The organism is Neorhizobium sp. LjRoot104 (assembly GCF_964253725.1).
Taxonomy (GTDB): domain Bacteria; phylum Pseudomonadota; class Alphaproteobacteria; order Rhizobiales; family Rhizobiaceae; genus Neorhizobium.
Genome location: NZ_CAXURS020000001.1, coordinates 3,347,473 through 3,405,143, shown reverse-complemented (window position 1 = coordinate 3,405,143; position 57,671 = coordinate 3,347,473). Strand labels below are relative to the sequence as shown.

49 protein-coding genes (2 of these 49 only partly in view) are annotated in these 57,671 nt (G+C 61.9%); 29 read left to right on the top strand and 20 right to left on the bottom strand.

What is annotated here, in order from left to right:
* The 9 genes from ACSQ8R_RS16885 to ACSQ8R_RS16845 all read left to right on the top strand — a co-directional run.
* Nucleotides 1-373 carry the end of an SMP-30/gluconolactonase/LRE family protein gene (locus ACSQ8R_RS16885; RefSeq protein ID WP_436254449.1) on the top strand. It extends 743 nt beyond the left edge of the window, so the window shows 373 of its 1,116 coding nt (coding positions 744-1,116); its start codon lies beyond the left edge, outside the window; its stop codon occupies nucleotides 371-373.
* Between the two features lie 92 nt (nucleotides 374-465).
* Entirely contained in the window at nucleotides 466-1,224 is a 759-nt protein-coding gene (locus tag ACSQ8R_RS16880) for an alpha/beta fold hydrolase (RefSeq protein WP_436254448.1), read from the top strand.
* A 202-nt stretch (nucleotides 1,225-1,426) separates the two neighbouring features.
* On the top strand, nucleotides 1,427-1,636 hold the full coding sequence (locus ACSQ8R_RS16875; RefSeq protein ID WP_255761089.1) for a 2TM domain-containing protein: 210 nt from the start codon (nucleotides 1,427-1,429) through the stop codon (nucleotides 1,634-1,636).
* A gap of 108 nt (nucleotides 1,637-1,744) precedes the next feature.
* A complete protein-coding gene (locus ACSQ8R_RS16870; protein ID WP_436254447.1) occupies nucleotides 1,745-3,016 on the top strand; it encodes an MFS transporter in 1,272 nt (423 codons plus the stop codon).
* 44 nt (nucleotides 3,017-3,060) lie between these two features.
* Nucleotides 3,061-3,762, top strand: coding sequence for a dihydrofolate reductase family protein (locus ACSQ8R_RS16865; protein ID WP_436254446.1), 702 nt, complete (start codon nucleotides 3,061-3,063; stop codon nucleotides 3,760-3,762).
* 62 nt (nucleotides 3,763-3,824) lie between these two features.
* Complete coding sequence (locus tag ACSQ8R_RS16860; protein ID WP_436254445.1) at nucleotides 3,825-4,835, top strand: aldo/keto reductase; 1,011 nt, start codon at nucleotides 3,825-3,827, stop codon at nucleotides 4,833-4,835.
* 159 nt (nucleotides 4,836-4,994) lie between these two features.
* Nucleotides 4,995-6,149: a hypothetical protein gene (locus tag ACSQ8R_RS16855; RefSeq protein ID WP_436254444.1), complete on the top strand. Its 1,155-nt coding sequence runs from the start codon at nucleotides 4,995-4,997 to the stop codon at nucleotides 6,147-6,149.
* Nucleotides 6,150-6,348: 199 nt separating this feature from the next.
* Complete coding sequence (locus ACSQ8R_RS16850) at nucleotides 6,349-7,395, top strand: P1 family peptidase (RefSeq protein WP_436254443.1); 1,047 nt, start codon at nucleotides 6,349-6,351, stop codon at nucleotides 7,393-7,395.
* 20 nt (nucleotides 7,396-7,415) lie between these two features.
* Entirely contained in the window at nucleotides 7,416-8,282 is an 867-nt protein-coding gene (locus ACSQ8R_RS16845) for a D-amino-acid transaminase (RefSeq protein ID WP_436254442.1), read from the top strand.
* Nucleotides 8,283-8,289: 7 nt separating this feature from the next.
* Here the strand turns inward: ACSQ8R_RS16845 and ACSQ8R_RS16840 are convergent, their stop codons facing one another.
* From ACSQ8R_RS16840 to ACSQ8R_RS16810, 7 genes are all read right to left on the bottom strand, one after another.
* Nucleotides 8,290-9,174, bottom strand: a complete 885-nt coding sequence (locus ACSQ8R_RS16840) for a LysR family transcriptional regulator (RefSeq protein WP_436254441.1) — start codon at nucleotides 9,172-9,174, stop codon at nucleotides 8,290-8,292.
* A 62-nt stretch (nucleotides 9,175-9,236) separates the two neighbouring features.
* On the bottom strand, nucleotides 9,237-10,745 hold the full coding sequence (locus tag ACSQ8R_RS16835; RefSeq protein WP_436254440.1) for a serine hydrolase domain-containing protein: 1,509 nt from the start codon (nucleotides 10,743-10,745) through the stop codon (nucleotides 9,237-9,239).
* Between the two features lie 55 nt (nucleotides 10,746-10,800).
* Nucleotides 10,801-11,544: an ABC transporter ATP-binding protein gene (locus ACSQ8R_RS16830; RefSeq protein ID WP_436254439.1), complete on the bottom strand. Its 744-nt coding sequence runs from the start codon at nucleotides 11,542-11,544 to the stop codon at nucleotides 10,801-10,803.
* Nucleotides 11,541-12,368, bottom strand: a complete 828-nt coding sequence (locus ACSQ8R_RS16825) for an ABC transporter ATP-binding protein (RefSeq protein WP_113284338.1) — start codon at nucleotides 12,366-12,368, stop codon at nucleotides 11,541-11,543. The genes ACSQ8R_RS16830 and ACSQ8R_RS16825 overlap by 4 nt, the downstream gene beginning before the upstream one ends.
* A gap of 4 nt (nucleotides 12,369-12,372) precedes the next feature.
* Nucleotides 12,373-13,275: an ABC transporter permease gene (locus tag ACSQ8R_RS16820; RefSeq protein WP_436255503.1), complete on the bottom strand. Its 903-nt coding sequence runs from the start codon at nucleotides 13,273-13,275 to the stop codon at nucleotides 12,373-12,375.
* Entirely contained in the window at nucleotides 13,272-14,285 is a 1,014-nt protein-coding gene (locus tag ACSQ8R_RS16815) for an ABC transporter permease (RefSeq protein WP_162732458.1), read from the bottom strand. Before ACSQ8R_RS16815 ends, ACSQ8R_RS16820 begins: the two co-directional genes overlap by 4 nt.
* Nucleotides 14,282-15,880, bottom strand: coding sequence for an ABC transporter substrate-binding protein (locus tag ACSQ8R_RS16810; RefSeq protein WP_436254438.1), 1,599 nt, complete (start codon nucleotides 15,878-15,880; stop codon nucleotides 14,282-14,284). The genes ACSQ8R_RS16815 and ACSQ8R_RS16810 overlap by 4 nt, the downstream gene beginning before the upstream one ends.
* Before the next feature lie 211 nt (nucleotides 15,881-16,091).
* Between ACSQ8R_RS16810 and ACSQ8R_RS16805 the strand changes: the two genes are divergently transcribed.
* On the top strand, nucleotides 16,092-17,129 hold the full coding sequence (locus tag ACSQ8R_RS16805; protein WP_436254437.1) for a dipeptidase: 1,038 nt from the start codon (nucleotides 16,092-16,094) through the stop codon (nucleotides 17,127-17,129).
* 118 nt (nucleotides 17,130-17,247) lie between these two features.
* On the opposite strand, the gene ACSQ8R_RS16800 is transcribed toward ACSQ8R_RS16805, so the two are convergent.
* Nucleotides 17,248-18,945, bottom strand: a complete 1,698-nt coding sequence (locus ACSQ8R_RS16800) for a peptide ABC transporter substrate-binding protein (RefSeq protein ID WP_436254436.1) — start codon at nucleotides 18,943-18,945, stop codon at nucleotides 17,248-17,250.
* 124 nt (nucleotides 18,946-19,069) lie between these two features.
* Between ACSQ8R_RS16800 and ACSQ8R_RS16795 the strand changes: the two genes are divergently transcribed.
* The 3 genes from ACSQ8R_RS16795 to ACSQ8R_RS16785 are packed head-to-tail and all read left to right on the top strand — an operon-like array spanning nucleotide 19,070 to nucleotide 21,956.
* Nucleotides 19,070-19,948 carry a MurR/RpiR family transcriptional regulator gene (locus ACSQ8R_RS16795; protein WP_046635638.1) on the top strand — a complete coding sequence of 293 codons (879 nt, stop codon included), beginning with the start codon at nucleotides 19,070-19,072 and terminating at the stop codon, nucleotides 19,946-19,948.
* A complete protein-coding gene (locus ACSQ8R_RS16790) occupies nucleotides 19,945-20,691 on the top strand; it encodes an N-formylglutamate amidohydrolase (RefSeq protein WP_436254435.1) in 747 nt (248 codons plus the stop codon). Before ACSQ8R_RS16795 ends, ACSQ8R_RS16790 begins: the two co-directional genes overlap by 4 nt.
* A complete protein-coding gene (locus ACSQ8R_RS16785; protein ID WP_436254434.1) occupies nucleotides 20,688-21,956 on the top strand; it encodes an NAD(P)/FAD-dependent oxidoreductase in 1,269 nt (422 codons plus the stop codon). The genes ACSQ8R_RS16790 and ACSQ8R_RS16785 overlap by 4 nt, the downstream gene beginning before the upstream one ends.
* Nucleotides 21,957-22,020: 64 nt before the next feature.
* Here the strand turns inward: ACSQ8R_RS16785 and ACSQ8R_RS16780 are convergent, their stop codons facing one another.
* Entirely contained in the window at nucleotides 22,021-22,932 is a 912-nt protein-coding gene (locus ACSQ8R_RS16780; RefSeq protein WP_038587156.1) for an ABC transporter permease, read from the bottom strand.
* Nucleotides 22,925-23,932: an ABC transporter permease gene (locus ACSQ8R_RS16775; RefSeq protein WP_436254433.1), complete on the bottom strand. Its 1,008-nt coding sequence runs from the start codon at nucleotides 23,930-23,932 to the stop codon at nucleotides 22,925-22,927. The genes ACSQ8R_RS16780 and ACSQ8R_RS16775 overlap by 8 nt, the downstream gene beginning before the upstream one ends.
* Nucleotides 23,933-24,227: 295 nt before the next feature.
* Here ACSQ8R_RS16775 and ACSQ8R_RS16770 point away from each other — a divergent pair, with 295 nt between their 5' ends.
* The 3 genes from ACSQ8R_RS16770 (at nucleotide 24,228) to ACSQ8R_RS16760 (ending at nucleotide 29,034) form a co-directional block, all read left to right on the top strand.
* Nucleotides 24,228-26,102: an ABC transporter ATP-binding protein gene (locus tag ACSQ8R_RS16770; protein WP_436254432.1), complete on the top strand. Its 1,875-nt coding sequence runs from the start codon at nucleotides 24,228-24,230 to the stop codon at nucleotides 26,100-26,102.
* Between the two features lie 47 nt (nucleotides 26,103-26,149).
* Nucleotides 26,150-27,604 carry an aldehyde dehydrogenase family protein gene (locus tag ACSQ8R_RS16765; RefSeq protein WP_436254431.1) on the top strand — a complete coding sequence of 485 codons (1,455 nt, stop codon included), beginning with the start codon at nucleotides 26,150-26,152 and terminating at the stop codon, nucleotides 27,602-27,604.
* 491 nt (nucleotides 27,605-28,095) lie between these two features.
* Nucleotides 28,096-29,034 (top strand): hypothetical protein, encoded by a 939-nt coding sequence (locus ACSQ8R_RS16760; protein WP_436254430.1) that lies wholly within the window; start codon nucleotides 28,096-28,098, stop codon nucleotides 29,032-29,034.
* A gap of 260 nt (nucleotides 29,035-29,294) precedes the next feature.
* Here ACSQ8R_RS16760 and ACSQ8R_RS16755 read toward each other — a convergent pair whose 3' ends face one another.
* From ACSQ8R_RS16755 to ACSQ8R_RS16715, 9 genes are all read right to left on the bottom strand, one after another.
* Nucleotides 29,295-30,614, bottom strand: coding sequence for a glycosyltransferase family 4 protein (locus ACSQ8R_RS16755; protein WP_436254429.1), 1,320 nt, complete (start codon nucleotides 30,612-30,614; stop codon nucleotides 29,295-29,297).
* Nucleotides 30,611-32,848 (bottom strand): glycosyltransferase family 2 protein, encoded by a 2,238-nt coding sequence (locus ACSQ8R_RS16750; RefSeq protein ID WP_436254428.1) that lies wholly within the window; start codon nucleotides 32,846-32,848, stop codon nucleotides 30,611-30,613. Before ACSQ8R_RS16750 ends, ACSQ8R_RS16755 begins: the two co-directional genes overlap by 4 nt.
* A gap of 17 nt (nucleotides 32,849-32,865) precedes the next feature.
* Nucleotides 32,866-33,597: a hypothetical protein gene (locus ACSQ8R_RS16745; protein ID WP_436254427.1), complete on the bottom strand. Its 732-nt coding sequence runs from the start codon at nucleotides 33,595-33,597 to the stop codon at nucleotides 32,866-32,868.
* Nucleotides 33,594-34,856, bottom strand: coding sequence for a glycosyltransferase family 4 protein (locus ACSQ8R_RS16740; protein ID WP_436254426.1), 1,263 nt, complete (start codon nucleotides 34,854-34,856; stop codon nucleotides 33,594-33,596). The genes ACSQ8R_RS16745 and ACSQ8R_RS16740 overlap by 4 nt, the downstream gene beginning before the upstream one ends.
* On the bottom strand, nucleotides 34,853-35,692 hold the full coding sequence (locus ACSQ8R_RS16735; protein WP_436254425.1) for a class I SAM-dependent methyltransferase: 840 nt from the start codon (nucleotides 35,690-35,692) through the stop codon (nucleotides 34,853-34,855). Before ACSQ8R_RS16735 ends, ACSQ8R_RS16740 begins: the two co-directional genes overlap by 4 nt.
* Nucleotides 35,689-37,944 (bottom strand): glycosyltransferase family 2 protein, encoded by a 2,256-nt coding sequence (locus ACSQ8R_RS16730; protein WP_436254424.1) that lies wholly within the window; start codon nucleotides 37,942-37,944, stop codon nucleotides 35,689-35,691. Before ACSQ8R_RS16730 ends, ACSQ8R_RS16735 begins: the two co-directional genes overlap by 4 nt.
* Before the next feature lie 65 nt (nucleotides 37,945-38,009).
* A complete protein-coding gene (locus tag ACSQ8R_RS16725; protein WP_436254423.1) occupies nucleotides 38,010-38,669 on the bottom strand; it encodes a calcium-binding protein in 660 nt (219 codons plus the stop codon).
* Between the two features lie 271 nt (nucleotides 38,670-38,940).
* A complete protein-coding gene (locus tag ACSQ8R_RS16720) occupies nucleotides 38,941-40,341 on the bottom strand; it encodes an HlyD family type I secretion periplasmic adaptor subunit (protein WP_436254422.1) in 1,401 nt (466 codons plus the stop codon).
* On the bottom strand, nucleotides 40,338-42,098 hold the full coding sequence (locus ACSQ8R_RS16715; RefSeq protein ID WP_436254421.1) for a type I secretion system permease/ATPase: 1,761 nt from the start codon (nucleotides 42,096-42,098) through the stop codon (nucleotides 40,338-40,340). Before ACSQ8R_RS16715 ends, ACSQ8R_RS16720 begins: the two co-directional genes overlap by 4 nt.
* Before the next feature lie 196 nt (nucleotides 42,099-42,294).
* Between ACSQ8R_RS16715 and ACSQ8R_RS16710 the strand changes: the two genes are divergently transcribed.
* From ACSQ8R_RS16710 to rfbD, 11 genes are all read left to right on the top strand, one after another.
* Entirely contained in the window at nucleotides 42,295-42,867 is a 573-nt protein-coding gene (locus ACSQ8R_RS16710; protein WP_436254420.1) for a MarR family winged helix-turn-helix transcriptional regulator, read from the top strand.
* Between the two features lie 44 nt (nucleotides 42,868-42,911).
* Nucleotides 42,912-44,159, top strand: a complete 1,248-nt coding sequence (locus ACSQ8R_RS16705) for a glycosyltransferase family 4 protein (protein WP_436254419.1) — start codon at nucleotides 42,912-42,914, stop codon at nucleotides 44,157-44,159.
* 180 nt (nucleotides 44,160-44,339) lie between these two features.
* A complete protein-coding gene (locus tag ACSQ8R_RS16700; RefSeq protein ID WP_436254418.1) occupies nucleotides 44,340-45,821 on the top strand; it encodes a DUF6212 domain-containing protein in 1,482 nt (493 codons plus the stop codon).
* Nucleotides 45,811-48,489, top strand: a complete 2,679-nt coding sequence (locus tag ACSQ8R_RS16695; protein WP_436254417.1) for a glycosyltransferase — start codon at nucleotides 45,811-45,813, stop codon at nucleotides 48,487-48,489. Before ACSQ8R_RS16700 ends, ACSQ8R_RS16695 begins: the two co-directional genes overlap by 11 nt.
* Nucleotides 48,490-48,527: 38 nt before the next feature.
* Entirely contained in the window at nucleotides 48,528-49,706 is a 1,179-nt protein-coding gene (locus ACSQ8R_RS16690; RefSeq protein ID WP_436254416.1) for a polysaccharide pyruvyl transferase family protein, read from the top strand.
* Between the two features lie 38 nt (nucleotides 49,707-49,744).
* The gene (locus ACSQ8R_RS16685; protein WP_436254415.1) at nucleotides 49,745-50,917 is read left to right on the top strand and encodes a polysaccharide pyruvyl transferase family protein; all 1,173 of its coding nucleotides are present in this window, start codon (nucleotides 49,745-49,747) and stop codon (nucleotides 50,915-50,917) included.
* A gap of 16 nt (nucleotides 50,918-50,933) precedes the next feature.
* A complete protein-coding gene (locus ACSQ8R_RS16680) occupies nucleotides 50,934-52,052 on the top strand; it encodes a glycoside hydrolase (protein WP_436254414.1) in 1,119 nt (372 codons plus the stop codon).
* 40 nt (nucleotides 52,053-52,092) lie between these two features.
* Complete coding sequence (gene rfbA, locus ACSQ8R_RS16675; protein WP_306875880.1) at nucleotides 52,093-52,974, top strand: glucose-1-phosphate thymidylyltransferase RfbA; 882 nt, start codon at nucleotides 52,093-52,095, stop codon at nucleotides 52,972-52,974.
* Nucleotides 52,967-53,530 carry a dTDP-4-dehydrorhamnose 3,5-epimerase gene (rfbC, locus tag ACSQ8R_RS16670; protein WP_436254413.1) on the top strand — a complete coding sequence of 188 codons (564 nt, stop codon included), beginning with the start codon at nucleotides 52,967-52,969 and terminating at the stop codon, nucleotides 53,528-53,530. Before rfbA ends, rfbC begins: the two co-directional genes overlap by 8 nt.
* On the top strand, nucleotides 53,530-53,808 hold the full coding sequence (locus ACSQ8R_RS16665) for an NAD-dependent epimerase/dehydratase family protein (protein ID WP_436254412.1): 279 nt from the start codon (nucleotides 53,530-53,532) through the stop codon (nucleotides 53,806-53,808). The genes rfbC and ACSQ8R_RS16665 overlap by 1 nt, the downstream gene beginning before the upstream one ends.
* Complete coding sequence (gene rfbD, locus ACSQ8R_RS16660) at nucleotides 53,805-54,710, top strand: dTDP-4-dehydrorhamnose reductase (protein WP_436254411.1); 906 nt, start codon at nucleotides 53,805-53,807, stop codon at nucleotides 54,708-54,710. Before ACSQ8R_RS16665 ends, rfbD begins: the two co-directional genes overlap by 4 nt.
* Here the strand turns inward: rfbD and ACSQ8R_RS16655 are convergent.
* Nucleotides 54,705-55,565: a GGDEF domain-containing protein gene (locus tag ACSQ8R_RS16655; RefSeq protein ID WP_436254410.1), complete on the bottom strand. Its 861-nt coding sequence runs from the start codon at nucleotides 55,563-55,565 to the stop codon at nucleotides 54,705-54,707. The two genes, rfbD and ACSQ8R_RS16655, sit on opposite strands and share 6 nt — an antisense overlap.
* Nucleotides 55,566-55,842: 277 nt before the next feature.
* Between ACSQ8R_RS16655 and ACSQ8R_RS16650 the strand changes: the two genes are divergently transcribed.
* Both ACSQ8R_RS16650 and ACSQ8R_RS16645 read left to right on the top strand, forming a co-directional pair.
* Complete coding sequence (locus ACSQ8R_RS16650; RefSeq protein WP_436254409.1) at nucleotides 55,843-56,757, top strand: metal ABC transporter substrate-binding protein; 915 nt, start codon at nucleotides 55,843-55,845, stop codon at nucleotides 56,755-56,757.
* Between the two features lie 72 nt (nucleotides 56,758-56,829).
* Nucleotides 56,830-57,671, top strand: partial view of a manganese/iron ABC transporter ATP-binding protein gene (locus tag ACSQ8R_RS16645; protein WP_436254408.1) — the 5' portion only. It continues 64 nt past the right edge of the window; only the first 842 of its 906 coding nucleotides appear in the window; it begins with the start codon at nucleotides 56,830-56,832; its stop codon lies beyond the right edge, outside the window.

The following is a 57,671-nucleotide window of genomic DNA, read 5'->3' as shown; positions in this document are numbered from 1 at the left end:
AGACCTGGACGTGCGCAGCGGCTCCCCGCAGGCCCGCGTGCTGCTCGACAATCTCCCAGGCTACCCGGACAACCTGATGCGGGGACGCGACGGACGTATCTGGGTCGGCCTGTTCAGGCCGCGCAATCCGGCGGCGGATTCGCTCTCCGAACGGCCCTTCCTGCGAAAGATACTGCTGCGGCTGCCGCGATCCTTCCTGCCGACAGGCGAATTATACAGTCACGTCTTCGCCATCGACGAGGAGGGCCACGTGACCGAAGACCTGCAGGATCCCGGCAGCGCCTATCCCGAGACCACCGGAGCGACCGAAACGGCCGATCGTCTCTACATCCACAGCCTGCATGCTCCGGCGATCGGCTGGTTGCCCCGATAAGGCGCCCGTCCGCCCGGTCCATTCTCTCCAGCGACATTTCGCACGCCCCGCCGCATCCGCGGCGGCGGCCAACCCAGCAAAGGAGAACTGCCATGTCTTTCAAGCATGTCGCCGCCGCGGCCGCCATCACCGCGGCCGGGCTTGTTTCACCTTCCTCAGCCGCCGACGCCCCAGCCATCGTACTGGTGCACGGGGCCTGGGCCAACGGATCGAGCTGGGCGCGCGTGGTGCCGCTTCTGCAGGCGCGGGGGCTGGACGTCATTGCCGTCCACAATCCGCTGTCTTCGTTCGAGGCGGACGTTGCAGCGACGCGCCGCGTGATCGACGATCAGAAGGGCGGCGTTATCCTCGTCGGCCATTCCTATGGCGGAGCCGTCATTACCGAGGCCGGCAACGGGGAGAAGGTGCGCGCGCTGGTCTATGTCGCAGCCTTTGCGCCGTCGCCGGGACAGTCGGTCAACGCCATCGTCGGGGCAGCACCCCAGCCGCCGGAATGGTCGAAGGAGATCCACGCGGACGCCAAGGGCGCGCTCACCTGGTCCGCGAAGGGAATGGCGCGTTATTTCGCGCCCGATATTCCAGCCGGTGAGGCGGCATTGCTGGCGGCAACCCAGGCGCCGCTTTTCGCCGGCGCCTTCGACGGCAAGGTGACGTCCGCCGCCTTCACCCACAAGCCGAGCTGGTTTGTCATCTCCGACAACGACCAGATCATCCCGGCGGGCCTGCAGCAGGCCTTCGCGCAGACGATGAAGGCGAAAACGGTCCACGTCGCATCGAGCCACGTGCCGATGCTGTCGCAGCCGCAGGCCGTGGCGGACGCCATCCTGGCGGCCGTCGAAGGCAGCCGATAGGCAACCGCGGCGGCCGAACGGAAACAGCAATCCCACTCAAAGGGACAGCAATATTCGCAAAGAGCGCGACCGCTCGATCGGACTATCCTGCAAGCCGTAGAGAGACGGCTCCGGAAAAGTACGGAGCCGTCATCGTTCCCGGAGACGCAATCCGCAATCGCGTCTCCGGGAAGTCGCCAGATCAAACATCATGGAGAGCATCATGAAACACGCCAGCCCAGAACAGAGGCAGCTCGGCCTGCGCATCCATGCCGTCGTCTTCATACCGGCCATCGTCGTGCTTCTCATCGTCAATCTGTTGACCGGCTCGCCCTACTGGATCGTCTGGGTGGTGCTGGGCTGGGGCATCGGCCTCCTGGCCCACTGGCTGTCCGTCCGCCGCTACGGCGATCGCAATGCCGGCACTCCCTGAGATCCTTCGCTGGTCTTCAGGCCGATTGCCGCAAGTTCGTCAGGGCACCCGGCCCGGCCGCGAGCCGTTGCCGCCCCCAGGTGCAATTTCCAGAACAGGGGATGACGCATGTCCGTATCAAACGATCCCGCAGCGATCGAAGCGGCCGCAAGAGCGGTCACCGATAACTCCCCTGCCACCCCGGAAACGTCCCTCACTTCCGGAACAAGCACCGGCTGGCTGACCTTGCTGGCACTGGCTTTGGGAACGTTCTGCATCGGCACGACCGAATTCGCCAGCATGGGGATTATCCAGCTTTTCGCTGCAAGCCTTGACGTCGACCTGCCGGCGGCGACCCATGCGATCACCGCCTACGCGATCGGCGTGGTCGTGGGTGCGCCGGTCCTCACGCTCGCCGCCGCGCGGCTGAACCGGCGCACGCTGCTGCTTCTCCTCATCGGCGTTTTCATCGTCGGCAATGGCCTCTCCGCCATTGCCGCCAACCTGAATTTCTTCGTCGTCGCACGCTTCATATGCGGCCTGCCGCAAGGCGCCTATTTCGGTGCGGGTGCGGTGGTTGCGTCGCATGTCGTCGGTTCCGACCGCTCGGGACAAGCCTTTGCGATCGTCATGACCGGATTGACCGTTGCGACCATCTTCGGCTCTCCGCTCGCGACATTTCTGGGGCAAACCATCGGCTGGCGGGAGACCTATCTGTGTGTCGCTGCGCTCGGCATGTTCTCCTTCCTCTCGATCTGGTTTTGCGTTCCCCGCACATCCGAGCTCGATGGCGCATCCGTCACCCATGAACTGAGCGGTCTTCGGAAAGGCCGGGTCTGGGTGATGATGGCGGTCGCCGCGCTGGGTATTTCCAGCATCTTCGCCGTCTATACGTTTATCGGGCCGTTCGTGACGGATCTGCTGCTGTTCGGCCCGGAGGCGATACCGCCGGCTCTGGCGCTCTTCGGGATCGGCATGACCGCCGGCAACCTCTATGGCGGGCGGTTGGCGGACAGCCATCCTAGCCGGGGCATTGTCGCGGGTTATGGATGCGCCCTCCTGGTGCTTGTCGTCCTGGCTTTCTGGGGCTCGAACCCCTGGGTGCTGTTTTCGGCACTGTTCGGTGTCGGAGCAACCATGATGGCGGCGATCCCGGCGATCCAGGTGCGGCTGACCAGCCTTGCTCCGGAATCCGTCACCCTGATGGGCGCGATGAACCTCGCGTCGCTCAATGTCGCCAACGCGCTCGGCGCCTGGGCGGGCGGCATGACGATCGGCGCGGGGCTCGGCCTTCTGTCGACCGTCTGGGCAGGGTTCATCCTGACCTCGGCGGGACTGATCCTGTTCATGGCGACGATGGCGGCGCGACCTGCCCGTCCGGGCATAAGGTCGTTGCCATGACTGTTCCTGCCTCACCCGGCGACGAGCTGATTTGCGGAGCGATCATGAGACCCCAGGTCATCTTGCACATGATGTCCAGCATCGATGGCCGGATCACCGCGGCCGGTTGGCCGAATTCGGTCGATGCGGAGGAAACCTACGAGACGCTGCATGGGGACCTGCGCTGCGACGCATGGCTGGTCGGCCCGGTGACCATAGCGGAGTTCGCGGAAGGCGAACCCCGGCCGATCGTCACCGATCAGATCTATCCACGCCGGACGTGGAAATCGGCCGGCGCCGGAATGGCCCCCTATGCCATCTATCTCGACAGGTCGGGGAGCTTGCACCTCAACCGGGAACGGGTAAATGGCGACGCCCTGATTGCCGTCCTGACCACCGGCGTATCCGACCACCACCTGGCCGAGCTTCGAAGGGACGGCATTTCATATATCTTTGCCGGTGACGCCGATCTCGACCTCGATCGGGCGCTGAACATCCTTCGCGCCGAGTTCGGCATCGAAACTCTTCTGCTGGAAGGGGGCGGCACGATCAACGGAGCTTTTCTGAAGGGTGACCTGATCGACGACGTCAGCCTGCTGATCCTGCCGATCGCCGACGGCAAGCCAGGCACGCCGACGACCTTTGACCATAATCTCGGGAAGGCCCGGCTTCTTCGCCTCGTTTCGGTGAAGCCGCTTGCCGGAGGTATGCTGCATATCCGCTACAGGGTTTTGCCAGGCGGCCCGCGGCAACCGGATATCGAGTAGACTGAGTTCGGACCGGCCGGGCCACGGATGTCCGCCCTCAACAACATGAAGGACGATCGGAAATGGCACTCAAGGATTTTCTCCCCAGCCGGCTTGGATTCGGGGCGGCTCCACTCGGCAACATGTTCCGCGCCATTCCCGAGGATGAAGCGCTTGCGACGGTGGAGGCCGCCTGGAGCGACGGCATACGTTATTTCGACAACGCTCCCTTCTATGGCGCGGGCCTGGCGGAAATCCGCATGGGCGAAGCGCTCGCGAACAAGCCGCGCGAAGAATATGTGATCAGCACCAAGGTTGGCCGGCTCGTGCTCGACGAAATCGAGGACGTCAGCGACAGCGGTTTCGGGGAGAACGGCGTGTTCAAATACGGCCGCTCCAACAAGGTCGTGAACGATTATTCGGCCGATGCCACGCTGCGATCCATCGAAGGCAGCCTCGAAAGGCTGAAGACCGACCACATCGAAATCGTCTGGGTGCACGACATTGCCCAGGATTTCTATGGAGACGAATGGCTGAGTGTGTTCGAAAGCGCACGCACCGGGGCGTTCAGGATGCTCGACAGACTGCGCGACGAAGGGGTCATCAAGGCCTGGGGTCTTGGGGTGAACCGGGTCGAGCCGATCGAACTCCTGCTTGACCTGAAGCAACCGCGTCCCGACGGCTTTCTGCTGGCCGGAAGATATTCGCTGCTGGATCACGACCGCGCGCTGCAGCGTGTGATGCCGGCCGTCGCCGAACGGGGCCTTGGCATCGTCGTCGGTGGTCCCTACAGTTCCGGCGCCCTCGTCGGCGGCCCGAATTTCGAATATGCGCCCGCGACCCCGCAGATCCTGGACAAGGTTGCCCGGATCAAGGCGATCGCCGACCGCCACGGCGTCAGCATGAAGGCCGCCGGCCTGCATTTCGCGCTGGCCAACCCCGCGGTCGCCGGCGTCATTCCTGGCGCCAGCCGGCCTGAGCGTATTTCGGAGGATCGCGCCGCCTTCGAGGAACGGGTGCCGGTCGATTTCTGGCAGGAGTTACGCCAGATGGGCCTCATCAACCCTGTCGCCCCGGTACCCGATATGGATTGAGCGCAAGGACCCTGAAGATCTGCAGGGATGATCCAGGGTCGTCGCCTCCTTTCATCATTCCGTCAGTCGACAAGTGTCTATCTCGCTATCCGGTGCGGCTTTCGTCCCGGGTTTTGCAGGGCGTGAACCGCCTGCATTTCCAATCCAAAGGACCTGAACATGTTCGCTGCCTTGCATGAATCGCGTCGTGGGCTGTCGCTTGCGGCGGGGACCTTCATTTCGCTGTCGGCCGCGACTACATCCGCACACGCCCACGTTAAGTGGTTTGCGCCCTATATCGTTGGAGCGCCGCCGGAGCCGGTAACGTCGACCCTCGTCAATACGTGGTTCTGGGTCGGGATGGGACTGGTCTTCGTGTTTTTCGGCCTGACGCGCGCTGTCGAGCGAAGCGCGTATGGCGGCATGGCGCTGGACATGCTCGACAGGATCACCGGACCCCTGTGGCAGCGGCTGGACGATTACATCCGAGCCATTATCGGTGCGTTCTTCGTCGCGATCTTCGCCGTCGGTGGCGTATATCTGACCCCCGATCTCAAGACGCCGGCGGAATGGGTCTCCTGGCTCCAACTGGTCATCGCCGGCATGATCTTTTCACGCCGGACCATGCCGATCGCCGGGCTTGGCATCATTGCCTTGTGGATATTGGCGCTGCGGGACTATGACCTTTTCCATCTCTTCGACTATCTCGCGCTCGGTCTCGGCGTTGCCGCCTACCTGATCCTCGAACCGTCAAAGCGCGAAAACTGGCGGGTTCATCGTTTCGAGGCGCTTCGCTGGGGTCTGGCGATCGCGCTGATGTGGTCCAGCCTTGAGAAATTCGCCTTTCCGAGCTGGTTTTATCCGCTCGTCATCGAAAAACCTTTCCTGACATTTGGCATGCCGCGCGACGTCTTCATCCCGATGGCGGGCGTCACCGAATTCACGCTGGGACTCGGCCTCGTCTGGACACCGCTGATCCGCCGGCTTTCGGCGATCGCATTGCTGGTCATCTTCACGGCCGCCGTCTGGCCCTTCGGCCGCGTCGATCTGATCGGCCACGGGCTGATCATGGCGATCCTGCTCGCCGTTGCCGCGGACCACAGCCGCGAGACCCACTTCCTCCCGGAGTTCAAGAAAAAGATCCGCCACATACCTGCTGGAATAGCTGCGGCCTTCGTGCTCTATGGCTCGGCGTATTGGGGATTGCATTTCGCCTTCTACGGTCCGGAGCGATATGCCGGCCCTGCGATCACGGAGAAGACGACGCATTCGCACAGTCCGGAATATCCGCACGGGCCGCAAGTCGGCGAGATCCCCCATGGAATACAAAAGTAGTTCTCAGCCGGGCAGCAAACGCAAGGTGAGCGACCGCAGAAGGACGTGAATATCAATCGGATTCACGATGCTTCCCTGGCCTGACGACTGGAAGGCAGCGTGGATTGCAAAGCCGGCATGAAACTATTCCGTTTTTATCATGTCCGTAGCTCTTCGTCTGAAGTACCCTATCGGTAACTTGGATCTCAGAGCTCATTCAATGACTTATGAAAGTCGTGCCCGTTTGCGTTCGCTTGGCATATCCGTTGGCCACTACCCTGTGGGTATGCTGAACGCGATCACCGACGTCGCGGGTGTTTCGGTCGGCCATGTCACTTGCGTCGAGGGCGACCGGACACGCACGGGGGCAACCGCCATCCTGCCGCATGCCGGCAATCTGTTTCAGGACAAGGTGCCGGCGGCGCTCGCCGTCTTCAACGGATTCGGTAAGTTCGCCGGTTCGACGCAGATCGCCGAGCTCGGCGAGATCGAGACGCCGATACTGCTCACCAATACTTTGGGCGTCGGTCGCGCGATCGAAGCCATCAACCGCCATACACTGGCACAGGCCGGGAACGAGCGCGTCGTGTCGCTGAACGCTGTCGTCGGTGAGACCAACGATGCCCGGCTCAACGATATCCGCGCGGCGCGGCCGAGCGTCGATGAAATGCTGGAGGCGCTTGCCGCTGCCAGAAGCGGTGCGGTCGAAGAAGGTGCGATCGGTGCGGGCACCGGCACGGTGGCATTCGGACTGAAGGGTGGTATCGGCACCAGCTCACGCGTCGTTCCTGTCGCGGGTGCGTCCTATACGGTCGGGGTTCTCGTACAGTCGAATTACGGTGGAAGGCTGAGCGTCGCCGGCCGGCCTTACGAGGCGGAAGGTCATGACAAGGATGGTTCGATCGTCATGATCGTCGCGACTGATGCGCCGCTCTGCTCACGAAATCTCGGACGTCTTGCGGAGCGCTGTTTCGGCGGCCTGGCGCGCACCGGTGCGGCTCTCAGCAACGGGTCCGGCGATTATGCGCTCGCCTTCTCGACGGCGGAAGACGTGCGCCGCACGCCCGAGCGTCGCAAGGCGGTCGCCAACTATCCCGTTCTCTCAAACGACGTCGTCTCGCCGCTCTTCGAAGCCGTTATCGAGGCGAGCGAGGAAGCTATTCTCAATTCGATGACGATGGCGACGACCACACACGGCTACAATGCCGGGACCGGCAAGCCTTCTACCGTTCACGCGATTTCGCTCGACGCCCTCAAACGTCGCTGATTTTTTTGACTGGAGTGCCAATGACTGCCGCCGAACCCCGCACCGTCTACCTCAACGGTGCCTTCCTGCCCGAAAACGAAGCCCATATTTCGATCTTCGATCGTGGCTTTCTGTTCGGTGACGGGATTTACGAGGTGACCGCCGTTCTCGACGGCAAGCTGATCGACAGCCCGCTTCACATGGCGCGCCTTGAGCGCAGCGTACGGGAAATCGGCGGGATATTGCCGATCTCGACCGAGGAGATCGTTGCGATCGAAAAGCGTTTGGTCGCCGAGAACAAGCTGACCGAAGGCGTCATCTACCTGCAATACACGCGTGGCGCCGAAGATCGCAATTTCCTCTATTCGGATAACCTCCAGCCGACCTTGCTGCTGTTTACCCAGGCAAAGACGCTGGAACATGTGCCCGCTGTGGAAAGAGGCCTGAAGGTCAAGATCGTGCCCGACCAGCGTTGGGAGCGTCGCGATATCAAGACCGTCTGCCTGTTGCCGCAGGTTCTCGCCAAGCGCATTGCCAAGGCGGAAGGCTGCGACGAAGCCTGGATGGTCGAGGAGGGTTTTATCACCGAAGGCGCCTCGTCGACGGCCTATATCATTACCCATGACGACAAGATCGTAACCCGGGCCAACGGCAATGCCACGCTGCCGGGCTGCACGCGTCTGGCCGTGCTCGATCTTGCCCGCGAACAGGGGCTGATGATCGAGGAGCGTCCGTTCTCGGTCGAGGAAGCCATCACGGCGCGGGAAGCCTGCCTGACCAGCGCGTCGAACTTCATCGTGCCGATCACCTCGATCGACGGCAAGCCGGTCGGCGACGGCAAGGCCGGCCCGATGTTCAAGCGCCTGCGGAAGCTCTACATGGACAATGCCCGCCGCACCGCAATCTGACGAAAATTCAGCCGGCGGCCAGAACGTCCCAGATGCGTTTGACAATGGGCCGCCGGTTTTCCTTGGAGCGATAGAGCCGGATCTCGACGCCGATTTCCCATTGCGGCTCCGCAGCCCGTACCAACCGGCCATCGGAGAGTTCCGCGGTTACCAGGCTCTCCGGTATCCAGGCAATGCCCCAGCCTGCCATTACCATGCCCTTGAGGCCGACCGACATGCTGCCGACATGGACACGATTGTCCGACGGCAGGTGATCGGCCATGGCGCCGGCGACGAGTTGGCCGAAGAACGAGATCTTTTGATAGCTGACATGCGCGAAACCCGGCTCGATGCGATGCCGCGGCTGCCCGTTGGCATCCGGCACGGTAACCGGAATGATGATTTCTGCGCCAAGGCGATGATGTTCGAATTGCGGATCGAGCAGCATCGGGACGTGCTCGTTCTGGTAGGTCAGCAGGAAATCGGAGTCCCCGTCGACCAATGAGTTGAGGTTTTCCTCCATGCTGCCGGAGTCCGGCCGCATATGCGAAACGATCGGTCCAAGCTTCGCATTCAGCGCGTTCAGCCAGTTGGGGAAAAATGTGAAGGACAGCGTGTGCAGCGCCGTTACGGTAACCGTGCGGGCGTCATTGCCTTCCTCGTGCTGGAGATTGCGGCGAGCTTGGTAGAGGCTCTGCAGGGTCTGCTCTGCAATCGGCACGAAGCGTTTGCCGGCATCGGTCAGTCGCGACGGATATGTGGCGCGATCGATCAGGCTGGCGCCGACCCAGGTTTCCAGCTGCCGGATCCGGCGGCTGAAGGCCGATTGGGTGACATGCCGTTCTTCCGCCGCCTTGGAAAAATTCAGCGCCTGGGCAAGTGCCAGGAAATCTTCAAGCCATTTGACTTCCACCACAAGCTCCAATGGAAAACCGACCGCGCTTCTCCCTTGGTCTGATTGGTGGAAAAACGCAATCAGCCTGCGCGGCTATACTCGATCATTCTCGCCCGTGAAAGGACGAGTTCGAGCCGGTTTTCGGACAGGAGACGGAGGCAGACGCGCTTCGTCCAGGGGCCGTCCTTCAGGGTGAACAGGAAACGGCCATTGCCAAGAGCCTTGAGCGGCATGCGATGGCGAACCGGGCCGACACCCATCACCACGGCATCGCCGGCGATCTCGAAACAAGCGCCTTCGTCAGAGAGCCAGCGACCGGCAAGCGACGCCGGTATGCCGGTATCGACGGCCGGCAGCAGGCGGCGCGCGGGATGACCGATCTCGCCGACGACCGCTGGGCCATCCATCTTCAGGCGCATCGGCGAGGAGGCGGAAAAGGACGAAACGAATTCGCCGTCGTCCGCGTAAACGGTCTCATCGGCATCGAGCCAGGTGACGGTGGAACCTTTGACCTCGATCCAGAAGGGACCGGTCTCGGTCACATAGAGACCGTCCGTCAGCGCCGCCGAGGGGACGGGCGGGGCAAGGCCGAGCAGAGCCGCCATGGCCTCTTGGGCGATCTTGTTGCCATTGGTGTCTTCGCGGTTGGAGACGATGACGAAACCCATTTTGCTTTGCCGATCGAGCAGGAAATAGCTCTTGTAGCCGGGATGAGAACCGCCATGGCCGGTAAACTCGTGCCCACCGAGGAGTGTGCGGCGCAGGCCGAGACCGTAGCCGCTTTCGCGGCCGTCGGAGAGGGCACGCGGCGCGGCCAGTCGGTCGAGTACGCCGGCGAGCGAGCCTTCACCGGCGAGCATGGCGCGCAGCCAGTTGGCAAGGCTCGTCGCACTTCCGGTCATGCTGCCCGAGGCGGAGATATGCAGGCCGGCGGCGGAGAGCTGCCATTTTTCGCCGTCATGCCAGTAACCCGGCACAAGGCCGGCAACCGCATCGTTCCAGAGATCCGGCGCGTCCAGCACGGCATCGGTTTTCGCGCCGGCGGAGCGGATGAAATCGCGGAAGAACAGGCCCTTGCGCTCGAGCGCTGTTTCGACCAGCCGATAACCGGTGTTGGAATAGGAGATTTCGGTACCGGCTTCGTAGTTCAGCCGCGTCTGACGGGCCAGGAACTCCATCAGCGGCCCGGCCTTCGTTTCGGTGTAGACCGACAGGCCGAGCAGCGAGAGGCATTCGCGCGTATCGGGCAGGCCGCCGCTCATGTCGAGCGCCCGGCCAACGGTGACGCTCGCGAGCGGTTCCTGAAGCTCCGGCAGATGCAGGCCGAGCCTATCGTCGAGCGAGATCGCGTCCGGGTGCGACAGGACCATGGTGCAGAAGGCATGTTTGGTGACGGAGGCGTAACGCACCACCGTATCGGCGGTGAAGGGGGACATGGTCGAAAGGTTTTCGACGCCGCCGACTTCGGCGAAACGGATGCCGTTTTCGTCGAACCCGATCACCGCGCCGCCGGGCTGGTCGGCGCCCCAGCTGGCAGCGAACTTTCCGGCGGCTGCCTGCGCCGCTTCCCAATTGGCCGTGATCGACATGTAGTTCTCCAATAACCCCCGAAAACCGGACCCTGGTCCGCCAGAACCTAGAAGGTCAGACCGGTTCTTCGAGTTCGACGCTCAGGTTGCGCAGTTCGCGCGTGTGCGGGTGCTGCACATTTCCGAGCCGCAGATCTTCGACCGTCACCTGCTCCACCATGTGGCCGTCGATCATCACGCCGACACGCGAGCAGAGATGCGATATGACGCTGAGATTGTGGCTGACCATCACATAGGTAAGGTTCTGCTCGATCCTGAGATCGGCCAGAAGATTGAGGATCTCCGCCTGCACGGAAACGTCAAGCGCGCTGGTCGGCTCGTCCAGCAACAGCACCTGCGGCTCGGCGATCAAGGCGCGGGCGATCGCCACGCGCTGGCGCTGCCCGCCGGAGAGCTGATGCGGAAAGCGGAAGCGCGCCGATTGCGGCAGCGCCACCGCCGACAGCACCTTGGCGATGCGGGCGTCGATATCGTTCATGCCGTGCACGAGCGGAAGTTCCGACAGGATACGGTCGATGGTCTGGCGCGGATGCAGCGAACCGTAGGGGTCCTGGAACACCATCTGCACCTTGCGGAAGAAGGCCGGCGGGCGCTTCAGCGGCGCGTCCTCACCGGAAAAGGCGATGCGGCCGGACCAGTGGTTGTTGAGGCCGGCCATGGCGCGCAGCACGGTGGATTTGCCCGAGCCGCTTTCGCCGACGATGCCGAAGCTCGCGCCATGGGCCACCTTGAAAGAGACGCCCTTGACGACTTCCTTGTCACCGAAGCTGATGCGCAGATTGTCGGTCTCGATGGTCATTTCAGCCACTCCGGATCACGGGTCAGCACGGGCAGGCGCTCCTTGGGATGGATCAGCGAAGGCATGCAGTTCAACAGCCCGCGCGTATAGGGATGCTGTGCGGAAAGGAGCTCGGACGCCTTCAGCTCTTCCATCACCCGCCCGGCATACATGACGGCGACGCGATCGCAGAAATGCGAGACGAGCGGCAGATCGTGGCTGATGAGCAGCAGGCCCATGCCGCGCTCCGACACCAGCTCCTCGATCAGCCGCAGGATCTCGGCCTGAACGGTCGCATCGAGCGCACTGGTGGGTTCGTCCGCGATCAGCAATTCCGGGTCCGGCGCCAGCATCATGGCGATCATGACGCGCTGTCCCATGCCGCCGGAAACTTCGTGCGGATAGGAGCCTGCGACCTTTTTCGGATCGCGGATCTTCACCTGTTCGAGAAGCGCAATCGCTGCTTCCAAAGCCTGTCGCTTGCTGCCGCCCTTGTGGGTGCGCCAGGCTTCCGCCACCTGGCTGCCGATGGTCTTCACCGGGTTCAGCGAATATTTCGGGTCCTGCAGGATGAAGCCCGCCCGCTTACCGCGGATCTGGCGCATCTCTCTTTCGCTGGCGGACATGATGTCGATGCCGTCGAAGGCCAATCTGTCGGCTTCGATGCGCGTCTGCTTGGGCAGAAGTTTCATCAGCGCGCGGGCGGTGAGGCTCTTGCCTGAGCCGCTTTCGCCGACGATGCCAAGCTTTTCGGTACCGAGCTTCAGCGACACGCCCTTGACGGCGGGCGCGAAGCCGGTGCGGCTCTGGAAGCCGATATGGAGATTTTGGATTTCGACCAGCATCGGCTCAGTTCCCCTTCGGATCGAGGACGTCGCGCAGTGCGTCGCCGAGGAAGTTGAAGGCAAGCGAGACGAGCAGGATAGCGACGGCCGGGATCATCGGCACCCACCATTGTTCGAAGATGAAGCGCTTGGCGGTGGCGATCATCGCACCCCATTCCGGCGATGGCGGCTGCGCGCCCATGCCGAGAAAGCCGAGCGAGGCGGCGGTGATGATGATCGAGCTCATGTCGAGCGTGACGCGGACGATCAGGCTCGGCGTGCAGAGCGGCGCGATATGGCGGAAGATGATCCGCCAGGACGAAGCGCCCGTCAGCCGATATGCGGCGATGAAATCGCTGCCGCGCACGGTCAGCGTTTCGGCGCGCGCCATGCGGGCATAAGGCGGCCATGCGGTGAGCGCGATGGCGAGAACCGCGCTTTCGACGCCCGGCTTCAGCGCCGCGACGAAGGCAAGCGCCAGAACGAGGCGGGGGAAGGCCAGAAAGATATCGGTGATGCGCATCAGGATCGTATCGACGATACCGCCGAAATAGCCTGCGATGCAGCCAATGGCGAGTCCTATCGGTGCGACGAGGACGACAACGGCGATGACCATGCCGAGCGTGACGCGGGCGCCGTAGAGGATGCGGGTATAGACATCGCGGCCCAGCTCGTCGGTGCCCAGCCAATGCGCGGCGCTTGGTGCTGCCAGCCGGTTGCCCAGTTCTTGCGTTGCAGGATTGTGGGTGGCGAGCAGCGGCGCGAGGATCGCCATCAGCACGAAGATCCCGATGATCGTCAGCCCGATCATGCCGAGCGGGTTGCCCTTGAAGTTCAGCCAGGCGCGGTAACGGTTGCCCCATGCGGCCTGACGGCGCGAGGAGGGCGTTTCGCTGAGCGCCCAGTTACGGAAAGCGGAAGTCATTATTGCACCCTCGGATCGAGCAGACGGTACAGAATGTCCGCGAGTAGGTTGAGCCCGACATAGATCAGGCCGACGAGAAGCGTCGAACCGATGACCGGGTTCATGTCGGCGTTCATCAGCGAGGTCGTCAGATATTGGCCGATGCCCGGCCAGGAGAAGACGGTCTCGGTGACGACCGCGCCTTCGAGCAGACCGGCATAGGTCAGCGCCAGAACCGTGATGAGCTGGACGGCGACGGTCGGGAAAGCATGGCTCCAGACGACCTTGAGGCCGGAAAGCCCCTTGGCGCGCGCAGTGATGACATATTCGCCCTTCAGTGCATCGATCATGAAGGCGCGTGTCATGCGGGCGATATAGGCCATGGAAAAATAGGCGAGGATGATCACCGGCTGGGCCATATGCGCCAGCGCATCCCGGAAGGCGTCGAGATCGCCCGCAAGCAGCGTATCGACCGACATCAGGCCGGTCACCGTCGGGATCATGCCGTCATAGATGATGTCCTGACGGCCCGGCCCAGGCGCGATGCCGAGCGCCGAATAGAAGATCAGCAGCGAGATCATCGACAACATGAAGACCGGCACGGAATGGCCGGCGAGGCAGAGCACGCGGATCGCCTGGTCGGTGAACGAACCTTGGCGGACGGCGGCCCAGACACCGAGCGGAATGCCGACAAGGGTGGCCAGCAGCAGGGCTGCGGTGGCAAGTTCGAACGTGGCCGGGAAGAAGCGGGCGATATCGGTCGCGACCGGGTTCTTGGTGAGAACCGACATGCCGAAATCGCCGTGCAGAAGCTGGCTCAGATAATGCAGGAACTGCACAGGAATGGGTTGATCGAGCCCCATTTCGGCGCGTACCCGCAGGATGACATCCTCCGGCGCATTGTCGCCGACGGCGGCGATAACCGGATCGACCGGCATGACGCGGCCGATGAGGAAGGTGAGGACCGTGAGGCCGAACAGCGTCAGGATGACGCTGCTCAGCATTGCGGAAAAGGACTTAAGCCGGTTCTTCAAGCCTTTTTGGTCTCCAGGTAGCTATTGCCTTCGGACAAGACGCCCAGACGGAACCCTTCCACGCCAACCCGGCAAGCCGCGGTCTTGGTGGTCTGGAACATGACGGCGAACGGGCTGTTTTCCATGAAGTCGCGCTGCAAGGCCTCGTAAAGCGCGATGCGCTTGGCCGGGTCCTTCTCGTCGCGGGCGGCCTCCGCCTTGGCGGCGAGAGCGTCGTCCTTGAACGAGGAGCGCCATGCGAAAGGCTTGTTTTTGGCGTTTTCCGAATTGTCCTTGTTGATGCAGAAGACTTCGGCATTCGAATTCGGGTCGAAATAGTCCGTGCCCCAGGCGGACAGCGCCATCTCGTGCTGGCGGCCGCGCATCTTGGTCAGGACCTGACGGTTCTCTGCCGATTGCAGCTTCACCCGGATGCCGATTTCGCCGAGGTTTGCCTGGATCGCCTGGGCGAGATCCGGGTAGGGTTGGGCGGCATAATGATCGAGGGTGATTTCAAAACCGTCCTTCAGGCCGGCTTCCGCCATCAGCGCCTTGGCCTTTTCGACATCCCGCTTATAGGGCAGATCCTTCACCGTACCGGGGAAGCCCAAAGGCTCCATGCTCTGGTGCACGACGTGGCTGAGCGGAATGATGTTCTTCTGGATGCCTTCGTAATCGAGCGCCCATTTCACGGCCTTCCAGACCTGCGGCTTCGCGAGGTTCGGGTTGGACTGGTTCAGCGAGATCAGCACCAGCGAAGCGATCTGCTTCCGGATGAGGGTGATGTCCTTGTCGTTCTGCGCAGCCTTCAACTGTTCGGACGTAAGGTCGCGGGCGATATCGACATCGCCTTTCTGCAGCATGAGAAGCTGGGAAGACGGATCGACCACATGCCGGACGATGACGCGCTTCAGATTGCCCTTGTAAGGGCCATGCGGGTTAAGCTGCAGGGAGATGCTTTCTGACGCCTTCCAGGCCTGCAGCATGAATGGACCGGAGCCGGCGCTGTTCTTCTGCAGCCAGGCATTGCCGAGGTCGTTATTGACGGCGTTCGCCATGACGACCTTCTTCTCGACGATCGCGCCGATATTCGCCGAGAGGCAGAACAGCAGGAAGGAGATCGAGGTCGGCTTTTCGGTCGTCAGCGTGACGGTCTTGGCGTCCTTGGCGACGATACGGGCCTCGACGTTATCGGCGGTGAAGCCGAATTGGTTGATGATGAAGGCCGGGCTCTTGTTCATCTTGATGGCGCGCTGCAGCGAGAACGCAACGTCCTCGGCGGTGACGTCCGCGCCGGAGGAGAACTTCTGGTCGGAGAGCTTGAAGGTGAAGACCTTGCTCTCGGCATCTGCTTCCCACGAAGCGGCGACAACGGGGACGACTTGATCCGGATTGTCGTTATTGGCGCGCACCAGCTTCTGGTACATGTTGCTGATCATTTCGCCACCGACGGCCTCAAAACCCTCATGCGGGTCGAGGCTGGTCATGTTGTCGAGTTGCTGGGCAACGACCAGGATATCCTTCGGCGTGGCCGCGAATGCGGTGTCTGCCAGTTCGAGATAGGACAGGAAGGGCAGGGCAGCGCCGCCGATCAGAAAGTTACGTCTGGATACCATTATTCTATTCCCCTTGAATGGCCGGGCCTCCGGAAATGCGGGAGGCCGGTTAAGATTTTGCCGAAAAATGATGCAAGCCTCATATCAGGCGCCATTTCAGGCGACCAATTCCGTTTTTCGAATGGGTTATGCGCGGTTTGCATTTGCGGCCGCCGCGCCGGCTACGTACGGATAGTCAAAAGTCCCATGCTTTGGCAGGATATTTCAGGAAATGCTCAACGATTTGCTCCCGGTCTTCGATGGCCATAACGATGTTCTGCTGCGCCTCAGGCGCGCCGGTGGTGAAGATCCGGTGAAGCGGTTTCTCGAAGGTGAAGAGGCGGGGCATATCGACCTGCCACGCGCGAGGGCCGGTGGTCTCGCAGGCGGTCTTTGCGCCATTTATGTCCCGTCGCCAAGCATGACCAAGGATGCCAACGGCGATTTCCCGACGCCGGCTCAGCCGGATGCCTTGAATGAAACGCTCGCAATGGCGCGGCTGCTGTTCGATATCGAAGCACGTTCGCAGGGCGCAGTGACAGTCTGTCGCAACGCCGCGGATATCCGCCGATCGATCGAATCCGGTAGTTTCGCAGCCGTCCTTCATATCGAGGGAGCCGAAGCTGTCGCAGCCAATCTCGACGCGCTGCATGTTCTCCACCAGGCCGGCCTTCGTTCGCTCGGCCCGGTATGGAGCCGCCCGAACGTATTTGCTTACGGCGTTCCCTTCCGCTACCCGTCTTCGCCGGATATCGGCCCGGGCCTCAGCGATGCGGGCCGCGACCTCATCCGGACCTGCAACGAGCTGAAGATCATGGTCGATCTGTCGCATATGAACGAAACCGGTTTCTGGGAGATCGCGAAAATCTCCAGTGCGCCGCTCGTTGCTTCCCATTCGAACGTGCACGCGCTCTGCCAGCACAGCCGCAACCTGACCGACCGCCAGCTTGACGCCATCAGGGACACGGGCGGCCTGGCCGGCATTAATTTCGGCGTCCTCTTCCTGCGCGATGACGGTATCAAGGACCCGAACACCGGCCTGAACCTCATCGTCCGCCACGTCGCCTATATCGCCGAACGCATCGGCATCGAGCATGTGGCGCTCGGCTCGGACTTCGACGGTACGACTATTCCGGCCGAGATGAAGGATGCGGCTGGCCTGCCGCGTCTCGTCGAAGCACTTCGCCGCCACGGTTTCAATGATGCGGAGCTAAAAAAGATCGCCCATGAGAACTGGGTCTCCGTATTGCAACGCAGCTGGGCGGCCTGATCGCCGCACCGACGGTTTGCCGGCTCTCCATATGCATGCGGCGCCTGCACAACGCCCGCGACAGGCGGGCAAATCGTCTGTCGCGGGTATAGATGTAAATTGTTTGACCAGCGACGTCTTACTTGGCGCGTGACCAGTTCGCGATATCCCAGAGCTCACTATCCCACGGGTTCATTGTATTGCCTTGCAGGGACATCACCGCACCCGAGACGTTGCCGCGATGAACGAGAGGAATGACGGTGTAGGATTGAACCAGCATGTCGTTCATCTTGCGCGCAAGCTCGCCGCGTCCTTCGATCGTACCGGTCTGGCGGAAGGTCTTGGCGAGCGCATCATAATCCGGCGAGCAGTAGCGCGGCATGTTGCTGCCCTGCCACTGCGTCTTCGGCGAAGGAACAGCGGCGCACGTCCATTTGCTCAAATAGGATTCCTGGTCAATCCCCTTCGAATTGTCGGTGTACATCTCGATATCGGCGTAGAATTTCTGACGAGTGTCGGGATTGCCGGCGTCACCACCGAAGAAGACCGAACCGCTGACGTTACGCAGATCGACGTCCACGCCGATCGCCTTCCAGCTCTGCTTCAACATCGCCTGGGTATCCTGACGGACACCGCTGGTCGAGGTCAGGAACGACAGCTTCAGCTTCAGTCCGTCCTTCTCGCGGATGCCGCCGGCGCCTGGCTTCCAGCCGGCCTCATCCAGCAGTGCTTTGGCCTGCTCGACATTGGGCGTCAGGCAACTGTCATTCGCTTTCGAGACAAATTGAGACGGCGCCGGGACCACGTTGCAGCTCGGCTCGCCCTGATCGGCATATAGGACCTCGGAAATCTCGGCGCGGTCGATTGCCAGCGACAGTGCTTTCCGGACGCGAATATCGCTCAGGAATTTATTCGGGCCGCCTTCGACCGTCGACCGTTTGTCACCAAGCTCTGCGCTGGGGTCGGTCAGGTTCAGGAAGAGATATTCCACCATCGAGCCGAATGCGGTCACCGGACGGGCTTTTCCGGACGAGACGAGGTTCTCGAAGACGTCCGGCGACAACTGCAGATTCCATCCGTAGTCCGCTTCGCCTGTATTGAAGACGGCACGGGCGGCCGACATCGCATCCCCGCCGCCCTTGATGGAAATGCTCGAAAAATGCGGCTTCTCGGTATCCCGGAACTTCGGGTTCATGGCGAAGACAGCGACATCGTTCGGCTTGAACTCCTTGACCACGTAGGGGCCGGTCCCGATAGGGGCGAAGTTCTGCGCCGTGCAGGACGCAATCTTCTCGCCCACGCAATCCTTGAACTGCTTTTCCTGCAGGATTGGTGTGGTTGAGCTGACAAAGGTGATGTAAGGGTAAGGCGTCGATTGCGCGAAGTTGATCTCGACCGTCAGATCGTCCTTGGCGACGACGGACTTGACGCCGTCAAAAGTATTCGATGCCGCGCAGCCTGCGCCGGGCGCCGTGCAATATTTCCAGGTGAAGACCGCATCCTTCGCTGTCAGGTCGCTTCCGTCGGACCATTTGACGCCCGGCCGCAATTTCCAGGTGATTGTCGTCATGTCCGACGAGATGCCGCCATTCTCTTTTGTGGGAATTTCGGCGGAAAGCAGCGGGATCAAATTGCCCTTGGGGTCGAAGCGGGCGAGCGGCTCGACGACCAGTGCTGCGGCATCGACGTCCTTACCTATGCCCGACAAGTACGGGTTCAGGGTGGACGCCGCTTGCCAGTACAAAATCTTCAAGTTTCCGTCCGTGCCAGGTGCAGCTTGCGCGCGGAGCGGTAGCACGGCGGCTGCGACTGCAGCGAGGAATATGGCCTTATTCATCTTACGAGTCTCCTGTTGCTTGGCACTGCTGGTTGCGGGACAGAACGCCATGGACGGGCGGTTGACCTTTGTACCGTATTGTGCAAAATCATCCCGTAGAGTCAATATGTAATAAAGAATACAAATGATGTCGACTTCCCCACTTTTCGAGAGAATTCGCAAGGGAGCCCGTTCGACAGCTGAACGGAAGGTCGCCTCAGTACTTCTTGAGGGGTATCCGACACGCGCGCTCTCAACGGTGGAAGCGCTGGCGAAGCAGGCTTCGGTAAGCGCGCCAACCGTGCTGCGTTTTGTTGCCAAGATCGGCTATCCGCGTTTTGCCGATTTTCAGGCCGCTGCCATTGCCGATGTGGAGCGTCAGCTCGGCTCGCCGCTCAACAATATCCGTTCCGCGGTGCAGGCAGAAAAGCCGGACCATATCTATCAGCAGACCTTGCTCTTGCAGGCCGAAGCGCTGCAAACCGCCGCGGCCCAGGCGATGCCGGTAGAATTCGACGTGATCGTCGATCTGCTGATCAATCCGAAGATAACCATCAAGCTTCTGGGTGGTCGCTACAGCCAGAATCTCGCGCAGAGACTGGCATTGCAGCTCGGGCAGTTGCGTCCTTCCGTCTTCTTTGCGCCGCTGACGCTGGGTTTCACCTATGACGCCCTTGTGGACGCCGGGCCGCAAGACTGTTTCGTGATCTTCGATTACCGCCGCTATCAGGCCGAGCTGTTGAATTTTGCGCGGGGTGCAAAACGTAGCGGCGCCAGGATCTGCCTGTTCACCGATACCTGGCGCTCGCCGATAGCGGAATATTCCGACGCGGTCCTGACATCGCCCGATAGCTCGACATCTCCCTTCGGATCTCGCGTGGTCCCAACGGCGCAGATCGAGGCAATCGTTGCCGCGGTCAGCCTGCGTACACATGATCGCAGCCGCGAGCGGCTGGCCCGCATCGAAGAGTTGCGAAAGCTCGATGATGACGCTCCGTCATCGGGTAAGGATGAAGCCGAATGAATGCCAATCCACCGATCGTCCTGAACCGGCAGGGACGCCTGCCGGGCGTGATTGCCGTCGATCATGCCGGTCGATCCATTCCCGAGGCGCTTGGTGATCTGGGACTGAGCGCACATTGGCGGGACACCCATCACTTCTGTGATCTGGGTGCGGCCGAACTTGCTCATGCACTGGCGGAGCGCATCGACGTACCGATCGTGCTTTGCGACGTAAGCCGGCTGGTAATCGATGTAAACCGCTGGCTCGAAGATCCGAGATCTGTGGTGCCGGAGGTGGAGGGTACGTCCATTCCGGCAAATATCGAAATGGACGATGCTGCCCTTATTGCGCGCCAGGAGGCTGTGTTCTGGCCCTATCAATGTTGCCTCGGAGAAATCTGGATGGAACAAAAGGCCAGGCATCCGAAGCCCTTCTTCTTCTCGTTACACAGTTGCACACGGGTTTTCGATGGTTTCCGACGTCCCTGGGATGGCGGGACCATCTGGCATGATGACGAAACGCTGTCGCGCCATCTGGTAAGCCATCTCTCGCGAGAGGATGGTCTGGTGATCGGTGATAACCAACCCTATTCCGGCCTGGGCGGGGCTTTCACGGTCGATCGGCACACCTACGGTTCCGGGCTGCCTGCCTGCGGTTTCGAGGTGACGAACGACCTGTTGCAGACCGAGGCAGATTTCATCCGCTGGGCCGATCTCCTGTCCGGCGCGTTGTTGGCAGCAATTGATGAAGGGCTGGCCGCATGAAACCGTTCCAATCCGAACCACCCTATGGCTTGACGGCGCCGGCGGCGCCGATAACGCAGGCTTTCAGTGGCGCGCGCACGGTGGATTTTCTGCTGGTCGGTGGCGGTTATGGCGGCCTGTTGACCGCGATCGACCTTGCCGAACGCGGGGCCCAGGTCGTGGTGCTGGAAGCGGCCGAGATCGGTGCCGGCGGTTCGGGGCGCAATCACGGCCAGTGCATTCCGGTATTTCGCTACCTCGATCCGGCGGTGTTGCCCGCAAAGGGTGCGGAACTGTTGGCCAATGCCGGAGCGCTGGTCTTCGACCGGATCCGCCAGTACGACATGCAATGTGAGGCCGTGCAGAAGGGAACGCTGACCGCGGCCTATAACAAGCGTACCCTTGCGACCACGAGGAGCGCGCATGCGAAATACAACGGTCTGGGCAAATCCGACCGCTATTACGATGCCGATGAAATCGCGTCGCTGACCGGCACCCGCAAATTTTCGGGCGGCTGGGCGCACCGGGAGGGCGGTCACGTCAATCCGTTGGCCTATGTCCGCGAACTGGCTCGTGTCGCACTTTCGCTTGGCGTCGAAATCTTCACGAAAAGTCCGATGGTGGGTATGACCCGCCAGCACGGCGGCTGGCAGGTCCGGACGCCGGATGGTGAAATCCACGCCAAGGTCGTTGGACTGACGACGGACGCCTATTCAAGCGGATCGATACCCGGTTCGCTGACGAAGGGATTTTTCCCGTTGACGAGCTACGCGGTTGCAAGCCGGCCGCTGACGGCCGATCAGCGCGGTGCCGTCATGCCCTCGGGAATGAATTTTGGCGATACCCATCACGACCCGATGTTCTTCCGCATCGATGCATCCGGGCGGATCATCACCGGTGGTCTGCGCGAACCCGGACGTGGTACGCGTTTCGACTATACGGCTGCCTTCATGACGCGTCGGCTCGGCGCCATCTGGCCGGTGCTCGCCGATCTTCAATGGGATCATATGTGGACGGGTGTGGTCAGCATGGCGCTTGACCAGACCCCATCGATCCAGAAGCTCGATGACGGGCTCTGGGCCCTGTCGGGTTGGTCAGGGCGGGGCGTGCCGACCTCGGCTGCATTGTCGCGCGCCTTTGCGCGAACGCTGGAAGATCCGGCGCAGGGGCTTGCCTATTGGCCGCAGCGCACGCCGCCGCCGGTGATTGCGCGTGGGCTCCTTGGCAGCATGGTGCAGTTGTGCCGCGGTCCATACAACCAGATGCGCGACAAGCTGGAAAGCTGATTGCAAAGGCGGACAACCGGGATTTGGTCCCTTTGTCCGCCGTTTCCCTTCGCGTTCGGCCGCTCTAGCGGCCACGGATCCTCGGATCCATCGCATCCCGCAGACCATCGCCGACATAGTTCACCGAAAGAACGGTCAGCGAGATCGCGATGCCGGGCATGACAACGCGCATCGGGTAGATCTGTATCTGGTCGATTGCGTCGTAGAGCAGGCGCCCCCAGGTCGGGAAGTCCGGCGGAAAGCCAAGGCCGAGGAACGACAGCGAACTTTCGGTGATGATCGCGCTGGCAATACCGAGTGTCGCGGAGACAAGCACCGGCGAGAGCACATTCGGCAGGATATGGCGCTGGATCATCTTGGCGCGCCGGGTGCCGATCGACTGAGCGGCAAGGATGAATTCCCGCTCCTTCAAAGTCAGCACCTCTCCGCGCACCAGGCGCGCGGCGTGCATCCAGCTTGTCAGCCCGATGACGAAAACGATCAGCAGAAACGTGCCGGCTTCCGCTCCGAGCAGTCGGGCCAGCGGTTCTCGAAACAACATGGACGTAACCAGAAGAATAGGCAGCAGGGGCAGGGCCAGAAACAGATCCGTGAGCCGCATCAATATACCGTCGACGGCACGGAAATAACCGGCGCAGACCCCGACCAGTGTCCCGAGCGACAATGACAGGAGCATCGCCACCACTCCCACCGTCAGCGAGACCCGCCCGCCGGCCATCAACCGGGCCAGCATGTCGCGGCCAAGTTGGTCCGTACCAAGCGGATGGGCGAGCGACGGCCCCCTGTTTCGCGCCCGCATGACGATTTCGGTCGGGTCCACATGCCACAGCCAGGGGCCTGCAATGACTGCAACCAGGATAAGGCCCAGGATGAGCATGCCTGCCATTGCGCCGCGATGGCTGCGGAACTGGCGCCAGACATCAAGAGACTGGCTGGAGCGCTTCGTGAATGTCACTTGAGTGGTCACGTCAGTCATAGCGAATTCTCGGGTCCAAGATGCCATAGAGGATGTCGGTGATCAGATTGAACAGAACGATCAGTACCGCGAAAATGAACGTCAGCGTCTGCACCATGGGAAGGTCGTTCGCCTGGATCGACGAGATCAGCAATTCGCCGATACCGTTCACCTTGAAGACCTGCTCGGTGATGATCGCGCCCCCGAAAATCTGTGGCACGCCCATGCCGATGACTGTGACGACCGGGATCATCGAGTTGCGCAGCACATGGATCAGCACGACAACCTTCTCGGTCAGGCCCTTCGCGCGCGCCGTGCGGACATAGTCCTCGCGCAGGTTGTCGAGGACGGAGGCCCGCATGAAACGACTGATCTGGCTCGCATTGTACAGCGCAAGCACCATCACGGGCAGTACCATCTGGCGCAGCTGAGCCAGGAAGCTCTGCCAATCGGTGACCTGCAGCGTCGTGTCGTAGAAGGATGGAAACCACGGAAGGGCGACGGAAAACAGCACGATCAGCACGACGCCGGTGAAGAAGGTCGGCACGGAAAATCCGATCATCGAGACAAGCGTGCCGATCTGATCGAACCAGCTGTATTGCCGGTAGGCAGAGATGATGCCGATCGGCAGTGCGATGGCTATGCCGACAATATAGGCGACTCCGACGACCCAGAGCGTCTGCGGCAGCCGCTGTGCGATGATGTCGGCCACCGGTGCGCGCGATTGCCAGGAAACGATCCGCTGGCTGTCGCCGCTCAGATCAAGCCCGAACAGCGCGTCGATGACATGCAGCGGCTCGATCCAGAAAAACTGTTTGAGCCAGAGGGCATAGCGCGTCATCAGAGGATCGCCGAGCCCGAGCGAGAGCCGCATTTTCTCCTTCACCTCGGGCGGGATGGTCAGCGGCAGCTGCGCCATCGGGTCGCCGGGTGCGAGGCCGAGCAGGAGGAAAATGATCAGGCTGATCAGCAGCAGTGTCGGAACGGCGACGACGAGCCGCCTGATTGTATAGTGGAACATTCATCGCGCCTCAGTCTTGCCGAGCCGAAGGGGCGAAAGCCGTCCGGGCCAGTGTGTAGACATTGATAGTGCGGATGGAGATGTGACCGGCTTCAACGTCCCTGCTCTTTCTTCTGGTTCCCGTTTTTGTAAAATAGATTGCAAAAATGCCTTCTGATAGTCAATATGTAAAGAATGGTACTTTTTGAGGGTCGGTGATCGCCGTCTTACAAGATGTCCGGATACGCTGGGTTGCGGCTTGATACGGGTGCGCGGCTGAGTGATCGGATGACCCGACCGGCGACCGGGAGATTTGATGTCCGAAATGTCCAACGCCTTGAGATCGCCCGTGCAAAGCACACCCGAACCGCTTGTCTCGGTCGAAAATCTGCGGGTCGAGTTCGAAAGCGATCGCGGCCGGATCGTCGGTGTGCATGATGTCAGTTTCGATATCATGCCGGGCGAATGTGTCTGCGTCGTCGGCGAGTCCGGCTCGGGGAAATCCGTCTCGGCTCTTTCGCTGATGAGGCTGGTGGAATTCGGTGGCGGCCGCATCGCTTCCGGTCGCTTGCAGTTCCAGCAGGCCAACGGCCAGCGGATCAATCTGGCCGAGGCCGATGCTGTGACCATGCGAACCATACGCGGCAACCAGATCGGCATGGTTTTCCAGGAGCCGATGACCGCTCTCAATCCGGTCTTCACGATCGGGCGGCAGCTGGTCGAGGTCATAATGGCCCACCGGTCGCTCGCTTATTCCGCTGCCCGCAACAAGGCACTCGATCTGCTGCGCCAGATGCAGATCAGCGAACCCGAACGGCGCATACAACAATATCCGCACGAGCTGTCCGGTGGCATGCGCCAGCGCATCGTGATTGCAATGGCCATGGCATGCGAGCCGCGTCTGCTGATCTGCGACGAGCCGACGACGGCGCTGGACGTGACCATCCAGGCGGAGATCCTGACACTGATCGATCGCCTGAAGCGCGAAACCGGCGCGTCCGTTCTGTTTATCACCCATGACATGTCGGTCGTTGCGCAGATGGCGGACCGGGTGGTGGTCATGTATCGCGGTGAGAAGGTGGAAGAAGGGGCCGTCGAGGAGATCTTCACCGCGGCCACTCATCCCTATACGCGTGCGCTGCTTGCGGCCGTTCCGAGGCTGGGTGAAATGCGTGGGACCACCGAACCGGAGCCGATGCGGGTGCTTGCCGCCACCGGCGCCACCGCCGACCCCTCGCTGGAGCGCGCGCCGCCGCGTGTCACGGAAGATCCCGCCGTTCTTCTCGAGGTCAGGAACCTGACCACTCGTTTCGCCGTCCGCAAGGGGCTGATGCGCAGGATCACGGCCAATGTCCATGCGGTCGAGGATGTGAGTTTCTCGCTGCATCGGGGCCAGACGCTCAGCATCGTTGGGGAATCCGGCTGCGGAAAATCGACATGCGGCCGGTCGATTCTCAGGCTCGTCCAGCCCACGTCCGGCCAGGTGTGGCTTGACGGTCTCGATGTCCTCGCGCAGTCGAGCCACGACCTTCATGCGACGCGACGCCAGATGCAGATGGTGTTCCAGGATCCCTATGCGAGCCTCAATCCGCAGATGCGGCTGTTCGACCAGGTGGCCGAACCGCTACGAAATTACGGGCTGCTGTCCGGAAACGCGCTGCACCAGCGCGTCATCGAGTTGTTCGAACGGGTACAGCTACCCTCATCGTTCCTCCACCGTTATGCGCACGAACTTTCCGGCGGGCAGCGCCAGCGTATCGCGATTGCGCGAGCACTGGCGCTCAATCCGAAGTTGATCGTCGCCGATGAGGCGGTTTCGGCGCTCGACGTTTCGGTGCAGGCACAGGTTCTCAACCTTCTGATGGAGCTTCAGAGGGATCTCGGGATCTCGTTCCTGTTCATCAGTCACGACATGTCCGTGGTCGAACGCATCAGTCACCGGGTTGCCGTCATGTATCTGGGGCGGATTGTCGAGATCGGCCCCCGTGCGGCAATTTTCGAAAGGCCGCAGCATCCCTATACGCAGGCCTTGCTTGCGGCCGTGCCTGTCGCCGATCCCACCCGCAGGACCCTGCGCGGCCCGGCGAGTTATCATCCGCTGCATTCGCCGATCCATCCCCAGGATCATGTCGTGCAGCCATCGGTTTACAGGGAAGTGGCCCCCGGACATCTGGTACTGGACGCGGACTAGATGCGGCCAACCGAAATCTCAGGCATCACAACAGGACAGGGATAATCATGCTCGATAAACGCAAGTTCTATATCGATGGTCGATGGACTGATCCGGTTGAGGCGAAAGACCTCGAAGTGATCAATCCTTCCACCGAGGAGGCATTTGCCGTCATTTCGCTCGGCACCGACAAGGATACGGACTTGGCCGTCGATGCTGCCAAACGTGCCTTCGACGGCTGGTCGAACACCGCGCCGGGCGAGCGCCTGGCGAAAGTCGAGTGCCTGCTAGAAATCTACAAACGCCGGGCCGAGGAAATGGCCCGCACCATTTCGCAGGAAATGGGTGCGCCGATCGACATGGCCCTCAGGAGCCAGGTAGGGGCGGGCGCCTGGCACATGACGAATTTCATAACCGCGTTTCGGGATTTCAAGTTCGTCAGGCCGTTAGGCGACCATGCGCCGGACAACCGGATCGTCATGGATCCGATCGGCGTCGTTGGCCTGATCACCCCATGGAACTGGCCGATGAACCAGGTCACTCTCAAGGTGACGCCCGCTCTGCTGGCCGGATGCACCCTGGTGCTCAAGCCGTCGGAGGTCGCGCCGTTGTCGTCGATGCTCTTTGCGGAATTTGCCGACGAGGCCGGCATACCCGCCGGCGTCTTCAATCTTGTCAACGGCGACGGTCCGGGCGTCGGCACGCGGTTGTCGGCACACCCCGACATCGAGATGATAAGCTTCACCGGCTCCACACGGGCAGGCAAGGCGATCTCGAAGGTCGCCGCGGAAACATTGAAGCGTGTTGCACTTGAGCTTGGCGGCAAGGGCGCCAACATCATCTTCGAAGACGCCGATGGTGATGCGGTCCGGCGCGGTGCCGCTCATTGCTTCAACAATACGGGCCAGAGCTGCAATGCGCCGACACGCATGCTGGTTCAGCGCTCCATCTACGATGACGCAGTCGAAACAGCGAAGTCGGTCGCGGAGGCCCTTGCCATCGATGTGGCTGACAAGCATGGGGCGCATATCGGCCCTCTGGTCTCCGATACCCAGTATTCCAGAGTTCAGGACCTGATCCGAAAGGGGATCGAGGAGGGCGCACGTCTCGTCGCCGGCGGCCCCGGCCGTCCTTCCGGGCTGAACCGTGGTTATTTCGTGCGCCCGACCATCTTCGCCGACGTCGACAACAACATGACGATCGCGCGCGAAGAGGTATTCGGGCCGGTTCTGTCGATCATTCCTTTCGATACGGAAGAAGAGGCGATCGCGATAGCCAACGACACGCCATACGGCCTGAGCAACTTCGTACAGACGCAGGACGGTGAGCGACGAAACCGCGTGGCGCGCAGGCTCAAGTCGGGCATGGTCGAGATGAACGGCGTGTCGCGCGCCGCCGGTGCACCGTTCGGAGGCGTAAAGGCTTCGGGCCGGGCGCGAGAAGGCGGCGTCTGGGGCATCGAGGAATTCCTTGAACCCAAAGCGGTCTCGGGCTGGAGCGAAGTAAGCGCAATATCAGAGTGAGAAATTGCTCGCTTGGTTGTTGAGCGCCGATAGCGTTTATGGCCGTTTTTCCACGGTTGGAGACAACCGCCTGCCGCCCGATCACATCCCTTCAAGGCGAAGGGATGATTTCCGCGCCGCCAGCTTTGGAATTTGCCGCTCGACCAATAGCAGGAATCGGATGTTGCGAGCCCCCCGCAACCAAATTTCCCTGCGATCCCATCAAAGCCCCACGTGGGGCCGGTCGCGTTGATACCAAGCCTGTCTCTCCCTTCCAAGTAAACCGCGCTCGCAGATGGCGCGTCATGGGTCCACGCCGGACATGGGCAATACCTTGCAAACTGAATGGGTCTTTCCCATTGCTCCTGGTCAGCGACGAAGAAATATATCGTCCAGTAAAGATATGAATCCGGAGTTGATTTCAGGCTTGTTTTTCCGCATATTTTCATGATGGAAAGTATATTTCGAATATTGAAGTATATTTTATTTCGTATTTTATGATGGGTCGCCGCATGCTTGTATTTTCAGATGAAAATTTGGAGGTGATACATCGTCCGGGATCATCTCCCTATCTTCTCGTCACCTTCAACGAGATGGAGATGAAGGCGAATGGCAGTCGTTTCTGGGGGCAGCGGTTCTGCGAGAAGGCTGGCATTTCGGCGCTTGGCTTCATCAGCAGACGGCCGAACTGGTTTCCGGCGGCGAGCGTCGTCAAGGCTGTCGAGGCGGCCGCGCCCATCCTTGCCGCAGCACCGGAGCGGATCCTCTACGGCCACTCGCAGGGCGGCTACGCCGCCTTGCGGTACCGAAGGCGCTTCAACGCCACCGTTGCCATAGCCTTTTGCCCTCAGGTCTCGATCGATCCGAAGGCCGTTCCTTTCGACGGCAGGTTTGCGCGGCATTTCTCGCCCGACCTCCACGCCCATATGGGGATCGCGCCGGATCAGGCAGCCGGCCGGGCCTATCTCTTCTTCGATCCGTTCCACGCCGTCGATCGCCGGCATGCGGTTCATATCGCGACGCTGCAGAAGGGGACGCAGCTCGTGCCGGTTCACATGACAGGCCATGGCACCGTCCGGGCGTTCACGGGAACGGCACGCGCCCTGTCGCTGATCGACGCCTGCCGCAAAGACGATCTTCCGGGGCTGCGCGCTCTGGCCCGCGAGGCCCGGGTCATGGCGCCGATGCGGCCCTATCAGATCGCCGTGACGGCAATCGCCCGGCATCGGGCCTGGGCCGACCGGTTTCATGCACAGTTCGGCTCGTCTTTCTCTCCGGTCGAGCGGGCAAACTTCCTCTATCATCGGGCCAACCGCCACATCCGCGACGGTGAGCTTGCGGCGGCGCGGACCATGCTTGTGGACGCCATGACATGCCAGCCGGACAATGCCGGTTTCGCCCGCCGGATGGCGGAGCTTGACGGCCGTATCGCACGGCGCCCCGAGGGCTGACGCCGCCGCGCATTCGTGATCCGAATGTCGCCGAACCCGTTCGGCAAGACGGTCTTGCCGAACAATGACGGCCCGTTTCAGGCCCGGCGTTGTTGATTGCCGGCAGCACGCCTGTTCCAAACTAGCCGCGGATGAACGCCTTGCGGGCTTTCGTCCGCCTGGAGGGAGCCTCCGAGCGACCTTGCGGCCGGCAGCTCAGAGGTTTGGCCGATTATCCCCTCCCGGTCGAAGCGCTTCGGCGCTCAACCAGACGAGTGTCGCTAAAGCGAGTGCGAGAGAAGTGCGGGGCTTTCGGTCATCGCGGCGTCGAGCTTCCTCCGCAGCAATGCGCGATAGAGCTTGACGTGTTCCTGCGCGCAGGCGAGGCGGTCGGCGGGTTGTCGCATGGAGCCTCGCAGGCGCTTCCAGATCTGGCTGTCACCCAGGACCTCGACGATGCGATCCGCGAGATCCTGGCTGCTGCCCGCGCGAAAGTGCAGGCCGTCCTTTCCGTCACGCACCTTCTCGGCCATCCCGCCGATATCGGACGAGATCATCGGCCTGCGATGGAGCAGGGCCTCCTGGATCACGACGGGCGAGTTTTCCCACCAGACGGAGGGCAGGACCACCCAGTCGACCGAACGCATGAGACGCGGCACATCCGCGTTCTGGTAAGCGCCGTAGAAACGGACGCGGTCGCCTGCGTCCGCGATGAGTTTCTTCATCCGCTCCTGGAATTCGACCGGCTGCCGCTCGAGATTGCCGCCGAAGATCATCAGGCAGGAATCTTCGCCCCATATCTCCTTCGGGATGCGCGAGACGGCGTCGACCAGGACGTCGGCGCCCTTGAACGGCGTCATCTGCCCGAAATAGGCGAAGCGGTTGCGGCGCGGGTTGGGACCTTGCGTTTCTCGCGCGGGGGCAGCCGTTTCCAGGGCGATGCCGTTTTCGATCACGCTGAGCTTGTCCTTTTCGATGCCCCATGCGGCATAACGTTCCGCCAGAAACCGGCTGGGGGAGACGAAGGCGTCGGCAAGGCCGAGCATTCCGCGCGCAAACAGCTCCCGCTTCAGGAAGCGCGAGACGGGAATGTCGGGAAAGCAGCCGTGGCAGGCGGCCGGGGATGCCGTTTCGCAGAGCTGGCCGGACGGCCGTTTCACCATCTGCCCGTGATTATGGCAGATCGACAGGTATTCGTGGAACGTGACGACGATGGCTGCGTGCGGAAACGCCTCCCTCAGGGCGTAGAGGGCTTCGAGGCCGATGCCGAGAACATGATGGAAATGGATGACATGCGGCCTCAGATCGCGCGCGAAACGCAACAGGTCCCGGCTGATCGCCTGGGTATCGCCGTTGGACAAGAAGAAGTGGTCGTAGTCGTCCGCGTGGAACAGCAACTCATCCTCGGCAAGGCGAAGGCTCATCAGCGCGGACGAGGCATGCCGCGGGACCGGATGGCCGACCCGGGCGAGATAAACCGACTGCACGTTCGGCAGCGCGTTCAGGCCGCGATGCAGGCTGTGAGATGCGATTTCCGCCCCGCCGAGCGATACCGTCGGATGCGCATGCGAGACGACAAGGACGCGAAGCTGCTCGTTCATGCGGGCCTCTTTTCCGGGTGCTTTTCAACGGTAAGGATAGGCAGCCACTGGCTCCTGAAGATCTTTCGATCGATCTCTTCCACCAGGGCGGTTATCGCCGGGCTGTCACCGTGGCGTGCGTCGTCGCAGCCCCACATCTGCACCGACGGCAGCACATGGGAGTCAAACCCGGAGCGGCTGAGACGAAGGCCGAGATCCAGCCCTTTTTCCTGCGCACCCAGATAACCGCCCGAAAAGCCGCCCACACGCGACAGGGCGTTGCGGGGCATGACGCAGCACTCGAGCGAGGCCGCCGCGATGCGGGTCAGCTTCATGTCGATAACCGCCTTGAGCGGATATCCGGCATAGCGGCCCACGACGGGTTCGTCGCCGTTGCCGTCATCGATCCAGCTCCCCGCCCAGCGGATGGAATGGTCCTCGTAAGCCAGGACGGGCGAGACAATGCTCCCCTTCAGCGTCGCGGCCGTGGCCAGGAGCTTGCCGTACCAGCCCGTCCCGCGCGGGATCAGTGAGGCGGAAAGCGACACGACCGTCTCGCAGGAGAGTGCTTGCGTGCCGGCTTCCAGCATGTCGTAAGTGTCGCCTGTTCCCTTCGCCGACACGAGCCTGATCGAAAGGCCATAGAACCGTGCGAGCTCCCTGAGGCGGGCACCCTGCCTGCGGAAGCGCTCCGCCGGCATGGCGATCACGATCGGCACGCGCCGGGTCTCCGGATCGAGCGCCAGCAAGGCCAGCAGCGGGGAAATATCCTCCGCGCTCTCTCCGGCGCCGATGACGATCGGCGGGCTGTCTTCCTCATCGAATGGGCCGGCATCCAGAATTGTCTCGATGACAGGTATCGACCTTCCGGATCGCGCGAGGAACGGCACAATCTGTGAATCGACGATCGCCGGCAGCGCATAGTTCGCGGGATCGATGGAGCCGATCTGGCGCAATACCGCCGAGCGCGCCGAAACCCGCGTCGGCTTCACCGGCAGGAACGCACGGCGCTCATCGTGCAGTGTGAGTTCGAAATAGAGGGGCGCTCCAGGATCTTCATGCGGCAATTGGGCGTCGGCGATGAAGCCATGCGCGCGCTGTTCGCTCGGAAGGTTCGGCGTGAAGTGCTGCTGTTCGTCGAAACTGTCCGTCACATCGGGGCGATCGAAGCGCGTCCAACGTTCGTCGAGGCGAGCCGCAGCATCGCGTCGGCGCAGCTTTACCGTTGCGACGTGGCCGTCGGGGTCATACAGCCAGCCGCAGACGAGGAGGTTTCCGCCATCGGCCTCAAATGTGCTGTCTATTCCCATCCGGACGGGATAGGGCAGGCTGGAGACGGTTTCCTTGCCCTCGAAGCTGTTGGCGGCTGCCCGCAGGGACAGGAGCACGTCCGGAGTGCTTTGGGTCCGCAGCAGAATCGAACGGATGTGTTCCGGCGTTTCCAGCGGGCCGGCCATGCGTTTTCGGGGATGAACCGCGACATACCGCCAGCCGGCACGTCCCCGAAAGACCAGCCCCTCGATGTCGGGAGCGCGGGCAGCCTGGCTGGCCTCGATAAGGCCGACGAAACCCGAGGCGCCGTCGGGAGCGTCGGGGCGAGGAAAGATGGCGATACCGCATTCCGCGACCACGGGTGTCACATTGCCGACCACGCAGACCCGGCAAGGCCCCGGCGCCATGCCGCGGCTCCAGCCCTGCAGGAGCGTCGCACCATCATGGCTCTCGCCAATCAACTCGATGAAACCATCGCTGGCATGGGCTGACTGCAAAAGCGCGGTTATCGTCAAAAGTCGGCGGCGGCTTACATTGCCGACCATCAGAGCGTCCACCAGCCGGTTGAGGACGGCGGCTGACTGAGATCCGGCGGACTCGACCACAAGCGCGGCGGCTTCCTCCGCGGAAGCCAGCCGGGGCGCAAAGATGTAGCGTGCGCCGGTCTCCTCCTCTCCGAACCGGATCGTGGTCATGGCGAGGTCCGCGTCCACGGCCGGAAGGAGCGCTACGAACCCATGCCTGGCCCGCGGCGAGGGTGCGGACAATCGCCATTCCGAGACGAACGAGGTTCGCGTGACGGCCTGATCCTCGCCGAGGCCGACCACCACATCGCCGGACGCGACGCGGCCGAGGCCGATGATCAGCAAGGTTGCCTCGTCGATACGGCAGCCGATCACCCTTCCGGAGCGTATTGCCCTGCTTACCGCATGGCTGCCCGCCGAGGGGCCGGTGACAGCGGGGGATTGTTCCGTAACCAGCACGCCTTGCCCTCCCTCGATCAGATTCTGGCAACCAGCACAAGGCTGGCTCCGGCGGCAAATCCCACGAGAACGAACAACAGCAGCAGCAGGGGCTTTATTTCGCCGTTCGCACGCTTGCGCAACGCGTTCAGGTTCTTCTCCATTCCTGCCACAACCCCGTCCATCCGCATCAGGTGGACATCGAGATCATTCAGCCGTTGGCCGATATCAACCTTGAGGCTTTCGACGGCATTGCTGACATCGGTCAGGCCGGCGGTCTCGGTCTTGTCGGCATCGATTTCCGGTGAGCGCTGCAGCGAGCGCTGCGAGACCTGCAACTGCCGCTGCGCCGCCATCAGCAGATCGAGCTTGTCGAGCACTTTCGCCAGCGGTGCGGCGATCAGAGCCTCGGCCGCCTGTTCGTCCGGCTGGGGAACGCGAAGGGCCTGCTCGGAACCGGCTCCATTTCGCGCCATGACGACGATATCGTTCGCCCGAGAGTGGACCGGATCGGGCAGTGCGATTTCGAAAGCGTGTTTGCCGTCGCCGATACCGTTGCGCCGCAGGTCGGGACGATTGCGGTCGGCAACGGCCTCGGCAATCACCTTGCCGTCGAGGAGGACACGAATGGTCAGTCGTTGATCCGGTGCCATCGGGTCGAATGCCCAGCCGAAGATCCTGCCCATGTCGACGGCATCCACCCGGCCGTTCATCGGCTTGGCGTTGTCCTGTTCGGATGCGGCATCCGGTCGTTCAGCGGGACTGGTCATGCGCTCTCCAATGCCTGAACCTGTGCCGTCTCCATCCACTTGAGGTAGCGGCGGGCGGTCGTGTCGATGTCGTCGGGCTTGCGGGCGTTTTCGGAAAGCCGGCGCAGCAGGTTCGGCTCTTCGACGATGGTCCGCATCGCCGCGGCCAGCGCCCGGACATCGTTGGGCGGGACGGTCAGGCCGTTGACGCCGTGTTCGACCATTTCAGCCATCCCGCCGATGTTGCTGGCGATGACCGGCCGGCCTTGAGCCTGGGCCTCCTGAATGACAAGCGGCGCGTTCTCCCACCAGACGGAAGGAACGATGCTGCAATCGACCGCGGCCACCAGATCGGCGATGTCTTCGCGTCGATAGGGGCCTCGGGACTGCACGGATTCCGACGTTTCGGAAAAGCGCCGATTGATCTCGTCGACGAAGGCCTCGCTCTGGAAGGGCGCTCCGCCATGGACGCGGAGTTCGAAATCGAGGCCATCGGCGAGAAGCTGGCGCGCAGCCTCGAGCAATACGGTCACCCCCTTCCAGGGGTTGAGATTTCCGAAGTATCCGAAGACCGGTTTACCGCCCTGCAGCAGTTCCCTTCGCGCGCCGGCATTTCGGGCGGGAATACCATTGGGAATGACGCTGATCTTATCTTCGTCCAATCCCCATCGCACGAAACGGTCGCGTAAGAAGGCGCTTGGCGAGACGAAGTGATCAACCGTGCTCAAGAGGGCCTTCAGGTGGCGTTCGCGCAGGGTAAAGCGATCGAGCGGAATGTCCTTGAAACAGCCATGGCAGCGGTCCGGGCTGGATTGGTGACAAAGCTCCTTGCTGCCGGTGCGGACCATCAGGCCGTCATGGTGGCAGATGGGGTAGTAGTCATGCAGCGTCATGACGATCTGGCAGTCGGGCAAGGTACGGCGGACGATGTGGGGGAACTCGGCGCCAAGCAGCAGCAGGTGATGGAGGTGAACCACGTCCGGCCGGAAATCGCGCAGCAAGTCGGTTATATCCGGAACGACACCGTAGAGGTCGATCTGACTCATGAAGAAGCGGTCGAAGTGTCCGGACCACAGCAGGACCTCGTCTCCCGCCGAGCCGATGCTCTGGAAACTCGTGCCCGGTCTGGCTTCGCGGTGGATCTGGTTGGTGGCACCGAGAAACAGGGCTTCGTGCCCCTCGCGCTGGTAGGCGCGAAACAGGTCGTGAGCGAATATCTCCGTTCCACCGGGGTGAAGGGACGGATGGTTGTGGGCTGCCACCAGGATACGCTTGCTCATCGACCATTTCCCCGGCGCTTCGCCACGATGAAGTCCTGATGGTGGCTCGCGGTGGTGCCACGCCAATGGCCGAGCGATTTCAGAGCGACGGAGAGGCCCGCCCGTTCGAGCGCCTTGTCCAGAAAGCCGTCTTCGAAACCCACCGCGGCAAGCGGCGGTTGGTTGGGTACGAACCAGCACGGACTTTCGCCATAGCGGCGGAAGGCGAGACGCGGATCACGCCGCCCGCTTTCGTTTGCCGCCGCGATCCGATCGACCACGAAGGCGGTCATGAACAGGCGTCCGCCGGGTGAGAGGACCCTGCGGACCTCGGCGAGGTAGACAAGGATTTCCGCGGGCGGCAGATGAGTGACCACGGAGGTCATGATCACGAAGTCGAAATGACGATCCGGGAAGGGCAGCCTCAAGGTCCTGCCGCTGACCTTGCCTTCCGGATTGTAGAGTTCGTGCGCGATGTCCAGCCGCTGAAAGGCGAAATTGGGGTAGGCGGGCGTAATCGTTCGCTGGCACCAGCCGATACCGCCCTCGACGGGATCGACGCCGTCGTAGCGGCTCGCCTGCGGGTCGAGATATTGGGTGAGCGGCACGGCCATCCGGCCGATGCCGCAGCCGATGTCGAGCACGCGGCTGTCTTCGCGCAGGCCGCCGATGCGGATGAAGTAACCGAGAAACTCCGCTCCTATCGCGCGAAAATCACCGTCTCCCACGAAGACGTTGGTGGATTCGGGTTGCGGCAGAAAACGGTTTTCCCGAACGGATTCGATGAGCCAGCGAACACGGTCTTCATCGATCAGCCGGGCCGGCCTGGTGGGGTTAAGGAGTGCCGCCTCAGTCACGCCGCGTTCCTTTCCCGAATTCTAGCGCCCGCAGCGGCGGGTCGGCCGTTGTCCCTGTCGAATTGGTTCGCCATCAGTTCGGCGATATCGTCGTCCCAGCGCTGCGTGTGGAGCCATGAATTGTATTGGCTTGCGACGCCGCGCATGTAGTCCTGGCTGCGGCGGATCGAGCGGCGCTCGAAATGATAGAGGCACGCTGCCGGCTCGTAGACTATCTGCAGCCCGAGCCGACGGATCTTGAGGCAGAGGTCGCTGTCCTCGTAGTCGCCGATCACGTAATCCTCGGTGAAGCCGCCGACTCGCTCGTAGGTGTCCCTGCGGGCCACGAGGCAAGCGCCGGTCACGCCGGGAACGTCGCGGGCATGTTGCGCCGGCGCGTAGTCGCCAGGCATGCCCTTGTGGAAATGGTGGTTCAGCCAAATTCCGCGCTGGTCGCGACCGAAATACAGCCCGGCGTGCTGCAGCGATCCGTCCTCGAAGATCAGTTTCGGGCCGATGGCGCCCAGCCTGCTGTTTTCCAGCAGCGGTCGCGACAAGATCTGAAGCCAGCCGGGCGCGCAAGGCACGACATCCGAATTGAGCATGACCAATATGGCGCCGCGGGCAAAACGTGCGCCGGCATTGCAGGCGCGCGCATAACCGCCGTTGCGATTCATGACGACCAGCTTCATCGACAGCCCGTGCAGAAGGTGCAGGCCGCCCAGCATGTGCTCCGTCTCATCCTGGATTTCCGGGGAATCGAGGACGAAGATGATCTCCGCATTGGCGACGAGCCATGGGTCGGTGGCCATTCCCGACAGCTGGAAGCGCAGGAAATCAAGTACCTTGTAGAGAGGCACGACGATCGAAACGAGGGGTGCGGTTTCGGACAGACTGTAGTCCTTCGTGCTGTCGACCTCTATGGTCTTGCCCAGTCGCCGTTCTATGTCCTGCAGGGCAGGGGCGAGGATCGTGCGGAAGGCACCATCGACCGCATGCTGTGGCGGCACGGCGCGCAGAAGATGGTTTCGTTGTGTCGCGGGCTCGAAAGGCTGCGGTGCCGGTATCAGCGGCCTGACCGCTCCCGAGGCAAGGCGCATCTGAAATCGCGGTTGCAGGAGCGGCCCGGGGGATTCCGACAGCGGGATCCAGGCGACGAAGCCGGTCACATCGGTCCTGCTCTTCTCATCCTTCCCTTGCGCCCATGCGGGAAATTCGTAGCTGTTGCCGTCGAGCGGCACCGCCGTGCCGTCCTCCTTGACATAGTCGATGCCGGCGAACGCCGATGACGGCGCATGGAACCAGCCGCCGGCCAGCAGGCCGTCGTCAAGCGCCAGAGCGAGATCGACCTCGCCGGACGGATGCATCGACGATTTGGCAATCCGACTTGTGGCAAGGGGTGCACGAACTTGAAGGTCGATCGCCGTGGCGGCGCCGCTTTCCGGCAGGGTGGCAAGTCGACGGACAATCATTTCGCGCAGTTCCACCGCCTCGGGGTTTTTGCTCCACCAGCTCTGAAGACTGGGATAACGAGGCTTGCCGTCAGCAAGCTGGCGAATGGCGGCGCCGTTCTTGCTCAGGAGGACGATGAGAAACGGAGGGGAAGGGGAAGGCGCCTCTGCGATGAAATGGCAAGATTGCAGGCCGTTTTTCGCGTTGCGTCCGAGGACGACTTTTACGGCCATGCGTGCAATCGAAGCTGTGCCGATCGCATAGATCGCCGTGATGTCGCCGAGATCGGGACTGATAGCCGTCTCGATCAGATGGCGTCCCTGCGCAATCTGGCAGACGATGCTGGCCGCCTGCGGTTCCGGCACGAGCGCGTGAAGGGCGTCCTCCACCACCATGTTGAAAAGATGGTCGCCGGCGATGCGGAAGGCGCTTCGCCATACGGTCAGCAGGTTATTGACGAACTTGATGCGGGCATCCGGCGCGAGATCCGCGAACAGTGCCTCCACATCGAGGGGAGCGAGCGCGCGCGCCGGCGGCATCACGATGGTTTCGGCGGTGCTGCCGTATTCGGTGCAGATGCCCACACTCACCGGCTGCTTTTCCGGCCTCATCGCCCAGAACATACGGTGCCTTCCGTTGCCGAGCGGCAGCATCATGCTGACAAGCGGTACCGGCGACCGGTCCATGGACAACAGGCATTTCGTGGTGGCGGGAAGGGACGGGGGAAGGTCCCAGACAAGGACGGCCAGGTCCGTGCCGAGCCGAAAGATCTTTGCGTTTCTGAAAACGCCAGTGGCGTCTGTCGATTCGTCGAACGTCACGCGCTACCCCTCTGGATCGGAGTTGCGCGCCCCACGGGAGGAGGCAGGGCGCGCAGTGTTCATATTCAGTGAACGGTGAAGTAGTTCTCGGGATTGGCATGGATGTCGTCGGCATCGACATTGACCAATGTGAGCGTGTCGCCGTGGCCGAGATCCACGATGACATTGCCGCCGACCTGTGTGACGCGCGAGGCCAGGTCTTCGGGCGAAGACACGTCGAGGCCATTGATACCCTTCGAGATCTGCAGCAGATCCTCGCCGGCGTTGAAGTCGAGAATGACGTCATTCCCGCCACCGCCGTCGAAGACGAAGACGTCATGGCCAGCACCGCCTACCAGGATGTCGTTGCCGGCACCGCCATCGATAATGTCGGCACCGTCGCCGCCATAAAGGATGTCGGCGCCCTTGCCGCCGGACAGAAGATCGCTTCCATGTCCGCCGAGCAGTGTGTCGCTGCCCTTGCCGCCGTACATAAGGTCATCACCCCAGCCGCCGACGAGGTTGTCATTGCCGTCTTCGCCGTTCAGCAAGTCGCTGCCCTCGCCGCCGAACAGGGAATCATTTCCCTTTCCGCCGAACAGCAGGTCGTCGCCTTCACCACCGAACACGACGTCGTGCCCGTTGCCGCCGCTCACGAAATCATCGCCCGCATGGGCGCGAATGAAGTCGTTAAAGCGGGAGCCGAACAGGGCATCGTCGTATGCTCCGCCTTCTAATGTGGCCATATGCCTCTCCTCTTCGGATTCATATTCACGCGTCTCGGCGCAGGGTGCGACGATTTCGCACGTGGACTGTGCACTGCAACAAAGCATGGTGCAAGCATATCTTGGAGCTAAAATGTCATATCTCGGGAAATAAATTTCCTAATATGAGTTCTATTGGCACATTATTTCGGGAATTGTTGCTTTTATGAGGTAAAATTTGGGTATTTTACTTTATAATTACTTAAAGATTTGAAGGAATTTGCGTTTGCAGCATTCAGATTCCATCCGAGTGCTAGTCTTCCCTGAATGCGCGATTGAAACTCTCGAGGACGGGGGAGGTAATATAGTCGATAGCGCGGCGTGACTCGTGGATGATCAGCACTTCGGCGGGCATGCCCGGATAGAGGCGGACATCCGGGTTTGCCTTGAGCGATGACGGGTCGAGTTTGGCACGCGCGACAAAAAACGCACTGTTTGACTTCTCATCCACCGACTGGTCCGCGGCGACATATGTAATGGCGCCTTCCATAGGCAGGCGGGAGCGTTGATTATAGGCCGTCAACCGGACTTGCGTGTGCGAGCCGACGGCGATGCTGTCGATGTCGCGAGGATTGACGCGCATCTCGACCAGCAGCGGCTCATTTTCCGGAACGATCTCGAGCAACGGCTGGCCGGGCGTGACCGCGCTGCCGGGGGTGCGCAGCAGGATGCTGCTGATGATGCCGTCCTGGGGAGAGCGAATCTCGAGACGCCGCAGCACGTCCTTCGAAGCGGTGATCTGCTCTTCGACATCCGCGAGATCGATGCGCGCCGTGGTGATTTCGCCGGCAATCGTCGACTGAAAGTCGCTTTCAATTCCGGTCAGCGCAAGCTGTGCGCCTGCTGCCGCTTTTTCGGCCTGGGCCCTGTTGCCCACGAGCTCCCCCCGTTCCCTCGCAAGCTCGCTTAGCTTGGAATCGATCTCGATGAGTTGCGTGCGCGGTATAGCGCCTTTCTTCACCAGCGTTTCCGTCGCCGTCCGGTGCTCTTTGATGAAACCGATTTGCTGGTCGGCTGCCTGGATCTGGATGTCGAGCGACGCCGCATGTTCGAGGTGCTCCTCGATGGTCTTCTGCTGGACCTCGACGCGTCCGACCTTGGTCTCGCGCCGTTTTTCGAAAAATATCGTCTCGGCCCTGACGGCATCATCGACTGTGGCGTCCTGGGCGTCGCCGAAATCACCGGGAAAGCTGATTTGCAGCATGTCAGCCTGCTCGGCTTTCAATCGGGCCAATTTCGCGATGAGGCCGATGCGTCGGATCTGGAGCGACTGCAGGCTGGAACGGGCCCGCGTATCCTCCAGCTCGATCAACGGCTGGCCGGCGGAAACCTTGTCGCCCTCCTGAACGAGCAGCCGGCTCATCACGCCGCCTTCAAAATGGCTGATGGTCTTTCGTTTCGAATCGACGATGACCGTGCCGTTGGCGACCGTCGCGCTGCTGAGCTCGACGGAAAAGGCCCAGGCAAAAAATCCACCGAAGGATAGAAGGATCGTGGCGAGCCCCGCAACGACAAGACGACGGAGCGGCGAACGGTTGTCAAACTGGTCGAACTCCAGGTCGGGCGGGCCAACATCCAGCAATACCGGCTGATGCCGCTGGAGGCGACGTTCGGAGAGATCGGGACGGACGGCAAGGGGTGGCTTTTCAGTCATATCGCGGCTACCTCGCGGTGTGCTTCGCCCGGTATCGTGGCTGTCACCACGGCCGTTCGCGGTCCGAACTGCGTGATGCGGCCGTTTTCGAGCACGAGCAGCTTATCGGCGGCCTGCATGATGGCTGGTCTGTGAGCGATCAGGACGACAATGGCGCCGTCGTCGCGTGCGCGCTGGATGGCACGGATAAGGGCCCGCTCGCCAATCGAATCCAGGTTCGCGTTCGGCTCGTCGAGCACGATGAGGCGAGGCTGGTTGTAGAGGCAGCGCGCCAACGCTATGCGCTGCCGTTGCCCGCCAGAAAGGGTGAGGTGCCCGTCGCCCACGGGTGTGTCGTAGCCGAGGGGCAGGCGCCCGATCATTTCGTGGATATCGGCCAGCCGCGCAGCCTCCAGCACCTTGTAGGGATCGCTGTCCGCCATTCGCCCGATATTTTCTCGAATCGTGCCTTCCAGAAGCGAGACGGATTGCGGCAGATAGCCGACCACCTGGCCGAACGAGCCGCGTTCCCAGAGATAGGTATTGTTGCCGTCGAGGAAGACGCCGCCGGATGTCGGGCGCAAGATGCCGACAAGCAGGCGCGCGAGGGTCGATTTGCCGGCCGCGGAGGGACCGACCACGCCCAGAACCTCGCCCGGAGAGAGGGAGAAAGAAATCCCCTTGATGATGGGCACATCCAGCCCCGGGGCTGCGTAAACCAGCTTATCGACCACGATGTCACCCGACGAATGCGGCGTGGGCATCGTCTGGCGGATTGCGACGTCCGTCTTGAGAATCCCTTCGAGGCGACGCCAGCTGGCAATCGCCAGCACCCATTGCCGCCAGTTCTCGATGATCGAATCGAAGGGAATCAGCAGGCGCCCGACCAGAATGCTCGACGCCATCATCGCGCCGGGCGTGATTTCCTGCTGCAGCACCAGATACGCGCCGGCTGCCAGGGTGATGATCTGGATGGAGTAGCGCAGGGTGCGGGTGATGGACGACATCGCCTTGCTCCTGCTCCCGCTCGTTTCAAAGTCACTGAGAGCCTGCAGTTGAAGGGCGCGCCAGCGGGCCGCCAGGGCCGGCAGCATTCCCATCGCCTCGATGGCCTCGGCATGTCGCAGCGAAGCGCCAATCCTGGATACGGCCTCGATATTCGTTTGATTCGCTTCCTTGGTGAGTTGGTGCGTCAACAGGTATGTCACCAGACCGCCGCCAACGAGCAGCGCGACGGAGACGGCTCCGATAAGGCCAAAAAGCGGATGCAGAAGGAAAAGCGCGCCGAGAAAAATCGGCGACCAGGCAGCGTCCAGGGGCGCGCTCACCGCCGACGAGGTGAGGAAACTTCGCAATTCCGCGATGTCCCGAAGCGACTGGGTTGCGCGCGACAGGCCCTGATCGACCGAGGCCTGAACGGCGGCGGCGAGGACCGGCATGTTCAGCCGGCGAACGAGCGCGCCGCCGATGGCCTGGAACGAGAGCGCACGGATGAATTCCAGAACACCGAGCACCACCAGGGCGCCGATGGCCAGGATGATGAGCATGGTAAGCGTGTCCATGCTTTGGCTGTTGAGCACCCTGTCATGAACTTGCAGCATGAATAGAGGCATCGTCAGTTGCAGCAGATTCAGGCAAACGCTGAGCCCCGCCGCATAAAGCAGTCCCGACAAGAAAACCCGTTTCGCCTGGGATATCAGCAACCCTGAGATGTCCTGGTTTTGGCCTCCCACGGTTTTTCGCTTGCTTCTTGTCTCATTTTGAACTGTATCACGCATGAAAATTTGCCTCGAGTTAACGTTAGATCCATCTGTTGGAGGACAGATTTGGTTGTAACTGAGCCTAAGTGTAGTATTGCTTCGATCAATCTGGCACATAACGACGGGCTTGTGCAAGCTCATGGTGATCGACGGTGATGAGCGTATTTGAATATTACTTCAAGTTTTGAAGTATTTTCTCGAAACGGAGAGTCGAATGAAAGAAAATGATGTGTTCAGTTTGCCCATGGAACTGAATGACGATCTGAGTTTTCAAACGAGCCAGACAGCACAAACGCAACCCGGCCTTCCCCAGGGCCCCGAGTTGGTGGACCTCCAACAGGTTACATATTTCGAGCTCGCTCGCCTCATGGAGAGGGCGAGCCGGCGTTTTTCGGGCCTGATCCGTGCGGAGCTGACCAAGCTTCGTGTCGACGATATCGGGCCGGCACAGGCAATGATTTTGCTGGCAATCGGCGATTCGGAGCTGTCGGTCGCCGAGCTTCTGGACCGCGGGCACTATGTCGGCTCCAACGTTTCCTATTACCTGAAGCAGCTTGGTGACGGCGACTACATCGATCGCGTTGCCTCCCAGCGCGACAAGCGGTCCGCGCGCATCAAATTGACGGAAAAGGGCCGGCAGCTCAGGGCAAATCTCCGCGACGCGGCGATGACCTACGAGCGCGCCGTGAACAGGGGCGACCAGGACCAGCGTATGCTCGAGACGGCCTTCCAGACGCTGCACCAGCTCGAACTGGCCTGGGGCAGCGGTCCGCGGTACGGCGTCTAGATGGCGAGCGATGCCGCGTACCCGGCAATGGCGGGCTAGGCGCTATGCATGTGGCGTTTGTTCATCGACGGGGTTTCGGTCAATTCGCCGCCTTGGCCGCTCGGCTCGCGCAGGCGGGCAATGAGGTCAGCCTCATTACCGAGACCATAGACCAGAAGATCCCATCCGTTCGTGTCGTTCGACATCGGGCGGAATCGGGCCCGCGCGCAGATCCGCATATGGCCCGACACATGGGGACGCCCGATCACCATGCGCGAATCGGCCATCGCGTCGCCGAAACGCTCGATGCCATGGCAAAGCAGGGGCTGGTGCCCGACATTGTCGTTGGCCATATCGGGTGGGGAAGCATGATGTTCCTGAAGGACGTGCTGCCGCAGGTGCCCGCCTTAGGGTATTGCGAGTTCTTCTACCGGTCGGAAGGGGCGGACATCGGGTTCTCGCCCGAGGATCAGCCCGATCTGGAGACGCGCAAGCGGCTGCGGTTGCGCAATATCGCGCAGCTCCTGTCCCTTGAGGCCATCGAGGCCGGCATCAGTCCGACCCATTGGCAGAGAAGCCTGTATCCCGCCGACGCCCGGGGGCGCATTTCGGTATGTCACGAAGGGATCGATACGGCGCGGTTTCGACCGGACCCGACAACGTCGGTCACCCTTCCGGACGGACGAGTGCTCAGTGCCGGTGGCCCCCCCATCGTCACCTTTGTCGCGCGCGACCTTGAGCCCTATCGCGGGTTTCCACAGGTCTTGGAGGCCGCCGCCAAGGTTGTGCGCCAGAGCCCGGATGCCCTGTTCGTTTTCGTCGGAGGAGATGGCGTCAGCTATGGTGTGCCGCCGCCCGGCGGCGGGGCGTGGAAGGATCATCTCCTCAAATCGCTGGACATACCACGGGAGAATATCGTCTTTCCCGGCGCGGTGCCGCATTCGGTCCTGCGGCAGCTCTACCAGATCTCGGCCGCGCACCTCTACCTCACCTATCCGTTCGTCTTGTCGTGGTCGGTGCTGGAGGCGATGGCATGCGGCGCGCTGGTCATCGGATCGGACACCGCGCCGGTCCAGGAGATCATACGCTCCGGCCGCAACGGCCTGTTGGTGCCGTTCTTCGATACGGATGCCCTCGCCGAGGCCATTCTCGGCGCCCTGAAGGATCCGGAACGCCATTTTGGGATACGGGCAGCGGCGCGCCGGACGGTCGAGAGGCGTTTTCGACTGACGGATTGCCTCGATCGCCAACAGAATCTGCTTGAAAAATTGATCGGGAAGCCACTTCTGCGCAATGCAGAAATGAGTCTGTAATTTTACTTTGATTTTTAAAGTATATACAAAGCATTTTTCTTAGCCGTGGCTAATTTTTATTATTGTGCACTGCAATGTTAGTTGTTAGGCTTCCCATATGAGTGCCGGATGATTTGAATAAATATCTGATTATTCGGCGTCTTTGCTTTTTGTTCCGAGCTAATTGTTCAGGGGCCGCGCGTGCAAGAATTGACGTCTTCCGGCATTGGGAAACGACTGGTGACGAGAAAGCTGATCGCGGCATCGAGCCGGGATCGGTCGTGCTTCGAAGGGAGCGATATCGACCATCTGGTCGTTTGCCTCGATGTTGATGGCCATCTTCCGGCGACATTGCAGAATGCTTTTCCCTTGATCGCCGTCGCCTTTTCCGAAGAGGGCGAGGCGGACTTGCAGCAGCGTCTGGCGCTGCTTGGGCCGCTGGGGACGGTCCCCGCGGTTCCCATACAGCGGCTCGATCCCGTCAATACGTCGGACAGTTTTCCGCTCCTGCGGGCGCTGACCGAGGGCGGCGTCGGCCGGCTTGCCCGGTACAGCGCCTCGATCAGCTCGGAGCTTGCGATCCTGCGCCGGGAACGCGAGGCGCTGATGGAAAACTACCGGGCGCTGGAAGATGCGTTCCAGGCACGAAACTGGGAGCCGGTTTCGGAGATTTTCTCCCACGATCCCTATGCCGATCCGAAGGACGAGGGGATCGGGCAACTGCTTTCCGCCGCCTTTGTCGAGCAGTTGCTGCCGGTATCCAGCCTTGGTGTGGCCGGGTTCGCCCTTCATCTGCACTCGGTGCCTCGGATCAGCGGAGAGCTTGTCGTGGCATTGAGCTATCTGGAAAGCGGCGAAGGGGTCGCCGAATGGACCGTCCCCTATGCGCAACTCGTACAGAACTGGAATTTCTTCTCGCTGCCCCGGGCATGCGGAGGGGCCGCGCGTACGCTTCGCCTGAGGATTTCCGCGACCGGGCCAGAGACCGTCGGGCTTTCGCTCGGTTATCCGATCGCCGGCGAGCGCTATTCGGCGCGGTCGGAACTTCCGCATCCGGATCTCGACCTGCGTCCGCTGGCGTTCAAGGTGTTTACGGGACTGCCTGGGGTCAAGCCCGCCAGAACGCCCAACATGATAGCGCCGAGCAGCCTGCTCGAAGGCCAGTACACAATCGACTATCGCCTGGCGGTCGGTACGTTGAGCCAGATCGCCGATGTTTCGGTCACGCCGATCGTCCCGGAATTCCAGACGGTGCGCTTCCTCGAGCATGAGCATGCCGTTGTCTGCCACCCGTTGCCGAGCGGCATATCGGCAGGCGCGGTCAGTCGCGCGATCGAACCCGGAACGGTATCTTTCTCGGCGAGCGCCTTCATCGATCATCCGGAAGGTCAGCCCGCGGCGGTCAGCTTCCTGCTCGCACCGTCGAATTCGAACGCGCGTTCCGAAGTGGCCGAGCTTGCGCGAAAGGGCGCGGCCAAGCCGTCGGCATTCTTCAGCGGATGGCGTGAAGTCAGCTCCAGCGAGGTCGTCAACATCAACATCCAGCTGGACGAGCCGGCGCGGGGCCCAATGGACCTGATGATCCTCAGCCGTGCGGTCACGGACTCGGTCGATTTCTCCTGGCTGAAGGTGTCCGGCTTCCGGATGGTCAAACAATTCAGGGAGGCCGCCGATGTCCAGTAACAGGGAGCCAACGGACCTGATTGCTGTGGCCATGCCCCTTTACGGTCACGCGGCACTCGCCCTGGAGGCGATCGAGTCGGTGCTTGCCTCGAAGCTCGGCAACTGCCGGATCGTCATTATCGTCTCGGTCGATGGCGATCCACGGCACGAGACATTCGATCAGCTGCTGCTTTACGCTGCGGCCCATCCGTCCCTCCATGTCGTGTTCGGGCGGAACGCCGGCCCCGGCGGCGCGCGCAATCGCGCCATCGACTTCGTCCTCGAGCGCTTTCCGGAGACGAAGGCCGTCTATTTCCTCGACGCCGACAATCGCGTCCTTCCCGGCACCATCGAGACGCTTTACCGGCAGCTCTTATCCAGTGGCTGCGGGTGGGTCTACACGAATATCGACACATTTTCGGTAAGCTGGCGCGCCCACTACGGCAACCGCTATTCGCGGCTGGTGCACTGCATCACCGACAATATCTGCGACACGGGATCGATGATCTCGATCGATGTTTTCCAGGAAGGTGTCCGCTTCAACGACGACAGGCAGAACGGTTTCGAGGACTGGGAGTTCTGGCTGTCCTGCATCGAGCACGGTTTCGTCGGCACGCCCTGCCACGACACCATCTTCGAATACAGGCTGAGGGCGGAGAGCCGCTTCAAGGAGGCCAACCGGGATCGCGCCACGTCGGTGAGCTTTCTGCGCAAGCGCCACATGCCCTTGTTCCAGCGCCCGATGCTGGTGGATTTCGAGCATGAGGAGTGCCCGCGCTACCTGTTTGCGCGAACGGAAGACACGGCGATCTCCTTCTTCACCGACCCCACCAAACCACCGACGATACGTCGTCTCGACGACATCATCCCGGCTTTCTGGGGCAATATCGGCGAGCCCGACAACGAACATTTCCCGCCTTTCCTGGTCGCCGGAAGCGGCGCGGCCCTCGACCTTCTGCGGCGTTCGCGCATGCTGCCGAACGTGCTTGCCCATCTCGAACGGCTGAGCGAGACCAGCAACGTCGTTTTCGTCCAGCTCGCCAACGATGCCACCCAGCGCAAGATCGAGCCGATCGTTCATGGGCCGGGCGCACAGAAAATCGGTCCCGCCGATCTCGTTTTCCTTTCCACCAGGCTGATCCAGGAAGTGGTCCAGAACAATGCGGTGGACTGGTTCTCCTCCATCGCAAGCCAGCAGGTATGGCCGACATCCGCCGTCCTGAAAGTGCGCTTCCCTTTTCCCAGAAGCCTTCCGCGGCGTTCTCTCATCACGCCCCAGCAGGTGACGATCAACTGCGTCAACGCGATCGCCACCAGCCCCTTGCGCGAGACGGCGGGCAAGCGCTGGACTTGGCGTCCGGCACGGCTCGTGCCCTACACCGATCTCTACAAGGCGCTGCGCAAGGAAGTCGGCGGATCGCCGGTCCTGCCGCTCGGACATGGCGAGGGCAAGCGGACCGTGGCGCTGCTGGTGCCGAACGCCTCGTTCGGCGGGGCCGAAAAGGTCGTCTATGCGGCCGCCCGGGAATTGAAGGCGGCGGGTTACGAAACCCATCTCTTCGTGCTCGGCACGTCGCGGATGGACGTGATCGATGAATTCGATTCCAGCTTCGACTACATTCACTTCTGGGACGCGGGAATTCCGGCCTGGGGAGGGTCGGGCTCGTTCCTCGGACAGGACTTTATCGCCGAGGGGCATTCCGTCGACTGGGAGGCGCTGAAGGGACAGCTTTCCGGCTTCGACCTGGTCATCAACAACCACGTGATGGCCGTCCATCCCCTCATCGCGCGACTGCGCGCCGAAGGCACGCGCACCGCCTGCTATCTTCACGTCGTGGACAGCACGGCCTACAAGCGGCCCGCCGGCCAGCCCTTCGCGGCCATTGCCCACGAGCATTGCTACGATGCTTTCCTGACCTGCTCCGAACAGCTCAAGACATATCTGCACAGCTACGGCGTCCCGCACGAAAAAGTCTTCGCCGTTGCGAACGGAGCAAGCTTCTCGGTACCGCCCAAGGCCCTGGCGGAGGTTCTGACCGTCAGGCGGATCGAGCGCAAGGGCGACCGGTTGCGGCTTCTCTACATGGGCCGGTTCGATCAGCAGAAGGGTATCGACCGGCTGGCGGCAGTGCTCGCGGAACTGCGGGCGTCCAACGTCGCCTTCGATGCCCGGGCCATCGGAGGGGAAATCCTCGCCGACTCGACGGTCTCCTGGAGCGAGCGGCTGAAGGACCTGGGCGTCGACGTGCGCCCGCCGGTCTTCGCCAGCAAGGATCTGATCAAGGCGCTGGGCTGGGCCGACGTTCTTGTCATGCCTTCCCGGTGGGAGGGCGCGCCGCTGATGATAGCCGAGGCGCAGCAGCTCGGCTGCGTGCCCATCGCGACCGAGGTCGGCGCAGTGGACGAGCTTATTTCCGACGGCGAGGACGGCATACTCGTCAACGCGCCCTCCGATCCTCAGGTGGTGAGGGAGATGGCCCGGATAATCGAAGAGGTCGCACGCAATCGCGAGAGGCTCGCTCCGCTGATGGAGGGATGCATCAGGACCGCCGCGCGCCGGTCGTGGGCTTCATCCTTCTCGGATTTCATCGCGTGGAGCGACCGGTCCGTGAAAAATTCGTCACTGTCACGCGCCGCGGTGTTTCGCGAGCAAACGGCGGCAAATCCCGTGGTCGCGGCAGCTGGCTGATGCCGGGCCGCTTCTTTGAAACAGAAAGGTCTAGTCGAATGCGTCCGCGAATTCTCGTGACGGGTATTCCCGGTCACTACACGCGCCTTGCCAACGGCGCCCATGACCTGTCCGTCTCCTATGCGGAGCGGCAGAAGCAACCGGAAACGAAAGAGGAGTTTCTGCAGGAGCTGCACAATATCAGCAATACCGGGAACTACCTCATCGGTGAGGGCGCCCTGCGTGCGCTTGCGCCGCATGCGAAGCAGGTTCCCTTCTGGCATCTCTACAATCTGAGCAAGAGCGGCAATGGCTTCGACGAGTTCAACGCCAACTTCGACATCTGCGTCTTCACCTGCGCGAACCTCTTGCGCAAGGGGCTTTCCGCCGACGCCGAGGCGGATGTCCTAAGCCGGCTCAACATGCCGATCGTCATGCTGGGCATCGGCCTGCAGAATCGCAAGGACCTCGAGAACAACCTTCCGGAGGGAACGAAGCGGCTTCTGGCCGTCCTGAAGGAGCGTGAGCACTACTTCCTGACACGCGGCTACGAGTCGGCCGGGTTCCTGAAGGACCAGGGCTTCTCCTTCGTGCGCCCGACCGGCTGCCCTTCCGTCTATTTCATGCCGGACAACATGCGTCGGTCCATGAGGAAACTGTCCGGCGTGCAGATCGGCAAGGCGCGGACAATCTTTTCAGGCTATCTCGGTGGAAACCAGGATGCGATCCTCGATGCGAATGCGCTGGCCCCGCCGGACACCGTGCCGCAATATGTCGTGCAGGACGAGTTCCTCCACTTCGATATGAAGGTGGAGCCTAACGACGAGGGACGCGTCTATGATTCCGCCTCGGGCCTGATGATCGGTGACCTGGCCTATCCCGGCACCGAGCGCGAGAAGCAGCGGTTCGAGGTCCGCACCTTCTTCGACAACAACCAGTGGCGCGGCTGGGCCTCATCGATGGATTTCAATTTCGGCCGTCGGTTCCACGGCTCGATCATCGCCATGCAGGCGGCCGTACCGAGCCTGATGGTGGCGGTGGACGACCGCATGCGCGAGATGCTGGGCTTTACCGGTCTGCCGGCCGTCGACATCACGGAAGTCGACAAGGCGGAGAACCGCGCCGAGTTCGTGGCCGATCATCTGGCAAAGCTCAACACGAGCGAACTTGTCGACCGGTATTCCGACCGGGAGCGCGCCTTCCGCACCACACTTCGTGAAATAGGCATCGGTCTCTAGCGGCCCAGCACTGTCATTTTTCGGTTCAAAGGATAGTTATGCGTATCTTGCTAACGGGAATTCCATCCTATCTGCAGCGGACGATTGGGGACGTCTCCGGCACGACCGTCATCCATCGGCCCTATTTCGACGAAACAAGGACCAAGAAAGACCTGATCGCGCAGGTCAGGAAGATCGCCAACACCGGCAACTACCTGATCGGCGAAGGAGCGGCCGAGAGCCTGCGCGGTCATGACGTCACCTATCTGCCGTTCTGGCATCTCGCCAACAACCGGGAGTCGAACGAGCTTTACGAGCGTGTGAACCGCGAGTTCGATCTGTGCGTCTTCGCCTCCGCCAATCTGCTGCGCCCCGGTTATTCCGCCGATCTCGAAGCGGAAATCTTCGCGAAGCTGAACATGCCGGTCGTGGTCATGGGTATCGGCATCCAGCGCAAGGAAGGCCTCAAGGATCAGCTGCCGGCCGGCACGCTCAAGTTCCTGGAGGTGTTGCGGAACAAGGAGAGCTTCTTCCTGACGCGCGGCTATTTCACCGCCGAATTCCTCCGGGAGCAGGGGATGAAGTTCGTCAAGCCGACCGGCTGCCCGTCGCTCTACTTCTCGCCGAACGACATGAAGCGTTCGCTTTCGGCGCTTGCCAATCCGGGACTGGCGGAAGCCCAGAAGATCGCCTTCGGCGGCTATCTCGGCAGCGTCGCCGATACGATCGTCGATGCCCACGCGCTGCTCAAGCCCGACAGCGTCGCAAGCTATGTCGTCCAGGACGAATTGGTTGCCTACAGCCTCTCGCTCACCGGCGACGACAACGGCATTGCCTATGACCGGTCGAGCGGGCGCATCACTGGAGAGACGGAGTACAAGCATTCGGAAAAATGGCAGCGGAAATACGAACTGCTGGTCTATTTCGATACGAACCAGTGGCGCGGGGCGATGTCGGAGCGCGATCTGTGCTTCGGCCGCCGCTTCCACGGCTGCATCATCGGCATGCAGGCAGGCACGCCTGCGCTCATGATCGCGGTCGATGACCGCATGCGGGAGATGCTGGAATTCATCGGCTTCCCCTATATCGAGGCGTCCACCTGGAACAGGGAGGCGGACAAGCGCGCCTATCTCGCCAACTTCCTCGGCAAGATCGACACGCAGGCCGTAATCGACCGTTATTCCGCTTGCGAGGTCAATTTCCGTAATGCTCTCAAGCAAATTGGTCTCTAGGCGGCAATACGGTCGGATGAGGGCGCGCCGGGCTTTGTCCCGGGCGCTGGCGATAGTCCTTATCCTTGTTCAGGTGCCGGTCGCCGCGAGCGAGACGTCGCCGGAGCGTATCGGCATCAACCGCGTGAACCTCGCCTGGCTTTCGCGCGACGACCAGAAGCGCGTACTGACAGAGATGGCGGCGGGCGGAGTGACCCATGTCCGGCTTTCGCTGTCGAGGCCGGTGAACAAAAGCATAGAGGCCATCGAGATCGCGGATCGGCTGGGCTTGCGGATTCTGCTCGAGATCCAGCTGGGGAACAAGGACTATTATCCGCAGGGCGCCCGTCCCCGAAGCGGCTTCGGCCGCATCTGGGACGTCTACAGGCTTTCGGACCTCGATCCAGGTCGCTTCCGCGCGGGCCTGCGCGCCGCGCTGCAGGCGATCGACGACAAGGGCATTCGTCTCGATGCGGTCGAGCCTGGAAATGAGATCAATTACAGTGCCTATAACGGCGATCTTCTCGTCTACCACAAGCCAGGCGGGCGCACGCCGCGAAGCGCCGCCGAGATTGCGGACCGGGATGCATTTGAGCGGGGGCTCGATGTCTATGTCGAGGCCGTGAGGATCACGCGCGAGGAATTGCGGGCAACGGTGCATAGCCGTGGCGCAGCGGTCGTCTCCGCCGGCCTTTCCGACGTCGGTGTCGGCGAGGCCGACGGGCGCGGCATGGAGCGGCTCGATCCCGGCGAGGTGGTCTCGCTGCTTCGCGAAAAGGGTTTGGATGACGTGGTCGATGCCTACGGCATCCACGTCTATCCCGGCCGCAAGCGCGACGCTGCGCTCATGAGGGACGTAAGGGCCTTGCTCGACTTCTGTCAGCCGCGGGGCGCCACCGGCAGGCCGTGCTGGGTGACCGAATGGGGGATCGCCAACACGGCGCGCGCCTGCCCGATCGACGACCGGGAACGGGAAGGCGCAATTCGTGCCGTGCGCGGCGCCTTCGCTCAGCTGATGGAAGAGAAAAGGCTGGAGGCCGCCTTCTATTACGACTGGGACACGCAACCCGCCTACAGCGTCTGGCGCTGCGGTGCGCTGAGCCCGGCCGGCGCGGCAGCGATCGCCCCGGCTTCCGCAGGAGGCTTGGCGCGATGATCGCAACAACGGGCCTGGCAACCGCAACCGGAGACACCGCATGAAGGGCATCATTCTGGCGGGCGGCAGTGGCACACGCCTCTATCCCGTGACGATTTCGGTTTCGAAACAACTGCTTCCCGTTCACGACAAGCCGATGATCTACTATCCGCTCGGCACACTCATGCTGGCCGGCATCCGCGACATTCTGGTGATCACGCTGCCGCGGGACAAACCGCTGTTCGAGGGTTTGCTTGGAGACGGGAGTGCGCTCGGCCTTTCGATCACCTATGCCGAGCAGCCGCAGCCGAACGGATTGGCGGAAGCCTTCGTCATCGGTCGCGAATTTGTCGGAGACAGCCCGGTCGCGCTCATTCTGGGCGACAACATCTTCTATGGGGCGGGCCTGGCGGAGATCTGCCGTGATGCAGCCGCCCAAAAAGCCGGGGCAACGATCTTTGCCTACCATGTGGACGAACCGAGCCGCTACGGCGTGGCCAGCTTCAATGCCGTCACCGGCAGGGCCGAGTCGATCGAGGAAAAACCGGTCGCGCCGCGGTCGAACTGGGCGGTCACCGGGCTCTACTTCTACGACAACGACGTGCTTGACATCGCGGCCTCGGTCCTGCCGTCGGGGCGGGGCGAATTGGAGATCACCGATGTCAACCGTGCCTATCTCGACCGCGGCGACCTTCATGTCCGCCGTCTTGGTCGTGGTTACGCATGGCTCGATACGGGCACGCATGAGAGCCTGCACGACGCCGCATCCTTCGTGCGCACGATCGAGTGCCGGCAGGGCGTGAAGATCATGTGCCCGGAAGAGATCGCCTATGAACTCGGATATCTGTCGGCGGACCAGGTGCTGGCCCGCGCCGACACGATGGGAAAGACCGACTACGCCGCCTACCTTCGGCGGCGTATCAGGGAACTCGCGGATGCTTGAGATCCGCCGCCTTGGTTTCGAGGATGTCCTCGAACTGACGCCCCGCAGGTTCGATGACGGACGTGGTTTCTTCGTCGAAACCTATAATGCGGGGATATTCGCTGCGAACGGCATAGAGACGACGTTCGTGCAGGACAATCATTCCTACTCCGCCCATGCGGGTACCTTGCGCGGGCTGCACTATCAGTTGCCGCCGCGGGCCCAGGCGAAGCTCGTCAGGGTGGTGCGGGGGCGCGCGTTCGACGTCGTGGTCGATGTACGCCGGGGTTCGGCCACGTTCGCGAGATGGCTCGGGATCGAACTTTCCGCCGCGGCCGGCAACCAGATTCTGGTTCCGTCGGGCTTCGCGCATGGCTTCGTCACGCTGGAGCCGGATACCGAGGTCCTTTACAAGGTGAGCGATTTCTACTCGCCTGACCATGACCGGGCTATCCGCTTCGATGATCCCGAAATCGCCATAGACTGGCCCGTTGATCTCGGTCGCCTGCGAATGTCTGCGAAGGACGAGAATGCACCGCTTCTGGCGGGTGCAGCGGTTTTCGAAGGGACCGTGTGATGGCGACGGCGGGCGCGCGCATTCTTGTCACCGGCGGCACGGCCTTCACCGGTTCCGCGGTCTGCCGCCATCTCGTGGCAGGCGCCGCCGAGCGTGTCGTCACCATCGACAAGCTGACCCAACAATTTCGCTCCGTGCCGGCCTCCCGGGACATTGATCCCGCCGACCATCCTCGACGCCATCGGGGAAAAGCCGCCGATCCCTTGAAAATCGAGCGGGAGCTCGGGTCGAAGCCGCAGGTGGGGTGTCCTGGCGAACGTTCGCGGCTCCCGGCATGAGGATTGCGGTAACCGGCAAAGGGGGGCAGGTCGCTCTCAGTCTGGCGGAGCGGGCAGGGCGGCGGCCCGATGTCGAGGTGTTCACCCTGGGGCGCCCCGAGCTCGATCTGGCACGGCCGGAGACCGTCTGGCCGGCGCTGGCATCTTCGCGCCCCGACCTGGTCGTTTCAGCCGCGGCCTATACCGCCGTCGATCGGGCCGAGGATGAAGCGGAACTGGCCTATAGGATCAATGGCACCGGTGCCGGGGCAGTCGCCGAGGCGGCCACCCGTCTCGGAGTGCCGATCGTCCATCTGTCGACCGACTACGTCTTCGACGGAAGGAAGCAGGGCGGTTACCATGAGACGGACACGCCGGCGCCGCTGAATGTCTACGGCGCTTCCAAGCTTGCCGGCGAAATGGCCGTGGCAGCGGTGGCGCCCCGTCATTTCATCCTGCGGACGAGCTGGGTCTACAGCCCGTTCGGGACGAACTTCGTAAAAACCATGCTGCGGCTGGCGAGTGAACGCAAGGAAATCGCAGTCGTTGCGGACCAGCAGGGGAATCCGTCGGCGGCACTCGATATTGCCGATGCTATTCTGGGGGTCGTCGTCGCCATGGGGGAGGGCGCGGCATACGGGACCTACCATCTCGCGGGGACAGGCACGACCTCATGGGCAGACTTCGCGCGTCGTGCGTTCGCCGCAAGCCGGGCCGGTGGGGGGCCATGGGCGGAGGTTCGCGACATAAAAGCCGCCGAATTTGCTGCGCGAGCGCCCCGCCCGGTGAATACGCAACTCTCCAGCACGAAATTCGCCTCGACATTCGGCTGGACTATGCCGCATTGGCAGCAGTCACTCGACGAGGTCGTGGGGCGGATTGTCCGGGACGCCGCGCGTGTAAACGCGATCCCCGCGTTATGAAAACACTTCACGGAACAGGAGCGGGCCGGCCTCTTCTTCTGCAAGAGCGGCGCGGTTGGCGGCCTCGCGGAGCGACTGGAAGTCGGCCTGATCCTCGACCCTGGTCCCGCCCAGCCGCAACGCCACGGATATCTGGCGCTCCTGCCCGGCTGCAAAGGTGGTCTCGCGGATCTGCGCGCGGATGCGGTCGCAGATCTCCCTGGTATTTTCCGGTGTTGCGCCCGGCAGATAGATCCCTAGTTCGTCGGAGGCGAGGCGAGCGACGAGATCGCCATAGCGCACGGAAGACTGCACGATCCGGACAAGCGATTGAAGCAGCGTGTCTGCCCATTGCGGACCATAGCGGCGGCCGACTTCATCGAGATTGCCGACCTTGAGAACGAGCATGATGCCGTCCGGGTTTTCCCCATCGGTCACGCGCCTGCGGTCCATCGCATGTTCGACCGAGGTCGCAAATGCATTGGCGCTGAGAGTACCCGTAACGGGATCGTGGGTCAGTGCGTGCTGAAGTTGCTTCTGAATGTCGTGAAGCGCTTCGTTGCGTCGATAAATCGTAAACAGAAGCGGAAACGCAACAACGGCCGATACCAGTGCGACGACCGTCAATTCCACCCAGAGCGGACGCTCCTGAAATACCAGGCTCAATATCCAGACGACCCCGATCGCCCCGACTGCGCAGGCGAGGGTGCCAGCCGCTGCCATCCTGAGATGAGGGGCGATCGTGGCTCGGTGGGCGCGGAGTTGAAGAGACATTCGGTTGACGGAGCTGCTCCAGTGGTCGTTGTCCTTGATGGATTCAGCCAGAATAACGGTTGTCCAGATCGGATGGAATGCCAGCAATGCGTTACCCAGCATTTATCTTCGCGCAATAGATTAAGGATCCGTATCGTGGCCGCGGGTTGCAGGTCGCGAGATTCCTCGCAGACCTGTCTTGCCAGTACGGCCACCTCTTCTCGTCAGGCAAGGCCGCAATCATTTCGGCGTCTGTTGCGAATCCTTGTTGCAATTCATTCGCAATTGCAGAATATGAGATGGCGAGAGTGCCCATCGTGGTTGCAGACGGTCACTCATTGCGACGAGGCGACCCGGATCACTGACTGCAACTAAGTCCTATTCGCAAAAGGAGACGTGCATGCTCGACAAGGAACGACGGCTGATCCTGACCGGGATGATGGGGGCGGCGTTCGCCGCCGTTCTGGCGGTCATGCCGGCATCGGCGCAGGAGAAGTTCAAGGCGGTGACGACGTTCACGGTGATCGCCGACATCGCGAAAAACGTCGCCGGCGACGTCGCGGTCGTCGAATCCATCACCAAGCCCGGTGCGGAAATCCACAACTACCAGCCGACGCCTGGCGACATCCAGCGGGCGCAGGGCGCCAAGCTCGTCTTCTGGAACGGGCTCAATCTCGAGCTCTGGTTCGAGAAATTCTTTCAGAACCTGAAGGACGTGCCGGGCGTGGTGGTCTCGACAGGCGTCGAGCCGATGAGCATTGTCGAAGGGCCTTATCAGGGCAAGCCCAACCCGCATGCCTGGATGTCTCCCACCGCGGCGCTGATCTATGTCGATAACATCCGCGACGCCTTCGTGAAGTACGATCCGAAGAATGCCGCGACCTACAAGGCCAATGCGGAAGCTTACAAGGAGAAGATCAAGGCGACCGTAGATCCCATCAAGGCCGAACTCGCCGCGGTGCCGGAAGACAAGCGGTGGCTCGTGTCGAGCGAAGGCGCCTTCTCCTATCTCACCCGCGATTTCGGTTTGAAGGAACTTTATCTGTGGCCGATCAATGCCGACCAGCAGGGCACGCCGCAGCAGGTCCGAAAGGTGATCGACGCCGTTCGCAAGAACCGGATCGGGGTCGTTTTCTCGGAGAGCACGATCTCGTCGAAGCCGGCCGAGCAGGTGGCGCGGGAGACCGGCGCCAAGTACGGCGGCGTTCTTTACGTGGACTCGCTGAGCGAGGCCGACGGCCCGGTTCCGACATATATCGATCTGCTGAAAGTGACCTCGGATACCATCGCCAAGGGCCTTGCCGCCTCGCACTGATCCCTGGCCCTGTGCCTGTTCGCACCCGCCCGGTGGGCGGGTGCATCCATCGTTTTAAAGAGGGTGTCTCCAATGAATGCTCAACCTGGTTGGCCGATCCATGCCGCTTCCGGCTCTGACGAGGAGGGCATCATGGTCGATGGCGCGACCGTGACCTACCGCAATGGCCATACGGCCCTGCGGGATGCGAGCTTCCGCATCCCGCAGGGCACCATCACCGCGCTGGTGGGGGTCAACGGCTCCGGCAAGTCCACGCTGTTCAAGGCGATCATGGGTTTTGTACGCCTGGCGAAAGGCGACATCCGGGTGCTCGGCATGTCGGTCAAGGAGGCGCTGCGCAAGAACCTCGTCGCCTATGTGCCGCAGTCGGAGGAGGTCGACTGGAACTTTCCCGTGCTGGTCGAGGATGTCGTCATGATGGGCCGCTACGGCCATATGGGCATGATGCGCATTCCAAAAGCCGCCGATCACGAGGCGGTGGCGACGGCGCTGGCCCGCGTCAACATGAGCGAGTTCCGCAAGCGCCAGATCGGAGAGCTGTCCGGCGGGCAGAAGAAGCGGATTTTCCTGGCCCGCGCGCTGGCGCAGGACGGCCGCGTCATTCTGCTCGATGAGCCGTTCACCGGCGTCGATGTCAAGACGGAGGACCAGATCATCACCCTGCTTCGCGAGTTGCGCGACGAGGGCCGCGTCATGCTGGTCTCGACGCACAATCTCGGCTCGGTGCCGGAATTCTGCGACAGGACCATCCTGATCAAGGGGACGGTGCTCGCCCATGGGCCGACGGTCGAGACCTTCACGCAGGAAAACCTGGAAAAGACCTTTGGTGGCGTGCTGCGTCACTTTGTGCTCAGCGAGGCGCAGAACGGAAGGCCGACGTCGATCGGCCTGATCAGCGACGACGAGCGGCCCCT

Excerpts from the sequence above, each read along its gene's own strand:
- ACSQ8R_RS16755 (WP_436254429.1), bottom strand. The coding sequence starts at position 30,614 with ATGAACGAGCAGCTTCGCGTCCTTGTCGTCTCGCATGCGCATCCGACG.
- ACSQ8R_RS16695 (WP_436254417.1), top strand. The coding sequence starts at position 45,811 with ATGTCCAGTAACAGGGAGCCAACGGACCTGATTGCTGTGGCCATGCCC.
- ACSQ8R_RS16800 (WP_436254436.1), bottom strand. The coding sequence starts at position 18,945 with ATGAATAAGGCCATATTCCTCGCTGCAGTCGCAGCCGCCGTGCTACCG.
- ACSQ8R_RS16860 (WP_436254445.1), top strand. The coding sequence starts at position 3,825 with ATGGCACTCAAGGATTTTCTCCCCAGCCGGCTTGGATTCGGGGCGGCT.
- ACSQ8R_RS16780 (WP_038587156.1), bottom strand. The coding sequence starts at position 22,932 with ATGACTGACGTGACCACTCAAGTGACATTCACGAAGCGCTCCAGCCAG.
- ACSQ8R_RS16710 (WP_436254420.1), top strand. The coding sequence starts at position 42,295 with ATGAAAGAAAATGATGTGTTCAGTTTGCCCATGGAACTGAATGACGAT.
- ACSQ8R_RS16745 (WP_436254427.1), bottom strand. The coding sequence starts at position 33,597 with ATGACCAGTCCCGCTGAACGACCGGATGCCGCATCCGAACAGGACAAC.
- ACSQ8R_RS16760 (WP_436254430.1), top strand. The coding sequence starts at position 28,096 with ATGCTTGTATTTTCAGATGAAAATTTGGAGGTGATACATCGTCCGGGA.
- ACSQ8R_RS16775 (WP_436254433.1), bottom strand. The coding sequence starts at position 23,932 with ATGTTCCACTATACAATCAGGCGGCTCGTCGTCGCCGTTCCGACACTG.
- ACSQ8R_RS16705 (WP_436254419.1), top strand. The coding sequence starts at position 42,912 with ATGCATGTGGCGTTTGTTCATCGACGGGGTTTCGGTCAATTCGCCGCC.
- ACSQ8R_RS16870 (WP_436254447.1), top strand. The coding sequence starts at position 1,745 with ATGTCCGTATCAAACGATCCCGCAGCGATCGAAGCGGCCGCAAGAGCG.
- ACSQ8R_RS16725 (WP_436254423.1), bottom strand. The coding sequence starts at position 38,669 with ATGGCCACATTAGAAGGCGGAGCATACGACGATGCCCTGTTCGGCTCC.
- ACSQ8R_RS16770 (WP_436254432.1), top strand. The coding sequence starts at position 24,228 with ATGTCCGAAATGTCCAACGCCTTGAGATCGCCCGTGCAAAGCACACCC.
- ACSQ8R_RS16690 (WP_436254416.1), top strand. The coding sequence starts at position 48,528 with ATGCGTCCGCGAATTCTCGTGACGGGTATTCCCGGTCACTACACGCGC.
- ACSQ8R_RS16740 (WP_436254426.1), bottom strand. The coding sequence starts at position 34,856 with ATGAGCAAGCGTATCCTGGTGGCAGCCCACAACCATCCGTCCCTTCAC.
- ACSQ8R_RS16825 (WP_113284338.1), bottom strand. The coding sequence starts at position 12,368 with ATGCTGGTCGAAATCCAAAATCTCCATATCGGCTTCCAGAGCCGCACC.
- ACSQ8R_RS16790 (WP_436254435.1), top strand. The coding sequence starts at position 19,945 with ATGAATGCCAATCCACCGATCGTCCTGAACCGGCAGGGACGCCTGCCG.
- ACSQ8R_RS16680 (WP_436254414.1), top strand. The coding sequence starts at position 50,934 with ATGAGGGCGCGCCGGGCTTTGTCCCGGGCGCTGGCGATAGTCCTTATC.
- ACSQ8R_RS16845 (WP_436254442.1), top strand. The coding sequence starts at position 7,416 with ATGACTGCCGCCGAACCCCGCACCGTCTACCTCAACGGTGCCTTCCTG.
- ACSQ8R_RS16715 (WP_436254421.1), bottom strand. The coding sequence starts at position 42,098 with ATGCGTGATACAGTTCAAAATGAGACAAGAAGCAAGCGAAAAACCGTG.
- ACSQ8R_RS16765 (WP_436254431.1), top strand. The coding sequence starts at position 26,150 with ATGCTCGATAAACGCAAGTTCTATATCGATGGTCGATGGACTGATCCG.
- ACSQ8R_RS16830 (WP_436254439.1), bottom strand. The coding sequence starts at position 11,544 with ATGACCATCGAGACCGACAATCTGCGCATCAGCTTCGGTGACAAGGAA.
- ACSQ8R_RS16865 (WP_436254446.1), top strand. The coding sequence starts at position 3,061 with ATGAGACCCCAGGTCATCTTGCACATGATGTCCAGCATCGATGGCCGG.
- ACSQ8R_RS16650 (WP_436254409.1), top strand. The coding sequence starts at position 55,843 with ATGCTCGACAAGGAACGACGGCTGATCCTGACCGGGATGATGGGGGCG.
- ACSQ8R_RS16685 (WP_436254415.1), top strand. The coding sequence starts at position 49,745 with ATGCGTATCTTGCTAACGGGAATTCCATCCTATCTGCAGCGGACGATT.
- ACSQ8R_RS16785 (WP_436254434.1), top strand. The coding sequence starts at position 20,688 with ATGAAACCGTTCCAATCCGAACCACCCTATGGCTTGACGGCGCCGGCG.
- ACSQ8R_RS16880 (WP_436254448.1), top strand. The coding sequence starts at position 466 with ATGTCTTTCAAGCATGTCGCCGCCGCGGCCGCCATCACCGCGGCCGGG.
- ACSQ8R_RS16855 (WP_436254444.1), top strand. The coding sequence starts at position 4,995 with ATGTTCGCTGCCTTGCATGAATCGCGTCGTGGGCTGTCGCTTGCGGCG.
- ACSQ8R_RS16720 (WP_436254422.1), bottom strand. The coding sequence starts at position 40,341 with ATGACTGAAAAGCCACCCCTTGCCGTCCGTCCCGATCTCTCCGAACGT.
- ACSQ8R_RS16655 (WP_436254410.1), bottom strand. The coding sequence starts at position 55,565 with ATGCTGGGTAACGCATTGCTGGCATTCCATCCGATCTGGACAACCGTT.
- ACSQ8R_RS16795 (WP_046635638.1), top strand. The coding sequence starts at position 19,070 with ATGATGTCGACTTCCCCACTTTTCGAGAGAATTCGCAAGGGAGCCCGT.
- rfbD (WP_436254411.1), top strand. The coding sequence starts at position 53,805 with ATGAGGATTGCGGTAACCGGCAAAGGGGGGCAGGTCGCTCTCAGTCTG.
- ACSQ8R_RS16875 (WP_255761089.1), top strand. The coding sequence starts at position 1,427 with ATGAAACACGCCAGCCCAGAACAGAGGCAGCTCGGCCTGCGCATCCAT.
- ACSQ8R_RS16665 (WP_436254412.1), top strand. The coding sequence starts at position 53,530 with ATGGCGACGGCGGGCGCGCGCATTCTTGTCACCGGCGGCACGGCCTTC.
- rfbA (WP_306875880.1), top strand. The coding sequence starts at position 52,093 with ATGAAGGGCATCATTCTGGCGGGCGGCAGTGGCACACGCCTCTATCCC.
- ACSQ8R_RS16805 (WP_436254437.1), top strand. The coding sequence starts at position 16,092 with ATGCTCAACGATTTGCTCCCGGTCTTCGATGGCCATAACGATGTTCTG.
- ACSQ8R_RS16810 (WP_436254438.1), bottom strand. The coding sequence starts at position 15,880 with ATGGTATCCAGACGTAACTTTCTGATCGGCGGCGCTGCCCTGCCCTTC.
- ACSQ8R_RS16835 (WP_436254440.1), bottom strand. The coding sequence starts at position 10,745 with ATGTCGATCACGGCCAATTGGGAAGCGGCGCAGGCAGCCGCCGGAAAG.
- ACSQ8R_RS16850 (WP_436254443.1), top strand. The coding sequence starts at position 6,349 with ATGACTTATGAAAGTCGTGCCCGTTTGCGTTCGCTTGGCATATCCGTT.
- rfbC (WP_436254413.1), top strand. The coding sequence starts at position 52,967 with ATGCTTGAGATCCGCCGCCTTGGTTTCGAGGATGTCCTCGAACTGACG.